General features: G+C 67.0%; 52 protein-coding genes and 1 pseudogene (1 of these 53 cut by a window edge). 26 read left to right on the forward strand and 27 right to left on the reverse strand.

Features of this window, described 5'->3' with window-relative positions; translation table 11 throughout:
* Positions 1-126: 126 nt before the first annotated feature.
* From SLQ33_RS30780 to SLQ33_RS30795, 4 genes are all read right to left on the reverse strand, one after another.
* Complete coding sequence (locus SLQ33_RS30780; RefSeq protein WP_319457723.1) at positions 127-1,296, reverse strand: LLM class flavin-dependent oxidoreductase; 1,170 nt, start codon at positions 1,294-1,296, stop codon at positions 127-129.
* Between the two features lie 156 nt (positions 1,297-1,452).
* Positions 1,453-2,946: a flavin-containing monooxygenase gene (locus tag SLQ33_RS30785; protein WP_319457724.1), complete on the reverse strand. Its 1,494-nt coding sequence runs from the start codon at positions 2,944-2,946 to the stop codon at positions 1,453-1,455.
* Between the two features lie 21 nt (positions 2,947-2,967).
* A complete protein-coding gene (locus SLQ33_RS30790) occupies positions 2,968-4,464 on the reverse strand; it encodes an AMP-binding protein (RefSeq protein ID WP_319457725.1) in 1,497 nt (498 codons plus the stop codon).
* A 65-nt stretch (positions 4,465-4,529) separates the two neighbouring features.
* Positions 4,530-4,826 carry a WhiB family transcriptional regulator gene (locus tag SLQ33_RS30795; protein WP_413467764.1) on the reverse strand — a complete coding sequence of 99 codons (297 nt, stop codon included), beginning with the start codon at positions 4,824-4,826 and terminating at the stop codon, positions 4,530-4,532.
* Between the two features lie 74 nt (positions 4,827-4,900).
* On the opposite strand from SLQ33_RS30795, the gene SLQ33_RS30800 reads away from it, so the two are divergent.
* On the forward strand, positions 4,901-5,530 hold the full coding sequence (locus SLQ33_RS30800) for a helix-turn-helix domain-containing protein (protein WP_319457727.1): 630 nt from the start codon (positions 4,901-4,903) through the stop codon (positions 5,528-5,530).
* A gap of 3 nt (positions 5,531-5,533) precedes the next feature.
* Here SLQ33_RS30800 and SLQ33_RS30805 read toward each other — a convergent pair whose 3' ends face one another.
* Positions 5,534-6,382, reverse strand: a complete 849-nt coding sequence (locus SLQ33_RS30805; protein ID WP_319457728.1) for a helix-turn-helix transcriptional regulator — start codon at positions 6,380-6,382, stop codon at positions 5,534-5,536.
* A 24-nt stretch (positions 6,383-6,406) separates the two neighbouring features.
* On the opposite strand from SLQ33_RS30805, the gene SLQ33_RS30810 reads away from it, so the two are divergent.
* Positions 6,407-7,669, forward strand: coding sequence for an amidohydrolase family protein (locus SLQ33_RS30810; protein WP_319457729.1), 1,263 nt, complete (start codon positions 6,407-6,409; stop codon positions 7,667-7,669).
* Between the two features lie 100 nt (positions 7,670-7,769).
* Here SLQ33_RS30810 and SLQ33_RS30815 read toward each other — a convergent pair whose 3' ends face one another.
* From SLQ33_RS30815 to SLQ33_RS30830, 4 genes are all read right to left on the reverse strand, one after another.
* Positions 7,770-8,360 (reverse strand): TetR family transcriptional regulator, encoded by a 591-nt coding sequence (locus SLQ33_RS30815; RefSeq protein WP_319457730.1) that lies wholly within the window; start codon positions 8,358-8,360, stop codon positions 7,770-7,772.
* 159 nt (positions 8,361-8,519) lie between these two features.
* Complete coding sequence (locus SLQ33_RS30820) at positions 8,520-9,401, reverse strand: DMT family transporter (protein WP_319457731.1); 882 nt, start codon at positions 9,399-9,401, stop codon at positions 8,520-8,522.
* A complete protein-coding gene (locus tag SLQ33_RS30825; protein WP_319457732.1) occupies positions 9,398-10,522 on the reverse strand; it encodes an acyl-CoA dehydrogenase family protein in 1,125 nt (374 codons plus the stop codon). Before SLQ33_RS30825 ends, SLQ33_RS30820 begins: the two co-directional genes overlap by 4 nt.
* The gene (locus SLQ33_RS30830; RefSeq protein WP_319457733.1) at positions 10,522-11,754 is read right to left on the reverse strand and encodes an acyl-CoA dehydrogenase family protein; all 1,233 of its coding nucleotides are present in this window, start codon (positions 11,752-11,754) and stop codon (positions 10,522-10,524) included. Before SLQ33_RS30830 ends, SLQ33_RS30825 begins: the two co-directional genes overlap by 1 nt.
* Before the next feature lie 75 nt (positions 11,755-11,829).
* On the opposite strand from SLQ33_RS30830, the gene SLQ33_RS30835 reads away from it, so the two are divergent.
* On the forward strand, positions 11,830-12,234 hold the full coding sequence (locus SLQ33_RS30835; protein ID WP_319457734.1) for a PAS domain-containing protein: 405 nt from the start codon (positions 11,830-11,832) through the stop codon (positions 12,232-12,234).
* Here SLQ33_RS30835 and SLQ33_RS30840 read toward each other — a convergent pair.
* A complete protein-coding gene (locus tag SLQ33_RS30840; RefSeq protein WP_319457735.1) occupies positions 12,231-12,893 on the reverse strand; it encodes a TetR/AcrR family transcriptional regulator in 663 nt (220 codons plus the stop codon). The two genes, SLQ33_RS30835 and SLQ33_RS30840, sit on opposite strands and share 4 nt — an antisense overlap.
* Positions 12,894-12,944: 51 nt before the next feature.
* Positions 12,945-13,622 (reverse strand): TetR/AcrR family transcriptional regulator, encoded by a 678-nt coding sequence (locus SLQ33_RS30845; protein WP_319457736.1) that lies wholly within the window; start codon positions 13,620-13,622, stop codon positions 12,945-12,947.
* A gap of 472 nt (positions 13,623-14,094) precedes the next feature.
* Between SLQ33_RS30845 and SLQ33_RS30850 the strand changes: the two genes are divergently transcribed.
* The gene (locus tag SLQ33_RS30850) at positions 14,095-15,000 is read left to right on the forward strand and encodes a hypothetical protein (protein ID WP_319457737.1); all 906 of its coding nucleotides are present in this window, start codon (positions 14,095-14,097) and stop codon (positions 14,998-15,000) included.
* Here SLQ33_RS30850 and SLQ33_RS30855 read toward each other — a convergent pair.
* Positions 14,968-16,761, reverse strand: a complete 1,794-nt coding sequence (locus SLQ33_RS30855) for an EAL domain-containing protein (protein ID WP_413467763.1) — start codon at positions 16,759-16,761, stop codon at positions 14,968-14,970. The genes SLQ33_RS30850 and SLQ33_RS30855 overlap by 33 nt on opposite strands.
* 344 nt (positions 16,762-17,105) lie before the next feature.
* Positions 17,106-17,831 carry a hypothetical protein gene (locus SLQ33_RS30860; protein ID WP_319457739.1) on the reverse strand — a complete coding sequence of 242 codons (726 nt, stop codon included), beginning with the start codon at positions 17,829-17,831 and terminating at the stop codon, positions 17,106-17,108.
* A gap of 367 nt (positions 17,832-18,198) precedes the next feature.
* Here SLQ33_RS30860 and SLQ33_RS30865 point away from each other — a divergent pair, with 367 nt between their 5' ends.
* A complete protein-coding gene (locus SLQ33_RS30865) occupies positions 18,199-18,651 on the forward strand; it encodes a MaoC family dehydratase (RefSeq protein WP_319457740.1) in 453 nt (150 codons plus the stop codon).
* 22 nt (positions 18,652-18,673) lie between these two features.
* Here SLQ33_RS30865 and SLQ33_RS30870 read toward each other — a convergent pair whose 3' ends face one another.
* Complete coding sequence (locus SLQ33_RS30870) at positions 18,674-19,891, reverse strand: acyl-CoA dehydrogenase family protein (RefSeq protein WP_319457741.1); 1,218 nt, start codon at positions 19,889-19,891, stop codon at positions 18,674-18,676.
* A gap of 98 nt (positions 19,892-19,989) precedes the next feature.
* Here SLQ33_RS30870 and fabG point away from each other — a divergent pair, with 98 nt between their 5' ends.
* Genes fabG through SLQ33_RS30890 form a run of 4 tightly spaced genes read left to right on the forward strand, consistent with a single transcriptional unit; the run spans position 19,990 to position 23,798 of the window.
* Positions 19,990-20,730: a 3-oxoacyl-ACP reductase FabG gene (fabG, locus tag SLQ33_RS30875; RefSeq protein ID WP_319457742.1), complete on the forward strand. Its 741-nt coding sequence runs from the start codon at positions 19,990-19,992 to the stop codon at positions 20,728-20,730.
* Positions 20,730-21,944 (forward strand): acetyl-CoA C-acetyltransferase, encoded by a 1,215-nt coding sequence (locus SLQ33_RS30880; protein ID WP_319457743.1) that lies wholly within the window; start codon positions 20,730-20,732, stop codon positions 21,942-21,944. The genes fabG and SLQ33_RS30880 overlap by 1 nt, the downstream gene beginning before the upstream one ends.
* On the forward strand, positions 21,941-23,134 hold the full coding sequence (locus tag SLQ33_RS30885; RefSeq protein WP_319457744.1) for an acyl-CoA dehydrogenase family protein: 1,194 nt from the start codon (positions 21,941-21,943) through the stop codon (positions 23,132-23,134). The genes SLQ33_RS30880 and SLQ33_RS30885 overlap by 4 nt, the downstream gene beginning before the upstream one ends.
* Positions 23,118-23,798: a GntR family transcriptional regulator gene (locus tag SLQ33_RS30890; RefSeq protein WP_319457745.1), complete on the forward strand. Its 681-nt coding sequence runs from the start codon at positions 23,118-23,120 to the stop codon at positions 23,796-23,798. Before SLQ33_RS30885 ends, SLQ33_RS30890 begins: the two co-directional genes overlap by 17 nt.
* Here the strand turns inward: SLQ33_RS30890 and SLQ33_RS30895 are convergent.
* The 9 genes from SLQ33_RS30895 to SLQ33_RS30935 are packed head-to-tail and all read right to left on the reverse strand — an operon-like array spanning position 23,795 to position 33,522.
* A complete protein-coding gene (locus SLQ33_RS30895) occupies positions 23,795-25,291 on the reverse strand; it encodes a class I adenylate-forming enzyme family protein (protein ID WP_319457746.1) in 1,497 nt (498 codons plus the stop codon). The two genes, SLQ33_RS30890 and SLQ33_RS30895, sit on opposite strands and share 4 nt — an antisense overlap.
* Positions 25,291-26,112 (reverse strand): mycofactocin-coupled SDR family oxidoreductase, encoded by an 822-nt coding sequence (locus tag SLQ33_RS30900; RefSeq protein ID WP_319457747.1) that lies wholly within the window; start codon positions 26,110-26,112, stop codon positions 25,291-25,293. Before SLQ33_RS30900 ends, SLQ33_RS30895 begins: the two co-directional genes overlap by 1 nt.
* On the reverse strand, positions 26,109-26,519 hold the full coding sequence (locus tag SLQ33_RS30905; protein ID WP_319457748.1) for a PaaI family thioesterase: 411 nt from the start codon (positions 26,517-26,519) through the stop codon (positions 26,109-26,111). Before SLQ33_RS30905 ends, SLQ33_RS30900 begins: the two co-directional genes overlap by 4 nt.
* A 1-nt stretch (position 26,520) precedes the next feature.
* A complete protein-coding gene (locus tag SLQ33_RS30910; RefSeq protein ID WP_319457749.1) occupies positions 26,521-28,041 on the reverse strand; it encodes a long-chain fatty acid--CoA ligase in 1,521 nt (506 codons plus the stop codon).
* Positions 28,034-29,599, reverse strand: a complete 1,566-nt coding sequence (locus tag SLQ33_RS30915; protein ID WP_319457750.1) for a class I adenylate-forming enzyme family protein — start codon at positions 29,597-29,599, stop codon at positions 28,034-28,036. Before SLQ33_RS30915 ends, SLQ33_RS30910 begins: the two co-directional genes overlap by 8 nt.
* On the reverse strand, positions 29,592-31,088 hold the full coding sequence (locus SLQ33_RS30920) for a class I adenylate-forming enzyme family protein (protein ID WP_319457751.1): 1,497 nt from the start codon (positions 31,086-31,088) through the stop codon (positions 29,592-29,594). Before SLQ33_RS30920 ends, SLQ33_RS30915 begins: the two co-directional genes overlap by 8 nt.
* The gene (locus SLQ33_RS30925; protein ID WP_319457752.1) at positions 31,088-31,867 is read right to left on the reverse strand and encodes an enoyl-CoA hydratase/isomerase family protein; all 780 of its coding nucleotides are present in this window, start codon (positions 31,865-31,867) and stop codon (positions 31,088-31,090) included. Before SLQ33_RS30925 ends, SLQ33_RS30920 begins: the two co-directional genes overlap by 1 nt.
* Positions 31,867-32,679 (reverse strand): enoyl-CoA hydratase/isomerase family protein, encoded by an 813-nt coding sequence (locus SLQ33_RS30930; RefSeq protein WP_319457753.1) that lies wholly within the window; start codon positions 32,677-32,679, stop codon positions 31,867-31,869. Before SLQ33_RS30930 ends, SLQ33_RS30925 begins: the two co-directional genes overlap by 1 nt.
* Positions 32,680-32,703: 24 nt before the next feature.
* Positions 32,704-33,522 (reverse strand): enoyl-CoA hydratase/isomerase family protein, encoded by an 819-nt coding sequence (locus SLQ33_RS30935; RefSeq protein ID WP_319457754.1) that lies wholly within the window; start codon positions 33,520-33,522, stop codon positions 32,704-32,706.
* Positions 33,523-33,651: 129 nt separating this feature from the next.
* On the opposite strand from SLQ33_RS30935, the gene SLQ33_RS30940 reads away from it, so the two are divergent.
* From SLQ33_RS30940 to SLQ33_RS30960, 5 genes are all read left to right on the forward strand, one after another.
* Positions 33,652-34,311 (forward strand): PaaI family thioesterase, encoded by a 660-nt coding sequence (locus tag SLQ33_RS30940; protein WP_319457755.1) that lies wholly within the window; start codon positions 33,652-33,654, stop codon positions 34,309-34,311.
* Complete coding sequence (locus tag SLQ33_RS30945; protein ID WP_319457756.1) at positions 34,308-35,090, forward strand: FadR/GntR family transcriptional regulator; 783 nt, start codon at positions 34,308-34,310, stop codon at positions 35,088-35,090. The genes SLQ33_RS30940 and SLQ33_RS30945 overlap by 4 nt, the downstream gene beginning before the upstream one ends.
* Before the next feature lie 19 nt (positions 35,091-35,109).
* Complete coding sequence (locus tag SLQ33_RS30950; protein WP_319457757.1) at positions 35,110-35,994, forward strand: enoyl-CoA hydratase/isomerase family protein; 885 nt, start codon at positions 35,110-35,112, stop codon at positions 35,992-35,994.
* 79 nt (positions 35,995-36,073) lie between these two features.
* Positions 36,074-37,249: a thiolase family protein gene (locus SLQ33_RS30955; protein WP_319457758.1), complete on the forward strand. Its 1,176-nt coding sequence runs from the start codon at positions 36,074-36,076 to the stop codon at positions 37,247-37,249.
* Between the two features lie 26 nt (positions 37,250-37,275).
* Entirely contained in the window at positions 37,276-38,460 is a 1,185-nt protein-coding gene (locus SLQ33_RS30960) for a CoA transferase (protein ID WP_319457759.1), read from the forward strand.
* A 4-nt stretch (positions 38,461-38,464) separates the two neighbouring features.
* On the opposite strand, the gene SLQ33_RS30965 is transcribed toward SLQ33_RS30960, so the two are convergent.
* Entirely contained in the window at positions 38,465-39,253 is a 789-nt protein-coding gene (locus tag SLQ33_RS30965) for a TetR/AcrR family transcriptional regulator (RefSeq protein ID WP_319457853.1), read from the reverse strand.
* A gap of 457 nt (positions 39,254-39,710) precedes the next feature.
* Between SLQ33_RS30965 and SLQ33_RS30970 the strand changes: the two genes are divergently transcribed.
* The 9 genes from SLQ33_RS30970 (at position 39,711) to SLQ33_RS31010 (ending at position 49,196) form a co-directional block, all read left to right on the forward strand.
* The gene (locus SLQ33_RS30970; RefSeq protein WP_319457760.1) at positions 39,711-40,472 is read left to right on the forward strand and encodes a crotonase/enoyl-CoA hydratase family protein; all 762 of its coding nucleotides are present in this window, start codon (positions 39,711-39,713) and stop codon (positions 40,470-40,472) included.
* Between the two features lie 22 nt (positions 40,473-40,494).
* Entirely contained in the window at positions 40,495-41,292 is a 798-nt protein-coding gene (locus tag SLQ33_RS30975) for an SDR family NAD(P)-dependent oxidoreductase (protein ID WP_319457761.1), read from the forward strand.
* A gap of 12 nt (positions 41,293-41,304) precedes the next feature.
* The gene (locus SLQ33_RS30980) at positions 41,305-42,312 is read left to right on the forward strand and encodes a dihydrodipicolinate synthase family protein (protein ID WP_319457762.1); all 1,008 of its coding nucleotides are present in this window, start codon (positions 41,305-41,307) and stop codon (positions 42,310-42,312) included.
* Positions 42,313-42,411: 99 nt separating this feature from the next.
* Positions 42,412-43,236 carry an enoyl-CoA hydratase gene (locus SLQ33_RS30985; protein WP_319457763.1) on the forward strand — a complete coding sequence of 275 codons (825 nt, stop codon included), beginning with the start codon at positions 42,412-42,414 and terminating at the stop codon, positions 43,234-43,236.
* Entirely contained in the window at positions 43,233-44,489 is a 1,257-nt protein-coding gene (locus SLQ33_RS30990) for an amidohydrolase family protein (protein WP_319457764.1), read from the forward strand. Before SLQ33_RS30985 ends, SLQ33_RS30990 begins: the two co-directional genes overlap by 4 nt.
* A 2-nt stretch (positions 44,490-44,491) precedes the next feature.
* Positions 44,492-46,105, forward strand: coding sequence for an acyl-CoA synthetase (locus SLQ33_RS30995; protein WP_319457765.1), 1,614 nt, complete (start codon positions 44,492-44,494; stop codon positions 46,103-46,105).
* Positions 46,102-46,944 carry an amidohydrolase family protein gene (locus tag SLQ33_RS31000; protein ID WP_319457766.1) on the forward strand — a complete coding sequence of 281 codons (843 nt, stop codon included), beginning with the start codon at positions 46,102-46,104 and terminating at the stop codon, positions 46,942-46,944. Before SLQ33_RS30995 ends, SLQ33_RS31000 begins: the two co-directional genes overlap by 4 nt.
* Positions 46,945-46,946: 2 nt before the next feature.
* Positions 46,947-47,993 (forward strand): acyl-CoA dehydrogenase family protein, encoded by a 1,047-nt coding sequence (locus SLQ33_RS31005; RefSeq protein WP_319457767.1) that lies wholly within the window; start codon positions 46,947-46,949, stop codon positions 47,991-47,993.
* A gap of 12 nt (positions 47,994-48,005) precedes the next feature.
* Positions 48,006-49,196 carry an acyl-CoA dehydrogenase family protein gene (locus SLQ33_RS31010; protein WP_319457768.1) on the forward strand — a complete coding sequence of 397 codons (1,191 nt, stop codon included), beginning with the start codon at positions 48,006-48,008 and terminating at the stop codon, positions 49,194-49,196.
* Positions 49,197-49,287: 91 nt separating this feature from the next.
* On the opposite strand, the gene SLQ33_RS31015 is transcribed toward SLQ33_RS31010, so the two are convergent.
* On the reverse strand, positions 49,288-50,517 hold the full coding sequence (locus SLQ33_RS31015) for an amidohydrolase family protein (protein ID WP_319457769.1): 1,230 nt from the start codon (positions 50,515-50,517) through the stop codon (positions 49,288-49,290).
* Between the two features lie 9 nt (positions 50,518-50,526).
* Positions 50,527-51,672 (reverse strand): thiolase family protein, encoded by a 1,146-nt coding sequence (locus SLQ33_RS31020; protein ID WP_319457770.1) that lies wholly within the window; start codon positions 51,670-51,672, stop codon positions 50,527-50,529.
* A gap of 98 nt (positions 51,673-51,770) precedes the next feature.
* Between SLQ33_RS31020 and SLQ33_RS31025 the strand changes: the two genes are divergently transcribed.
* The 3 genes from SLQ33_RS31025 (at position 51,771) to SLQ33_RS31035 (ending at position 56,416) form a co-directional block, all read left to right on the forward strand.
* Positions 51,771-53,957: a molybdopterin-dependent oxidoreductase gene (locus SLQ33_RS31025; RefSeq protein WP_319457771.1), complete on the forward strand. Its 2,187-nt coding sequence runs from the start codon at positions 51,771-51,773 to the stop codon at positions 53,955-53,957.
* 131 nt (positions 53,958-54,088) lie between these two features.
* Positions 54,089-55,549, forward strand: a complete 1,461-nt coding sequence (locus SLQ33_RS31030) for an aldehyde dehydrogenase family protein (protein WP_413467762.1) — start codon at positions 54,089-54,091, stop codon at positions 55,547-55,549.
* Between the two features lie 18 nt (positions 55,550-55,567).
* Positions 55,568-56,416, forward strand: coding sequence for a mycofactocin-coupled SDR family oxidoreductase (locus SLQ33_RS31035; RefSeq protein ID WP_319457773.1), 849 nt, complete (start codon positions 55,568-55,570; stop codon positions 56,414-56,416).
* Between the two features lie 29 nt (positions 56,417-56,445).
* Here SLQ33_RS31035 and SLQ33_RS31040 read toward each other — a convergent pair.
* Positions 56,446-56,617 (reverse strand): annotated as a pseudogene (locus SLQ33_RS31040) (SDR family oxidoreductase); its annotated part runs 536 nt beyond the window's last position; the annotation flags it as partial.

The raw sequence follows: 56,617 nt of genomic DNA on the forward strand, positions 1-56,617 counted from the left end.
TGGCACTGCTGGCAAGACCACACCACCTACGACCCCACCCAGCATCGCGCCCTCCAAGCACTGCTCGACAGACCCCAACCGGGAGCGGCTTGACACAGGGCAACTCATGCGCGTTCCTAGGTCCCCTCAGGTGGTCGCGTAGCGGTTGGCGGGGCGCGGGAGCTGCAGTGCGGCCCGCAAGGTGGTGGCGTGGTCGGCGTCGGCCAGCGCGCCTCGCCTGCGCAGTTCGGGGACGAGCCCGTCGGTGATCTGAAGCAGGTCGTGCGGCAGGGCCGCTGGGCGCAGCCGGAACCCCGCGGCCCCCGCGGCGTGCCACTGTTGTAGGAGGTCCGCCAGCTGCGCGGGTGTCCCCACGAATACCTCGGCGTCGCTGGCATATTCGGCGCCCGCCAGCTCGTCGAGGCGCGCCCGTCGCGCGGCGGCCGCCTCCTGACTGTCGTCGAGGAACACCACCAGGTCGGCGAACACCCGGACGGGGTCGGCGTCGGCGGATCGGTGTACGGAGATCGCGTCGACGATGGCCGCGGTCTCGGATGCGTCATGCGGGGTGACGAACCCGATGTCGGCACTGTCGCCGACGAGTCGGTAGCCGGCTTCACCGTGGGCGAGGGCGGCGACGAGCGGCTGACCCTGCGGCGGCCTCGGCGTGATCGACGGCCCCTTCACGGAGAACTTCGTACCGTGGAAGTCGATGTAGTGCAGCTTGTTTCGATCGACGAACTTGCCCGACGCCACGTCGCGGATCTCGGCGTCGTCCTCCCAACTGTCCCACAGCCTGCGGAGCACTTCGACGTACTCGGCGGCCTCGGTGAAGAGCTCGTCGACGAATGCCTCGGACAGATCCGGAACGTCACGGCGACCGAGGAGGCGGGCGGCGTCCCGACTGGCGGACACCTGGATTCGGACGCCTGCGCGGCCCGAACTCACGTAGTCGAGCGTCGCGATGGCCTTGGACAGGTGGAAGGGCTCGGTGTGGGTGGCGATCGCCGTCGGGATCAGCCCGATGCGTTTGGTAGTGGGTGCGACCCGCGACGCGATCAGGACGGCGTCGAGTCGCCCACGGACGCGGTCGACGCGGTCGTCGGCGCGAAGGGGATGGTCGGACTGCAGCGCCAGGCCGTCTTCGATGGTGGCGAACACCAATTGACCGCGTTCGGCTACCCCCACCAGGTCGGTCCAGTAGCGAGGCGTCAGCAGTTCGGAGGGGCGGGCGTCGGCCTCGCGCCAGGAAGCCGGGTGCCATCCGGTCCCGTCGAGTGCGACGGCGAGGTGGAGCGGATCCGAGGAACTGGGCACGGACGGTTCTCACTTTCCTTCGCGGTCTCCAGCACAACGTTGGGCTGCGGCGTGGGAATTCCGAACTGCCCGAAGGGTAGGCGACTCTTCAGCCACCTGACGGAGTCTGAGCTTGCATTTTGCGCCTGCGAAGAGATCGACGCAGCGTGATGCCAACTAGGGCTGACGAGCGGATGCGTCGATCAGCGACCAGTAGCGCCGTTCCCGCTCCGTCATCTCGTTGCTCGTGATCGCACCGAACGCGGCCGCCTCGCGCGCGAAGCGGTCGGCAGCCTCAGACAGCGCGTCGGGGCCTTCGAGCCGGAAACAACTCGGTGCCAGTGGTCCAAACAGCAAGGCGCGTCGAAGTTGCGGCCAGTTGTTCAGGTCGGGCTCGACGCCGGCCGCGCGCGCGAACGCCAGCGCGGCCAGGTTCATCCGCGTCTTCTGCGGCGTACCGCGTCGGGAGCGACAGTCCTCGATCGCCGTCTGCTGTTCGGCTGCCGTCGTCGCCCGGGCTACGCCGCCCCACGCGTATGCGATCCACCTGGCCTGCAATTCCAGCGGGACGAAGTAGCCACCCGACTGATCCCACATCCCGACGAACGCCAGCCCGGGAAGGTCGGGATGAAAGGTGTGGCGGTCGGCGTCGAAGTGTGCGGCGTCGAGTCCGAGGATCGCGCGGACGTCCCCGCTGAAGAACGGCAGCGACAGTTCGAATCCGGTGCCAAGCACGATGCCGTCGAACTGCTCGGCCCGCCCGTCGGCGAAGGTGACGGTTGATCCGTCGACCGATTCGATCCACGGCCGCACCGAGATTCGGCCCTCCGCGACGAGCGGCAGGTAGTTCTGACTGAGCGTGACGCCCGCGGCGAAGATGGACGGATCCGGCGTCGGCGCGCCGTACTGTTCTGGGTTCCCGCCCGCCTCGACGACGATCTCCTTGAGTTGGCGGTCGAGCTCCGGGCCCGGGAGCCGCTCGCTCGACAACACCCCGTAGCGGGTGAAGATCCGATGGTCCGACGGAACGCCCGCAGCGAACTTGGGCAGGACGTAGCGCTGTCGGCGTTGCGTCAGCACGACGCGGGCTGCGCCAAGTGTCGCCAGTTCGGCGGCGATCTCCAGCGCGCTGATCGCACCGCCAGCCACGAGAAGCCGCTTGCCGCTGTACGGCGCGGGCCCGCGGTAGTCGTACGTGGTGGTCACGCCCGCCGAGCCCGCGAACGCGTCGAGACCAGGGACGTTCGGTCGCGCCGGGGTGTGGAACCGGCCGGTGGCCACCACGACCCGGTCGACGTGCTCGGCGCCGCCGGAATGGGTGACGAGCCATCCGGATCCGTCCCGGTCGAGCCGCTCGACCCGCGTGCCGGTCCGCAGCCGTGACACCAGTCCGAACATCTCCGCGTAGCGATTCAGATAGGCGAGCACGTCGCGGTTCGACGGAAATACCAGGTCGCAGTCGTGCTCGAGATCGCTGAAGGCCGTCAACACTCGACTGGTGTTGGTGTGCATGGTCGGCCACACACCGCTGCGGCCGGCGAGTCCCGTCCACTGTCCGCCCAGCACGGCGGCCTGCTCGAAGATCGTCGGTTCGAAGCCCTGAGCCAACAGCCACCGCGCCGCGACCAGACCGCCGGGGCCTGCGCCGAGCACCGCGACGCGTTCCGCCATCGGCCGACTGTCGCACGGGCGCTAGCGGTCGGGGGACCTTTCGATGCCGCGCGCCACCTCGGCCTTGGCGAAGTGCCGCACCTGCGCCTTGGCGACCTTGCCGTTGCTCGTCGTCGGCAAGGCGTCGACGAACAACACGTGGCGCGGTCGCTTGAAGGCCGCGAGGTGCGCGCGGACGTGTGCGACGAGGTCGTCGGCCGACGGTCGTCGGCCAGGTCGCCGCACGACGACTGCGCAGATCGCCTCGCCCCAGTAGCCGTCGGGAACTCCCACCACGGCGACCGCATCGACGTCTGGGTGGGTCGACAGCACGTCCTCCACTTCGCGCGACGACACGTTCTCGCCGCCTGTGATGATGACGTCCTTGAGTCGGTCCACGACGACGAGCCGGCCGTCGTCGTCGATGCGCCCGACGTCGCCGGTGCGGAACCAGCCGTCGCCGGGAACGAGTCCAGGAGCGACTTGTGCTCCCCGCAGCAGGATTTCGCACGAACCGTCGGCGATCCGGACTTCGACCTCGGCATGGGGGCGGCCCGCGGTGGCGAGCACGGAGGTGTCTCCATGGGCACCGGCGCGGTGCTCCGCGGGGCCAAGAAAGGTGACGTTCCCACCGGTTTCGGTCATGCCGTAGCCCTGGTGGAAGTCGACGTCGAGGCGGTCGAGTGCGCGGCGCAATAGGTCGGCGGGGATTGCGGCTGAGCCGTAGGCGATTTCGCGCAGCGTCGGCAGTTCGGTACCCGACTCCTCCAGGTAGGCCAACAGGCCGTGCAGCATCGTCGGAGCGAGCGAGCAGGACGTCACGCCGTGGGCGTTGACGGCTGCCGCGAACTGATCCGGACGAAAGGCGGGCACGGGCAGCACCGTCGAACGTGCGGCGTGGTGCACCAACATGTTGTATCCGGCGACGTGGCACATCGGGAACGGCAGCAGATAGACCCCACCGGAGCGCACGGAACGGCCCGCGACGGTGCCGCGTACGGCGGTAGTGATCGAGCGGTGGGTGTGCAGCACGGGCTTCGGCGCGCCCGTCGAGCCGCTGGTGAACAGCAACCAGGCCGGGTCGTCGGGATCGACCGGCTCGACGGCGTCGGCGCAATCATGTTGCGCACGTGCCCATTGAGGGTCGTCGAACGAGACGACGTGCGCCGTCGACGGGACGCGCGGGAGGGCGGCGAGGTAGCGCGCGTCACCGACGAGGATCGCCGGCTCGGTGGACGCCAATTGAGCGAGCTGCTCGTCGGCACTGAGCCTTTGGTTGATCAGTACGAGTATTCGGCCACTCCGCGGGACGCCGTAGTAGAGCCGTGCGTAGTCGGCCCCGTTGTCGGCGATGACGGCCACGCGGTCGCCGCGGCGCGTCCGGGCGGTCACCCACCCGGCGATGGCGCGGACCTGGCGGTCGAACTCGGCGAAGGTCGTCGGCGTCCCATCGGGCGCGATGATGGCGAGCCGGTCCGGCACTGCGTCGGCCGCCACCGACACGAGGTCGTGGATGCGGTCGATCGGAGCGGCAGTCATCTCGGCGGAAGGATATCGACTTGTCACCCGCGATAGGTCGCCCGCGTGGGCAACGGTTTGGCGTTCTACCCTGCCGTCTTCTGGACGGGAAAGCCGTTGTGTTCGGCCAGCGAGCGCAACTGCTTGAGCGCGAACTGACGGGCGCGGCCCGCGTCGGGGATGAGGACGCCGGCCCACACGCCCGCCGCGCCGGGCGTCCTGCAGGCCTCTTGAGCGCACAGCCAGCGGCGGGGACAGGCGCGGCAGAGCGCCTTGGCGCCATCGTCGGCGGTGGTCGTCCACCGGTCGGGATCGCGCGTGCACGCGAAGGTCGATGGGTCGTGCATAGACGTGGCTCCCTCCGTAGCGCGATGAGCGACAATACGCACGTATCGTAGAAACGATACACGCGTATTGTCTACTCTGAAGTGGTGACGATCACCGATGCACGCGCCGGATGACCGCGGTGTCGGAGCCCGATGGACTCGATGACGAACCGCTCTCACCCATCGAGCGGATTCGCAACGCGGCGTTGACGAGCTTCGCGGCCCACGGCACCTCCGAGACCTCGCTGCGGGCCGTTGCTGCGGCGGCGGGAGTGTCCCTGGGGCTGGTGCAGCACCACTTCGTCACGAAGGCCGAACTGATCAAGGCCGTTGACGACCATGTCCTGGGAGTCGTGACCACGACCATGTCGAAGCCGATTCCGGAGCGCGCGGATTCGGTCGCCGAGGTCGGCAGCCGAATCACGGCGATGATCGTCGACCAGCCCGACATCGGGGGCTACCTTGGCCGTGCCCTCGTCGACGGAAGCCCACTGGGCACGACGATCTTCGACACCCTGATGAGTTTCGGCATTGCCCGGTGGCACCAACGCGCGGAACGCGGTGAGCTTCGCCCGGATGTCGATCTGACATGGGCCGCCATCAACTCCCTAGTGCTGGCGCTGGGCACCATCAGCCTGCGCCTGCACATCGACCGGCATCTGCCCGCGCCGCTGACCACGCCCGCTCAGCTCCCGCGATGGCATGCCGCCGTCAGCGCATTGCTGCATGAAGGACTGTTCAGCCAGCCTGGCGACCGGTAGTCGTCAAACCCGTTCGCCGGCAACCCTTTTGCGGTAGGTGCTCGGCGTCTCGCCGCAGAACTGGGTGAATGCCCGGCTGAACGAGCTGAGACTGTCGAACCCGACGGCCGTCGACGTCTCCTGAACCGACTGCGTCGGCGAGGCGAGCAGTGCCATCGCCCGCAGCATCCTGGCGTGCAACAGATACGTGCGCCACGACAGCCCGAGCGTGTCCTGGAACAGGCGCCGCAGTGTGCGCTCCGAGACGGAGACAGCGCGGCTGACGTCGTCGGCGGTCACCCCGTCGAGATGCTCCTTCGTGTAGGCCATCGCGGCCGACACGATCGGATTCGCCGACGTCGGGAGGCTCAGTGGGGCCTCGTGATCGAGCGCCTCGGACACCAGGTCGGCCAACGTGCGGAAGAAGCCGTCGGAGGTGTCGTCGCCCCGCGCCCGGTCGATGGGCCAGCGCAGCGCGTAGATCATCATCTCGCGGATCAGTGGAGACACCTCGATGATCCGCGCGCGGTCGCCTGCGTCCGGGATGAGCGTGGGGTCGAACATCACCGCCACCGTCTTGACGTCGGGGTTCATCACCGCCTGGTGCTCCAGGCCGACCGGTATCCACGCCGCCTGCTGCGGCGGAAGCAGGTAGTGCGCCGAGTCGGTCTCCACTTCCACCAGACCGTGCAGGGCGTACTCGATCTGGTGCACCTCGTGCGAGTGCCAGCCGGTGATGAGCCCGTCGCCCTCGTAGAGGTAACTGCCGGCGAGCGCGCGGCCACCACGGCGCAGCTCGATCACCGGGCGGGCGGCAGAATCCAGGTTGGCCGATTCGGATAAACCTCTGTCCGAAAGCGCAGAGACGGTCACGACAACCGAGGGTACTAGTTGGATATGCAGACCGACGACCTGATCCTGGTGAGCATCGACGACCACGTCGTCGAGCCGCCCGACATGTTCAAGAACCACGTGCCCGCCAAGTACAAGGACGACGCGCCGATCGTCGTCACCGACGAACGCGGCGTCGACCAGTGGATGTACAAGGGCAGGCCGCAGGGCGTTAGCGGACTCAACGCCGTCGTGTCCTGGCCCGCCGAGGAGTGGGGCCGTGACCCCGCAGGCTTCGCCGAGATGAGGCCGGGCGTCTACGACGTGCATGAGCGTGTCCGGGACATGAGCCGCAACGGCATCCTGGCGTCGATGTGCTTCCCGACGTTCACCGGGTTCTCTGCCCGCCACCTGAACCAGCACCAGCTGCCCGAGACCCTGATCATGGTGTCGGCGTACAACGACTGGCACCTCGACGAGTGGGCGGGCAGCTACCCGGACCGCTTCATCCCGATCGCAGTGCTGCCGACGTGGAACCCCGAGGCCATGTGCGCCGAGATCCGCCGAGTGGCCGCCAAGGGCTGCCGGGCGGTCACGATGCCGGAACTGCCTCATCTGGAAGGGCTTCCGAGCTACCACGACGAGGACTACTGGGGTCCGGTGTTCCGGACGCTCTCGGAGGAGCAGGTGGTGATGTGCCTGCACATCGGCACCGGCTTCGGGGCGATCAGCATGGCGCCCAATGCGCCGATCGACAACCTCATCATCCTGGCCACCCAGATCTCGGCGATGTGCGCGCAGGATCTGCTCTGGGGCCCGGCCATGCGCAACTACCCCGACCTGAAGTTCGCCTTCTCCGAGGGTGGAATCGGTTGGATCCCTTTCTATTTGGACCGCAGCGACCGGCACTACACGAACCAGAAGTGGCTGCGCCGCGACTTCGGTGACAAGCTGCCAAGCGACGTGTTCCGCGAGCACTCACTGGCCTGCTACGTCACCGACAAGACGTCGCTGAAGCTGCGCCACGAGATCGGCATCGACATCATCGCGTGGGAGTGCGACTACCCGCACTCCGACTGCTTCTGGCCGGATGCCGCCGAGCAGGTGCTCGCCGAGCTCAACGCCGCGGGTGCCGACGACTCGGACATCAACAAGATCACGTGGGAGAACTCTTGCCGGTTCTTCGGCTGGGATCCGTTCGCGCGCACGCCGAAGGAGCAGGCGACGGTTGGTGCGTTGCGCGCCAAGGCAACTGACGTCGACGTGACGATCCGCCCGCGCAAGGAGTGGGCGAAGCTCTACGCGCAGAAGCAGCTGGCCAAGGCCTGAGCTCGCGGCGGCGGGCTATGCGGGCTTTCGCCGAGACTGCTCAGAGATCGAGTTTTCGCGTCAGATCGCGATCTGTGCGCAGTTTCGGCGTAGTGCGGACCTAGTTCTCGGCGTCGGGCAGGATCAGCGCGAGCATGGTGTCCAGCCGGTTGGCCAGCTCGCGGTACGTGACCACCCGCGACTCGACCTGAAGCAGGGCCCCCCAGAACAGCATCTCGAGGGTCTCGAGCACCTCGGGCCACGCACCGGCGCCCATTGCGGCGGCGATGCGCCTGCGCACTTCGGCGGCGATGCGGGCACGCGCCTCGGCGACCGCGGCGTCATCGTTGCGCATGAGCGCGCGGGTACACGCGACGGCCAGTCGCGGCTCGTCGGCGACGACGAGGATGACCGCACGCAGTTGGTCGCTCAGGCGCGTTTGAATGCTCGCCATCGGATCGATCACCAGCGGCAGCTCGGTCACCCGGTTGAGGTAGAGCTCGGCGAACACCGCGTCGAGGGACGGGAAGTGCGCGCTCAACGCGGCGGGCGCGATCCTGGCGCGCTGGGCGAGGCTGCCCACCGAGACGTCGGCCTGCGCGGATTCGTCGAGCATGGCGGCGGCCGCACCGAAGACGCGTCGGCAGGTGAGCCTGCGCTGGGCGTGGGGATCCCGCAAGCGGGTGACGTGCCCGACCACTGGACTGGACATGTGTCCAGGCTATCCGACCCATCGGCTCATCGCAACGGCCGGACGAAATACGGCTGGAACTGCGAATTCATCGGGCCTATGCACAACGGCGGCCCGGCTTGTTGCGACAGACTGCCCAATGGACACCGCTGAATCGGACAGTTGTCTACCAATGTCGGTTTACGGCACTGCCGTCGCCGTGGGCGTCGCGTCGGACCGACGGGTGGCCAGCACCGATCCGGTCAGGATCAAGGCCAACCCGGCGAGGTGCCACCTGGTCACCGGCTCGCTCAACACCAGCACTCCGGCGATCAGCGCGACGGCCGGGTTGACGTAGGTGAACACCAGCGCCCTGGCCGCTCCGACCTCGCGAATCAATGCGAAGAACACCAGGAAGGCCAGCGCCGTGCAGACCACTGCCAACCCGGCGACCGCCAACAACACTCGTGTGGAAGGGATTTCGTCGGGCCACGTCGCCGCCGCCGGCGCGGCATACACCAGGGCGGCGACGCCGAGACAGGCCGCGGTCAGTTGCAAGGTGGGTACGTCGGCGAGGTAGCGGTCCGCCACCAGCGGTGCGATCGCGTAGCACGTCGCGACCAAAAGCACTTCGGTGACGGGCCACGCGGAACCACTGCTCAGGGCCGGCCCGGCCAGCGCCGCGACACCCGCAAGCCCGATGCCGAGTCCGGCGATCCGCTTGACGCCCAACTGGCGTTCTCCGCCGGTGAACCGGTCCAGCACCACCGCGATGATGGGGGCGGCGGCGATGAGCAGTCCGGTCAACGAGCTGGTGAGATGACGCTCGGCGTCCGACAACAACAGCCAGGCGGCGATCATCTCGAAGAACGCGAACACCAGCGCGGGCCTCCAGTGCTTGAGCACCTGTGCCCACGCGGGACGGGAAAGCGCCAGGGGCAACAGCACTGCCACACCGATGGCCGTTCGGGCGAACACCAGGACGGGCACCGACACGCCCTCGACCGCAACCTTGATCAAGAGGTACGGAATGCCCCAGATGACGCTCATGGCGGCGAATAGCACCCAACCGCGCAGGCTCACCCTCGGGTCAGCCTCGCGTACCGGGTGACGTGATAGTCGGTGGACCCGAATTCGAACTGAATCGCGGTGAGCCGCTTGAAGTAATGCCCGATCGCCAATTCCTCGGTCATGCCCATGCCGCCGTGCAGTTGGACGGCGTTCTGCCCGACGAAGCGCGCGGCCCGTCCGACGGTGGCCTTCGCCGCCGACACCGCACGGGCTCGCGTCCTCGGTTCGGCCTGCAGATTGAGCACGGCGAGATAGCTGGCGGCGATCGACTGCTCGACCTCCATGTGCATGTCGACCATGCGGTGCGACAGCGCTTGAAAGCTGCCGATCGGCTGCCCGAATTGCTTGCGCTGCTTGCAGTATTCGACGGTGTCGGCGAGCACCTTCCGCATGCAGCCGACGGCTTCCGCACACACGGCGGCGGCGCCTTCGTCGCGAGCCGTCTCGACCGAGGGCCACGCCTGCCCCTCCTCGCCGAGCAGCGCATCCGACGGCAGCCGCAACTCGCTCAGCACCAGGTCGGCCGCGCAACGATCGTCGACCGTGCGGTACCCGTGCAGGTCGAGACCGGACCCGAGGGCAGCGCGGTCGACCAGGAAGAGCGACATGCCGCCGGGTGCTGTGGCCGTCACCAGGAGGTGCGTCGCCAAGGGAGCGCCGACCGCCATGATCTTGGAACCCGTGAGCACCCAGTCGGTTCCGTCGCGGCGAGCGGTGGTGGTCACGTCCTCCCAGCGATCGCCGGAGGCCGCCTCAGCGGCCGCCAGCGTCACGATCGCGGTGCCCGCGCCGATGCGCTCGAGCAACTCGAGGGCCACCGCGCCGCCGGCGCGGCGCAGCAGGCCTGCCCCCACCACCGCGGTGTCCACGTAGGGCTCCACGACAAGTGCGTACCCCAACGCTTCGGCGATCACCATGACCTCGACGGGCCCGCCGCCGATGCCGCCGACGTCTTCTGGCAGTGCGGCGCCGAGGATCCCGAGTTCCTCGGCGAACGCCTTCCAGATCTCGGGCTGCCAGCCCGGTCCCGTCTTGACGGCGGTTCTGCTCTTGTCGAGGTCGTAGCGGGTCGCCAGAAATCTGCCGAGCCCGTCGCGCAGTTGGGCTTGTTCGTCGGAGAGGCTGAAGTCCATCAGAGTCCCAGTTCTGCTTTGGCCAGGATGTTGCGCTGAATCTCGTTGCTACCGGCGTAGATCGATCCGGCTCGGTCGTTGAAGTACCGCAACGGCGCCACCGCCTGCCACGGCTCACCGCTGACGTAGCCGTCGGGTGGTGGCTCGTACCCCGCAACGGGTCCGCCTGGATGGGTGGCGTGTGGCTGGTAGGCACGCCCACGTGGCCCGGCCGCCTCCATCGCCAGCTCCGTGAGCGTCTGGCTGAGTTCGGTGGCCAGGATCTTCAGCATCGATGACGCCGAGCCGGGGTGACCTCCGCCAGCGAGCGTGGCCAGTACCCGGTACTCGAGTAGTTCGAGCACGTCCGTGCGTATCCGCGCGTCGGCGAGCTTGCGAGAGAACGCGGGGTGGTCGATGAGCGGTCCTCCGTCGGGTCCTGGTTGGCTCGCCGCGGCGGCGGCGACCTCCTCGGCCACCACCTGCAGCGCCGGTGCTCCTGCGCCGCCGCCGCGCTCGAACTCCAACAGATACTTGGCGACGGTCCAGCCGTCGTCGAGCTCACCGATGACGTTGCTCTTCGGCACGCGCACCTCGTCGAAGAAGACCTGGTTCTGGATCTCCTCGCCCGAGGTCATCACGAGCGGTCGGATTTGGATGCCGGGCGACGTCATGTCGATCAGCACGAACGTGATGCCCTGCTGTTTCTTGGCCGTGCGTGACGTTCGGACGAGGGCGAACATCCAGTTCGCCTCGCGGGCATGGGTCGTCCAGATCTTGCTGCCCGTGCACACCAGATCGTCGCCGTCGTCGACCGCCGCCATCGACAGCGCAGCGAGGTCCGAACCGGCCTCGGGCTCGGAATAGCCCTGGCAGAAGAAGACGTCGCCGGTGAGGATGCGGGGGAGGAAGTACTCCTTCTGCGCGTCGGTGCCGTACGCGATGATCGCGTGCGCGACCATGCGAATGCCCATGGGCGACAACGCCGGACCTCCCGCAAGCGTCGACTCACGGCTGAAGACGTAGTGCTGCGTCAGGCTCCACCCGCAGCCGCCGTACTCCACCGGCCAGGCCGGCGCCGCCCAGCCCCGCTCGTGAAGAATCAGTTGCCACCGCATGCTCGCGTCGTGATCGCTGTACACGCTCGTCATCAGCCGACCCGCCTGCTGGAGCTCCGGCGTCAGCCGTTCCCGAAGGAATGCACGCACTTCCTCGCGAAACCGAATGTCCTCGTCCGACCATGCCAAGTCCATCCGTCAAACCTAGCGACCGGACTGTGACGCGCATAAGTGCGTGGTGTTTCGTGTACAGCGGCGATACTCGAAGGCGTGGAAAGGCGAAGGCACGGCAACTCCCGGCAAACCTCGAAGGAGATACTGGAGGCGATGCCGGCGTTGGTCGTGCTGGAGCGCTTTCCCGTGCCGGTGCTGGCTGTTGCCGACGACGGCGCCATCCTCTTCGCCAATAGCGCGTTTGCCACCATGGTCGGCCGCACCGTCGATGAGGTGATGCCGTTGACCTTCGCGGATCTATTTCACGACGCTGCGCCAAATGGCGAGTCGGCGGTGTCCGTCGTGCGAGTCAAAGCGAACGTCGTCGTCGACCTGTGGCATGGCGACGGGTCGCTGGTCCGCGCCAAGATGAGCAGCTCTGCGCTGGTCCGGGACGACGACCCCGTCGCGCTCGCCACGTTCCAGGACGTGACCGAGCGGCTCTGGATCGACGAACTCTAGGGATCCTCATGACGCGACGTCGAGGCGCGCGACGCCTGGCGGGAGAGGAACTCCAGGTAGTAGTTCAGCGAGTCGGCCTGCACGATCGCCAACAGCAGCACTTCCCAGGTGCCGACGACCTGCTTGCCCGTGTCCGCACTACTGTCCAACGCGTCGGACAGTAGTTCGGCGCCGAGCATGGCGCCGAAGATGGCGCGACCGATGACGTCGGAGTCGACGTCGGCGCGTACATCGCCTTCGCCCACTGCGGCCTTGACTCGGCTGGTCATCTCCGCGAGAAAGCCACCGTACGCGCCCTTGGCCGCGGCGTTGAAGCCGCCGAACGTACGCATCAAGCGCGATGACGCCTGCGCGAGCTTGTCCCGGTGGATGGTGTCGGTGACCATGAACACGCCGTGGATGATGTTCTCCAACGCCGGCGATCCCGTTCTGCCCGCGGCCTGAAACGCCGCCAACACCCTGGCCCCGCCGTCGTCCATGATGGCCGAGGCGAGCGCTTCCTTGGAGTCGAAGTGGTAGTAAAGCGCACCCTTCGTCATCTCCGCGCGCTCGATGATGTCGGCCAACCCAGCGGCGGGGTATCCGATCTCGTTGATCAGATCCACGGCTGAGTCGATGATCTTCTGCCTAGTGGCTTCCGATCGGGCTTGGCGCACCATCCTCGAATACCTCAGTCAATCCCGTCCGATGGCGATTCTGATTTTCGAGAATCATAGATTGCCGTTGACCAATGGCGCGGTATTCCTGATCGCGAGTGCGGAGCGGCGCCGGATGAACGCGCGGAGATAGTCCAGTCGCTGCGGGTCGGCGAACCCCGGGAGCAGGAGCAGCCACGCGGCTTCTAGATCGCCGAACAGTGTCTTTGGCTCGTCGAGGTCGCTGGTCTGGCGCAGGCCGAGGTACATCGAGACGATCAACCGACCGACGGCCACGGGATCGCTGGTGTGTACAACGTCACCTTCTTCGATGGCCCGGCGGGCGATGTTGGCGAATCCTGTGACCCAGTGGTCGATGATCTTCGCCTGAAAACCGTCGAAGCGACCGACCGATTCGAGCAGATTGAGGCTCGCTCGCGCCATGTCATCACTGATGTCGCCGGTGGCCACTAGGTAGGAGACGTCGATCAAGGTCTCCAACGCCGACGACGAGGGCGTCTGCAGATCTTCGACCAAAGCCTCGGCCACCGCGATGCGATGCTCCACGATCGCTCTGGCGAGTGCGTTCTTGGAGCGGAAGTGCGTGTACATCGCGCCCTTGGTCACGTCCGCGTGCGCGAGGATGTCGTCGACGTTGACCAGGGTGTAGGGCTTGAGGGCGAATTCGCGGGCCGCGGCGCGGATGATGTCTTGCCGCGTCGAACCGGACTTCTTGTCCACGACGTCCGTCACTGGCCACGACCTCCTTCCGTCCGCCTTCGTTTCTGGTCCCACTCGTACCCAATTTTGCTACAGACTTTAAGTCATCTCTAGGGATGCAGAACATTCCATTGGTATGTAAAGTACTCGGTGTGATGACTCATGGTCTGATGCATGGGATGCCCCGGCAGGGGTTCTCCTGCGCCCAGAGCAGCACGTCGGGGGCGATTCTCCGCCATCCCGAACGGGCGCGAGCTGGTATCTTCGGCCCGTTGCCATGGTCCGCACTGGCAAACCCCCTCGAATCCCTGCGCGGACCGTGGCAACTCGATTTTCGCGGTCAGTGGCAAAGCTCACAACCGCGTGTCGCGCGTGCCGAACTGGCGCTCGAAGTGCGCGGCCAAGGCTGCATCGCAGGGTCAGCGGAAATACCCACAGGACAATCGGTGAGCCACCCGATTGCTGGCCCCAGTATCGATTCGCAATTGCGAGGTAGTTAACGCATATGTGGGATATCGAAGTCGACGTTGCGTGTATCGGTGCTGGGATCGGCGCGATGGCCAGTGCCATCGCGACCGCGGACGGCGGCGGCAAGGTCCTCGTCGCAACCCCGCCCGTGGACCGCGGAGGGTCGGCAACGGGGCTTGCCGTGCAACCGCGGGTCGGCGGATTTCTTCGTAGCTGGGGACGGCCGGATCTGGACGTCGAGACCCGCGAGTACTTCACCGCGGTGGGCGAGGACCTCGCGCCGAGTGAGCGCCCCGAGGATGCTCGCCTCACCATTCGAACGGTGAGTCCGATGGCCAATTCGGGCGCCATCGAGCCCTTCGTCGGATCAAGGCTGCGCGCCTGGAACGCTCAGTGCCTGGCGTCGCCATACGGCATGCTCTACTCGACCGTCTCGGGATGGCGAACCACGCAGATGCGCGCAAGCGACGGCCAGTCGTTGGAGGTTCAGGCCATCGGAGCGATCAACCCCGCCGAGCTGACAGGTGGCAACGCGCTCTCCGATTGGATGGTCGGCCGGGTCCACGAACGCGGCATTGCCCTGCACGAGGACAGCCTCCTCGACCGGATCGTCTTCGACGACGGACGAATCGTCGGAGTCATGCTCTCCACCTCGGACGGCCCGCTGGCAGTCGGGGTGCGCTGCGGTGTGGCGATCTCCTCCAGCGACCCGTTCATCGCGGATTCCGACGCAGTGCGTGCGCCGTCCGGCTCAGCCGAACTGCAGGTCTGTCTCGTCGGGCAGTTGGCCAGCAGATTCCTGCGAATCGAGCTACTGAACACCGAGCGTGCGGAGTCGCCCGTTCGGCCCACCTGCACCGCCTCCGGCCGGCAGCTCAGGGAGGCCATGCGCGACGCGCGCTCCTTGCCGTCAGGCTCTTGGAGTTGCGGAAAACTGCGCTGACACCCGCCCCTTGGCGAGCAGCGCCCCCAACTCCGCTCCGCTGAGCGGAGGGGACAGCAGAAAGCCCTGAGCCCGGTGGCAACCGTGGCGTAGCAAGGTGATTGCCGCGGCTTCGGTTTCCACGCCTTCCGCGACCACCTGCAATCCGAACGCTTCCGCAAGCGCGATGATCGCGCGCACGATGGCGAGATCGTCTCGGTTCGAGCCGAGTTCCGTGACGAAACTGCGGTCGATCTTCAGCACGTCGACCGGCAAGTCCTTCAAGTGGGACAACACGCTGTAGCCGGTCCCGAAGTCATCGATCGCGATCTGCACGCCCGCCTTCTTGAGCCCCGCGAGCGTGACGCTGGTGGTCTCGATGTCCTGCACGACGACGCTTTCGGTGATCTCCAGGCAGATCGAACCCTGCTCCAGTTCGAATTCGCTCATGATCGCGGCGACCGAGTCCGCGAACCCAGCGGTGACCAGCTGCACGGGCGACACGTTGATGCGCAGTACCGTTCCGAGCCCGACGCCCAGCGCACGCCAGTGAGCGAACTCCTCGCACGCCGTGCGCATCACCCATCGGCCCAATTCCCCTGCGAGATTGATGGATTCGGCGACGGGGATGAACGACGCGGGTGATATCGGCCCACGCGTCGGATGATTCCAGCGCACCAGCGCCTCCGCGGCGAGCACCTCACCTGTGCGCATGTCGATCTCGGGCAGATACCGCAGGAACAGTGCACCCTGGTCGATGACGTTGCCCAGGTGCAGTTCGATGTCGGTGCGGTATTCGGCCTCCAGTGACATCTCGTCGGAGTACGACGCGAGCTGGTTGCCCCCCCGCCCCTTGGCGGTCAAGAGGGCCAGGTCGGCGCGACGCAGAAGATCCGATGTGGTGTCTCGGCCGGGCATGCCCTGGGCCACCCCGACACTCACGGTGCGCGTCAGTACCTCTCCGTCCAGCGAGACCCGTTCGCCCAGCACCGCGAGGAGCTCGCGGCCTAGTTTGTCGGCCTCTTGGGCCGCCAGGGGAGTGGCCGGTACGACGACGAACTCGTCGCCGCCAAGCCGTGCGATGAGGCTGGTCGGGTCGGACTCCTTCTGCAGTCGTTCGGCCAGTATCTGGAGGAACCAGTCTCCGGCGTTGTGACCGAGGTAGTCGTTGATCGTCTTGAGCCGGTCCAGATCGAAGTAGAGCGCCGACACGGGACCGGGGTGTCCCGGCTCCAGCCGGGTATCCAGGTGGGCGATCAGGGCCCGCCGGTTGTACAGCCCGGTCAGGTCGTCGTGCTCGGCGAGATTGCGCAGTTGTTCCTCGGCCTGGACGCGGGCCTGGACCTGAGCGAACAAGGTTCCGATGGCCTGAAGGGCGTTGAGTTCGTCCTCCCGCCAGATCCTGTCGCCGAACTTGACGAATCCGAGCACGCCGGTGGTGACGTCGCCCGACACCAACGGGCATGCCGCCATTGACGTTTGGGGGATCTTGCGCCCCTCTTCGATGCGTTTCTGGTAGTCATCGTTCTCGGGCCGGAAGACCACCGGCCGCTTCCCGTGTTCGGCTGCGGCGAACACGGGATCGGCGTTCTCGAAGTACACGACCTGAAGTGGATCGGGGTCGGGCACGTCGGTCCGGACGGGCCACTCCGCGACCAGGATGGATGCCCGGATGGAGTGATCGTTGTAGCGCAGGAAGCTCACGTCGACGTCGAAGTACTCGACCAAGAGCGCCAGCACGCCCTGGCTGAGCGCCACCGAGGTCGCCGCGGTGGCGGGCATCAGCCGGCCGGCGACTGTCGTCACCAAGCGCTCTAGGCTGAGCGGCGAGTTCTCCTCGGACACTTACGGATTTTAACTGGCGGTTCGGTTAATCGTGGGCGTGCGGCGCCTACTCGTCACGCTTGGTTCTGGGGCGATGGCCAGTCGGGGCGCCAGAGATAGTAGATCCAGCGCGGACTTTCGGCGAGCGGCTCGAAGGCCGGGTCGGGGCGAAGCGCGGCGAGGGCCCGCCCAAGAGTCCGTGAACTCGATCGCGTCGTTGCTGCCGAGGTCGTCGAGTAGCTGCGCGTCGTTGCGGTCGTCGGCGTCGAGGATCCGATGTGGCGTCGGCGGGTCGCCGTGGGTCACCGGGCCATCGCCGACCTCGACAAGGCATGCGTCTCGATCAGAATCCTCGACACCTGTTCTGGTTCGGCGTGATTGGCAAAGGTCCGCTTGTCCCACCACATCATCTTCGTCCGGTAGCGCGCGTCGGGATACGGTGCCGCCGGTATCGGTGCGACGATGCCCCCGGAGGAGCGCCAGCGGTCGAGCGCGTGGGGCGCCGAGGTCGCCATGCAGAACTGCACGTCCATCAACGCCATCGCGTGGGACCAGGTGCGAGCCAGCACGCGCGTGACAGGTTGTGCGCGTTCGCGGTCGTCGGTGACCCATGCGGACTTCATCTCGAGAACCCCGAACGGCAGTCGATCGGTGATCATCTTCCGGACTGCCGGTAGGCCGGGCTGGCCACTCCACTCGACGACGGCATGAGAGTCGTCGGCCGACGTCAGTGGCCCCTTCGCCCTCAGCCCGCCGATGACACGGCCGGATTCGTCGAGTGTCGCCCAGAACATCACGGTGTCCGAGCCGCCGCGAATCGCATTGGTGTCGAGCGCGCGCTCGACACCGTGTCGACGGTAGCTGGCTTGCGCACCCCGTAGATATTCAGCCCACAGTTCGGGGTCGGCAGTGGGGCTGGATATCACGACGGTGCATTGCGATTCCTCGTCCCACCAACTCAGATTCGCCGCGAGTTCGAATTCGAACCGGGATTCGAATTCGGGGTATAGAGGGTATAGAGGATGCATTATTGGCCCATTCGTTAATAGCTTTGCGTCCGCGCCGTCACCGCAGCGTGTGGCAGGTATTTTGCCTCAGCGCTGCCGTTTTCCACCCGATTAGTATCGGCGCGCAACCGGTGCTTGACAGACCAATAAGCCGTGCTAATCGAACTTCTTTAGACCGGCGTTGTACCCCGCAAGAGGCTGGCAAATTCCTCGGCAACCTGACGTGTTTGTCAATTACCTATGGTCTGGCTGCACATTGCGCGGAGAAATCGAACTCCGGCGAACTCGTATGAGCCGTTTGGTAAAGGTCGTTGTGTTTCGAGGCGCCAAGGGGCTACAAGTAGTACGGGTGGCGTAATGCGCCAAGATTTCGTCGAGAGGAGAAGCGGTGAAGGTATTCGAGGATCTGGGTGAGCTTGCTGCGGCAGAGGGCAGCCAACTCGGGCCGACCGAGTGGATGGAGATCAGCCAGGATCGCGTGAACACCTTCGCGGATGCCACCGACGACCACCAGTGGATCCACGTCGACCCGGAGAAGGCGGCCAGTGGACCGTTCGGCGGGACCATTGCGCACGGTTTGCTGACGCTGTCACTGCTTCCGCACTTCTCTCATGAGCTGTACACCGTGCGCAACATCACGATGGCCATCAACTACGGGTACAACAAGGTTCGCTTCATCACTCCGGTCAAGGTGGGCGCGAGGCTGCGCGCGCGGGCGGAGCTCACTTCCGTCACCCAGCTCGCGGGGGCGGTTCAGTCGACGATGACGGTGACGGTGGATATCGAGGGGTCCGACAAACCGGCTGCCGTCGCGGAGTCGATCATCCGTTACATCGCCTGACGGATCGGCGTCCGCGCGCCGGCTAGGACGACCGCTGGGCGGCCTTGACCAACCCGCCGCCGATGATGAGGCGCTGAATCTCGCTGGTGCCCTCATAGAGCCGCAGCAGTCGCACGTCGCGGTAGATACGCTCGACGGCCACGTCGCGCATGTAGCCGCTGCCGCCGTGGACCTGGACCGCGAGATCGGCTACCGTGCCGACCATTTCGGTGCAGAAGAGCTTGGCGGCCGACGGTGCGATGCGGCGGTCGCCGCCCGAAACCCACATCCGGGCGGCGTCGCGGACCAGCGCCCGGCCCGCCATCACTCCCGTTTGCATGTCGGCGATCATGGCCTGCACCAGTTGGAAGTTCCCTATCGGAGTGCCACCCTGGGTCGCGGTGGCGGCGTAGGCCACCGATTCGTCGAGGGCGCGCTGCGCGGCGCCGACGGACAGTGCGGCGATGTGGATGCGGCCCCGCGCAAGTGACGTCATGGCGGCGCGGTACCCGATGTCCTCGGCCCCTCCGACGAGCGCGTCCGCGCCGACGCGGACGTCGTCGAAGTTGACGTCCGCGGTCCACGCCCCCTCCTGACCCATCTTCGCGTCCTTCGCGCCGACCTCGACGCCCGTGGTATCGGCGGGGACCAGGAACACCGCGATGCCGGGGCCGTCGGAGTCCGCGGGCCTGGTGCGCGCGAACGCGACGAAGAGGTCCGCCGTCGGCGCGTTCGTGATGAATCGCTTCTGACCGGTGATCAGCCAGTCGGCTTCATCGATTCCCCGGTCGCTGCGCTCCTGCCCTCCGGTATCGCGAACGGCCTTGGTGCGCAAGCCCGCCGGATTGGACCCGGCGCCGGGTTCGGTCAGGGCGAACGAGGCGACGACGTCCCCGGAGGCGATGCCCTCGAGCCACCGCGCCTTCTGCTCGTCGGTGCCGAAGCCGACCAGCACTTGTCCTGCGATGCCGTTGTTGGTGCCGAACATCGACCGCAGCGCCAGCGTCGTGTAGCCGAACTCCATGGCCAACTCGACGTCTTGAACCAGGTTCAGCCCGAGCCCACCCCACTCCTGGGGGATCGCGTAGCCGAACAGGCCCATCTTCTTGGCCTGGTCCCGGATGTCGTCGGGGACCAGGTTGTCGTTCATGATCTCGAGTTCCCGGGGCATCACCACCGACCGGACGAACTCTCGGGTGGCGTCGAGGATGTCGCCGAAGTCCTGGTCACTGACCTCTGCGTCGGCGATTGGGTCTGCCATGCGTCGTACTCCTCGGGGGCGATGACCAAGCGGGTTGGTACAACAAATATCATATTTTATGTTGTTAACCGTTGGCCTCAGGAACGGCAGGAACGCTCATGGCATTGCTTGACGGACGAACCGCGGTGGTCACCGGCGGGGCACAGGGGATCGGCTTCGCCATCGCCGAGCGCTTCGTCGCGGAGGGAGCGCGCGTCGTGCTCGGCGATCTCGATCCCGACGCCACCGACGCCGCCGTGCAGAAGCTCGGCGGCGTCGCAGTCGTACGGGCGGTGCGGTGCGACGTGACGAAGGCCGACGACGTCGAGGCTCTGGTCAATGCCGCCGTCTCGGAGTTCGGTGCGCTCGACGTCATGGTCAACAACGCGGGCATTACCCGTGACGCCACCATGCGCAAGATGACCGAGGACCAGTTCGACCAGGTCATCGCCGTCCATCTGAAGGGCACCTGGAACGGCACGCGGCTCGCAGCGGGCATCATGCGCGAGTCGGGAGGGGGCTCCATCATCAACATCTCGTCGATCTCCGGCAAGGTCGGCCTGATGGGCCAGACCAACTACTCGGCGGCCAAGGCGGGCATCGTCGGGATGACCAAGGCTGCCGCCAAGGAGGTCGCGCACCTGGGCGTGCGCATCAACGCCATCCAGCCCGGTCTCATCCGCTCGGCGATGACCGAGGCCATGCCGCAGAAGATCTGGGACGCCAAGCTGGCCGAGGTGCCGATGCAGCGCGCCGGTGAGCCGAGCGAGATCGCCTCCGTCGCAGTGTTTCTCGGATGCGAGTTGTCGTCCTACATGACGGGCACGGTGCTCGAGGTGACCGGCGGGCGGTACATGTGATGCGAGACACCGTGATCTGCGAACCGGTGCGTACCCCGATCGGGCGGTACGGCGGAATGTTCGCCTCGCTCACGGCGGTCGACCTCGGGGTGGCGGCGTTGCGGGGACTCCTAGAGCGCACCGGGGTCACGCCTGACGACGTCGAGGACGTCATCCTCGGGCACTGCTATCCCAGCATGGAGGCGCCCGCGATCGGCCGCGTCGTCGCGCTGGACGCGGGTCTTCCGGTGACGGTGCCCGGCATGCAGTTGGACCGTCGGTGCGGGTCGGGGTTGCAGGCCGTGATCCAGGCCTGCATGCAGGTGACCACCGGGCAGCACGACCTCGTCGTCGCAGGCGGCACCGAGTCGATGAGCAACGTGGTGTTCCACTCCACCGACATGCGTTGGGGCGGAGCCCGTAGCGGGGTCAAGGTGCACGACGCGCTGAGCCGGGGCCGCACCATGGCGGGCGGACGGGACTACCCGGTGCCCGGCGGCATGCTGGAGACCGCCGAGAACCTCCGCCGCCAGTACGACATTCCCCGCGCCGAACAGGACGAGCTCGCGGTGACGTCGCACCGCCGCGCCGTCGCCGCACAGAAGGATGGCCTGCTGGCCGACCAGATCATTCCGGTCACGGTGACCAGCCGCGCGGGTGACGAGGTGATCGACACCGACGAGCACCCGCGCGCCGACACCACGGTCGAGGCGTTGAGCAAGCTCAAACCCGTCCTGCTCAAGCAGGATCCGGAAGCCACCGTCACGGCGGGCAACTCCAGCGGGCAGAACGACGCGGCATCGATGTGCATCGTGACCACGACCGACAGGGCGGCCGAGCTGGGGCTGACCCCGCTGGTCCGGTTGGTGTCCTGGGGCGTCGCGGGGGTCCCGCCCAACGTCATGGGTATCGGTCCGGTGCCCGCGACGGAACTGGCGCTGACCAAGGCCGGTCTGACGCTCTCGGACATCGACCTCATCGAGCTCAACGAGGCGTTCGCCGCACAGGCGCTCGCCGTCATGCGGGAGTGGAAGTTCACTCCCGTCGATCTCGACCGCACGAACGTCGCGGGTTCCGGCATTTCGCTGGGCCATCCGGTGGGTGCCACCGGCGGCCGCATGCTCGCCACCCTCGCCCGTGAAATGCATAGGCGTGGAGCGCGATACGGCCTGGAGACCATGTGCATCGGTGGCGGCCAGGGGCTGGCCGCCGTATTCGAAAAGGTGGAGGCATGACCAAACTCGCGCAGACGATCGGGCTGACCGAGGTACAGACCGAGATCATCTCCGCCGTTCGGCAGTTCGTGGACAAGGAGATCATCCCCAACGCTCAGGAACTCGAGCACTCCGACACCTACCCACAGCACATCGTCGACGCGATGCGGGAGATGGGCTTGTTCGGACTGATGATCCCCGAGGAGTACGGCGGGCTGGGCGAGTCGCTGCTCACCTACGCGCTGTGCGTGGAAGAGCTTGCGCGCGGATGGATGAGCGTGTCCGGGGTGATCAACACCCACTTCATCGTCGCCTACATGCTGCGCCAGCACGGCACCGACGAGCAGAAGCAGCGGTTCCTGCCTCGGATGGCCACCGGCGAGGTGCGCGGCGCCTTCTCGATGTCCGAGCCGGAGTTGGGCTCCGACGTCGCGGCCATTCGCACCAAGGGTGTGCGCAATCCCGACGGCGGCTACACGATCACCGGCCAGAAGATGTGGGTGACCAACGGCGGGAGCTCCACGTTGGTCGCCGCGTTGGTGAAAACCGATGAGGGACAGGCCAAACCGCACCGCAACCTCACGGCCTTCCTCGTCGAGAAACCCGCGGGCTTCGGCGAAGTGGCACCGGGACTGCTCATCCCCGGCAAGCTCGACAAGCTCGGATACAAGGGCGTCGACACTACCGAGCTCGTCTTCGACGGTTACCACGCCGCCGCCGACGACGTGCTCGGCAATGCGCCAGGGGAGGGCTTCTTCCAGATGATGGACGGCATCGAGGTTGGCCGGGTCAACGTCTCGGCGCGGGCCTGCGGAGTGGGCATCCGCGCGTTCGAGCTGGCGGTCAGATACGCCCAGCAGCGCAGTACGTTTGGCAAGCCGATCGCCGAACACCAGGCGATCGCATTCCAGCTCGCCGAGATGGCGACCAAGGTCGAGGCGGCGCACCTCATGATGGTCAACGCCGCGCGGCTCAAGGACTCGGGGGAACGCAACGACGTCGCCGCAGGAATGGCGAAATACCTTGCCAGCGAGTTCTGTTCGGAGGTCACGCAGCAGAGCTTCCGAATCCACGGCGGATACGGCTACTCCAAGGAGTACGAGATCGAACGGCTCATGCGCGACGCGCCGTTCCTGCTGATCGGCGAGGGCACCAGCGAGATTCAGAAGACCATCATCAGCAAGAGTCTGCTCAATGAGTACCGCATCTGAGCCGGAGTTCGCGGCCAGGCCGCAGCTGTCGGACGACGTCGCTCGTTACGTCCGTCGACGGATCTTCAACGGCGAGTACCCGGCAGGTGAGTACCTGAGGTTGGACCAACTGGCCGTCGAGCTCGGCATCAGCGTGACCCCGGTCCGCGAGGCGCTGCTCAACCTTCGCGCCGAAGGCCTGTTGGTGCAGCACCCCCGGCGCGGGTTCATGGTGCTGGAGGTCACCGCGCGGGACCTCGCCGACGTTGCGCGCGTGCAGGTGTTCATTGGCGGTGAGCTGGCGGCGCGGGCCGCCGAGCGCATCACCGCCGAGCAGCTCGCGACGATGGGTGCCATCCAGGACGAGCTGGAACGGGCCTACGAACTGGGCGACCTGGATCGCATGGTGCGGCTCAACCACGAGTTCCACCGCACCATCAACGTGGCCGCGGACTCGCCGAAGTTGACGCAGTTCATGTCGGGAATCACCCGGTACGTACCCGAATCGGTGTTCCCGACGCTGGCGGGGTGGCCCGAGCAGTCGACCAAGGACCACCGTGCCGTCATGTCCGCGTTCGAACGGCGTGACCCGGAGCTTGCCCGCGCCGCGATCGCTGAACACTTCACCGTCGGTGTCGGGCCGCTCACCGAGCACCTGATCGAACGGGGCGTCATCCGCCCCTAGTCCGCTGGTCGGAATAGCGCAGCCACCTCGGTCGGCCTGACCTTCATCGCCGCGTTGCGGGGCAGTTCGTCGACGCACGCGATCGCCACGGGCACGTGGTAGCTCGGCAGCGCGTCGCGAACCAGGTCCTTCAACTCGGCTTCGGTCGGGATGCGAGCGCCCCGCTTGACTTCGATTGCGGCGAAGGGCACTTCGCCGAGCCGACGGTCGGGCACGCCCACGACGGCGGCGTCGCGCACCGCAGGGTGACAGATCAGCACCCGACGTACCGTCTCCGGCAGGATCTTGAAACCGCCACGGTTGATCGCGCCGTCACCGCGCCCGTGAATGGTGATGAAGCCGTCGGCGTCGATCGACGCCAGGTCGGTGGTGCGGATCCACTCCTGGCCCATGACGTCGACCCTGGCCTCGAGAAACCCCTTGGTACCCAACGGAACTTCGGCCCCCGACTCCGGGTCCACGACGCGGACCGCAACACCCGGCAGTGGCCTACCCGCGCTGTCGGGTTTCGACTTGCCGTACCGCTCGTACAGGTCGGGCGTCCACGCGCACACCGAGCCCGCGAATTCGGTTGCGCCGTATGCCCACAACACCGGGATCCCGTACCGCCGCTCGAACTCGTCGCGCACGGCCTGCTCGAGGGGGCCGGCCCCGCCGACGAGGCACTCCAGCGATTCGAGGTCTTCTGGCGGCACGTCGGCATCCAGCAGCATGCGCACGATGGTGGGTTGCGCACCGCCACGTCGGATGCGGTAGTCCTTGACCGCCCGGACCCAGTCGTTGACGGTGAACTTCTCCAGCAGCACCAGGCGCCTGCCGAGGCATGGACCGGCCAGCAGCTGGCACGCGCCGCCGATGTTGCCGATCGGGAGGAAGACGACGTCCGGCGGATCATCGCGAGCCGGCAGCTGCCCGTGGGTGATGCTGCGCACGGTGTGCTCCAACACCTCTGTCCCGATCGGTATTCGCTTCGGCGGACCCGTCGTGCCGCTGGTGAGGACGTGGATGCCCGCCTCGCGAAGCGTCGAGCCGGGGCCAACGGGTGGTCGACGCGCGGCGAGCAGCTCGACCCGAGGTTCGTCCAGCGCAAGCGCGATCGCCGCGGTGCCGGTGCGCCGCGCCGCGTCGATGACGGGTGCGGTCCAGTCCTCACGATCGGCGACCACCGCGGCGAGCTGCAGCGTCTCGACGTCGTCGGCGATCGATCGCGCCGACTGGTAGCTGTAGATCATCACGACCGGCCGACCCGTCGCGACGAACCCGAGGATGGCCGCCGCGTGCGGCACCCGGTTGCGTACCACCACGCCGATGGGTTCGCCTGCGTCGACGCCTGCCTCCCCGAGCGCGGTGTCGAGGCGTACCCGGAAGGCGCCGACGTCGTCGCCCGAGTACCAGGTGCGCTCGAACTCGATGAACGCACCTGCGCCGTATCCGGCTAGGCCGCGGGCCAGGTTTTCCGCGAAGGACTCTGAACGACCGGTCAGCGCAACCATCAGTACTGCGTCGTCCCTCCGTCAACGGGGATCGCGGCGGCGGTGACGAACTTCGACTCGTCGCTGGCCAGCCACAGCACGGCGTCGGCGATGTCATTGGCTTCGGCGATGCCCATGGTGAGGAAGCCGAGCAGCATGCTCGACAGCTGCGGGTACGACTCCATGGTCCGGCCGATCTCGGCGACCATGTCGCCCGAGCCCATGTCGGTGGCGACGGGGCCGGGGTGCACGCTGTTGACGCGGATCGAATGCCTACCCAACTCGGCAGCGAAAGCGCGGGCCATGCCGGTCACGGCGTGCTTGCTGGTGGTGTAGTGCACCATGAACGGCTGCATCTTGAGCCCCGCGGCGGAACTGATCAGGATGATGGACCCGCCGCGGCCGCCGTCGATGATGTGCTGCGCTCCGGCCATCACCGCGTTCCAGGTGCCCGTCACGTTGACGTCGATGACGTCGCCCCAGGACTCGGGGGTGATCTCGGCCCAGGTCTGCGGGACCGCGATCCCCGCGTTCGCGACGATCACGTCGAGCCTGCCGAACTCGGCGACCCCATCGGCGACGGCCTTTGAGAGTCCGGCATGGTCGCGGGTGTCGACGACGGAGGCGAGGATGCGACGGCCGGTGGCCTCGACCAGCCGAACGGTCTCGTCGAGGTCCGCGCGGGACGCGGGGTCGTACTTGACGCTTGGCGCGACCCGACCCGCAAGGTCGACGGCGATGACGTCGGCACCCTCCTGGGCCATCCGCACCGCGTGCGCCCGGCCCTGTCCCCGCGCCGCGCCCGTGATGAAGACGACCCTGTTCTCGAGCTTGCCCGTCACTGTGTTTCCTCTCGTTGATTGCGCCGTATCGTGGCGAAGTTCACGGTGGCGATGGCGGCCAGCTGCTCGTCGGGAAGGCTGACGATGTCGACCTGCATGATCAGGGATCGCCTGCCGGAGTACACGACTCGCGCGACCGCGCGTGCGGAACCCACCTTGACGGGGCGCAAGTAACGCACACTGAGGTCGGATGTCACGACACTGACGTCGGGTGGAATGACCTCCATGGCGAGCTTGCCCGCCGCGACGTCGACGAGGGTCGCTAGCAGCCCGCCCTGCAGTCCACCGTTGGTGTTCTTGACGTGCGGGGCCACGGGTAGCTCGACGACGAGGTCGCCGTCGGCGTTGCGGTAGTCGTGGAATCCGATGGTCTGGAAGAGCTCGAAGATGGATTGCGGTGCCGTCATCTCACTGCCCTACTTCCGTTGTCGCGGTGAGCATCTCGCGGAGTCGACGGATGTCGACCTTGCCCGTCGCACCCCGGGGGACCTGCTCGTTGGAGCTGACCAGTACCCACACCGTCGGCACCTTGAAGGAGCTCAAGGTCTTTCGTGCCGCGGCCCGCAGATGATCCGGCGTATGGCCAATGTCGCACACCACCACGGCGCCCACCCGATCGCCCTGCTCGCTGCGCACGTTGGTGACGAACGCGGCGTCCACCCCGTCGAGGGTGCGCAACGCCGCCTCGACCTCGCTTGGGTACAGGGTGGCGCCGCTGACCTTGAACATGTCGTCGGACCTGCCGTGGTAGAACATGAACCCGTCGGCGTCGAGGTGCCCGAGGTCGCCGGTGGGGTAGTAGCCGTCGACGGTGAACACCTCCTCTCTGCTGAGCCGGCAGATTCCGCGCAGCGTGTGGGGTCCCCGGACCTGGATCTCGCCAAGTTCGCCGATCGCGACGGGCTGGCCGTCGTCGACGTCGACGATGCGAACCTCCATGCCCGCGAACGGCTTACCGCAGCTGCCCCATGCGGACTTCGGCATGTCGGTGTCGGCGGCATGTCCGCAGTACGGCCCGAACGTCTCGGTCATCCCGAACAGCTTGGCGCGCGCGCCTGGCGCTGCCCTCTGGTCGGCGGGCAACAGCGCCTCGAGGCTGCCCGGCTTCAGCGCGGATAGGTCCGCATCGGCGGAATCAGCTTGGCGGGCCAGGGTTTCGGCCTGGTCGGGCCAGCCGCGGAACAACGTGACCCGCTCGCGTTCCAGCAGCGCCAACGTGGCTTCGGGCTGCGGCGTCGGCTCGGTCACCAATGTGGCGCCCGCGAGCAGTGCGGAAAGGATGCCGCCGCCGAAGCCGCCGACCCAGAAGAACGGCATGGGTAGGTAGAGCCTCGTGTCGGAGTCGATGCAGCGTGGCGCCAGGCTGGAACGGACCGCGCCGAGTGCGCTTCCGTGAGAGTGGATGACGCCCTTGGGCATTCCGCTGCTGCCCGACGTGAATATGATCGCCAGGGGATCGCTCGGGTCCACTGACGAGGCGAGTGCGCAGGCAACGTCGCAGGCGGCGCTGTCGGCGGTCAGCCCGGCGATCGCGTCCACGCTCCAGATCTGCCGTAGCGCGGGTAGGGTGGGTAGCTCGTCGAGGTAGCGGTGACCGCGGAACTCCTCGACGCTGACCAGGAACTGCACGGCGGCCACGCGCAGCTGGGCAACGAGTTCGCGCGGCTGCAGTAGCGTGCTCAAGGGAACCAGCACCGCGCCGACGCGCGTGAGCGCCAGCGCAAGCCGCACCCAACCGACGCCGTTCGGCATGATCAGCCCGACCCGGCTGCCCTTTCCGACACCGGCCGCCACGAATGCGGCCGCCAACTCCCGGGTGGTGGAATCCAGTGCCGCGTACGTGATTCGATCATCCGGATCGATGACCGCCAGTTTGGCCGCATCGGTGGCCGCGCGGTCGGTCAGCAGTCCGTCGATCGTGTCACGCATCGAAGAGTCCCGGCAGTCGGCGGCCGTCGACCTTGCCACTGGACAGCTGCGGGAGTTCCGCGGCCGGTATCGCAACGATGCGGCGGGGGATCTTGAACGACGACAACTCGCGCGCGAGTCCCTCGCGCAGCGTGCGCTCGTCGAACGGCTGATCGTCGGCCAGCGCGATCACCGCGGCAACCACCTCCCCTCGTTGGGCGTCGGGCAGGCCGATGACGTGGGCCACGGCGCCGGTCAGCCGGCCGATCGCGTTGGCGACCTCGACCGGTGACACGTTGGCGCCCGCCGTCTTGATCATCGCTGTCCGTCTGCCGAGGAAGTACAGGAATCCGTCGACGTCGGCGCACACCATGTCACCCGTGTGGAACCAGCCGTCGCGGTCGAAGCACTCCTCGCGACTGCGCCGGTAGTACCGCTGCATGACGAACGGTCCACGGATGCAGAGCTCGCCGGGCTCGCCGGCGCCCACCGGCTCACCGGAGTCGGGACCGACGATCTTCGTATCGAAACCCGCTGCGGGCCTGCCGAACGAGCCCCGGCGCTGCTCGGGTTGATCCGTCTCGTCGCCGCTGAGCAGCAGGGTGCTGCCCGCCTCGGTCATGCCGAGCATGTTGTGCCGCAGTTCGGGATCGGCTGGTCGCGCCTCCGGCGCCATGATCGGGTACAGGTTGCCGCGCCGCATCGACGACAGGTCGCGATCGCCGAAGCTGGGATGCTTGGCGAGGTGCGCGATGGTGGCTGCGAAGCCATTGGTCATCGTCGGCCGTTCCGCTTCCAGAAGGTCGAGGGTGCGGCCCGCGTCGACGGCGTTGGAGCACACCAGCGTCGCGCCGGCGACCAGCGTGGCGAGCAGGCCGAACCCGAGCCCCCCGATCCAGAAGAACGGCGAGTTGCAGAACAGCGTGTCGGCTCGGGTCAGCCCGCGGATCTCGTTGAGGTTGCGTTGATGGGTGAGCAATGCGGCGTGCGTGTGCACCGCACCCTTGGGCGCGCTGGTGGAGCCGGACGTGTAGACGATGGTCAGCGAGTCGCCGCCGACCACGTCGTCCTCGGCGGCATGCAGCAGCTCCATGTCGATGGATTCGCCTGCCCGGCAAAGCCGTTCGACGTCGAACACGACGTGACGCAGCTGCGGAACGCCTGGGCGCATCAGTCGTTCGCCCGCCGTGATGTCGCCGTCGAGCACCTCGGCGAGGCGTGCCACGTAGTCGTGGGAGCGATACCCCTTGGCGGACAGCAGAATCGCGACGTCTGCGTCGACCAACTGCTCGCGGAGTTCGCGCGCGGTGGCGAAGGTGGTGAAGGGAATGACCACCGCGCCGATCCGGGCCGCGGCCAACATCGCCACCACGAAGGCCGAACCGTTGGGTTCCAGGATTCCGACGTGGGTACCCCGTCCGGCTCCGAGCGCGAGCAGCCCCCGGGCAAGGGCGGCCGAGCGCCGTTCGGCGTCGACGTAGCCGAGCCGGTCGTCGTCGCAGACCAGCAGCGGATGCTCACCGCGTGCCCGAGCCTGCTCGCGGATGACGCCGCCCACCGTCGTCGGGCCTTCAGGCATGGTCGCCCTGCGCGGCGGACGCCGCCTCGGTGAAGTGGCGCCGCACCGCGGTGAGATCGGCCTTGCCCGACGGCGTGCGCGGGATGTGCGCGACGATGGCGAGCTCGGTAGGGATCTCGTACCGGGCCAATCGGGTGTCGAGGTAGCCGGCCAACTCGTCGGAGTCGAGGGAGGCGCCGTCGCGCAATTCGACCATGGCGACCGGGGTTTCGCCCAAGCGGTCGTCGGGGAGTCCGACCACCGCAGCGCCCAGCACGGCGGGGTGCTGCTCCAGGGTGGTGCGCACGTCGTCCGGCATCACCTTGAAGCCGCCGCGGATGATGGCCTGGTCGGCGCGGCCGAGTATCCACAGGAACCCGTCGGCGTCGATGCGTGCCAGATCGGTGGTGCGGATCCAGTCCACGCTGGGCCCCAACTGACCGGGCTTGACCTCGAGCAGGCCGGGTTGGTCGGGTCCGACCGGGTTGCCGGCGTCGTCGACGACCCGCAGGTGCGCGCCGAGCGTGGCCCGGCCGACGCTGCCCCGCTTGGTGGTCCAGAACTCGCGGTGGTCGGCCAGCGACCAGCCGGCCACACCGCCGCCGAATTCCGTTGCTGCATAAGAGGTCAACACGGGGATGCCAAACTTCTGGGTGAAGGCGTCGGCATCGTCGGCGGACAGGGGAGCGGTGCCGGACGTGACCGCGGCGATGCTGCTCAGGTCGTCGCGGGTGAGCTCGGAGTGCAGCACCATCCGCAGTGCGGCGGGCACAAGCGACACGGCGCGCGGCCGGTGAGCGCGGACCGCTGCGGCCCAGCGGTCGAGTTCGAAGCGCGCCAACAGCACGAACGAGCGGGCCTCGGCGACGCATTGCAGCACGCGGAAGACCCCGCCGATGTGGACGAGCGGCGCGTTGACGATGGCGACCCCGCGACGGGGCGCCGAGGGTGCTTTCACCGCGGATGGATCGACGCCCATCACGCTGCGCGCGAGCATGTCGTAGGTGAGGTCGATGCGCTTGGGCGGGCCCGTGGTTCCGCTGGTCAGCATGCGCACGGCCACTCCCGGGCGGCCCGGGTCCGTCGTGGCGGCGGTGGCCGGGCGGACGGCGGGTGGTTCGTCGAGTTCGGTGATCGTCACGACGGTGGTTCGCGGCGAGGGGGTGACGAGTGCGGCGACGTCGTCGGGCGTGCCGACAAGCACGCGCAGGTCGAGCGTTTCGATGTCGGCGCGCGTGCGCTCGTCGCCTCGCGATGGGTTGATGACGACGAGCGTGGCGCCGGCCATCAGCAGGCCGAGCAGAGTGGCCACGTGGGGTGGGCGATTGCGCAGCAGGACGCCGACCGACGGCGGTGGCCCGCCGTCTTGCGGGGTGACGAGAGTTTCGATGCGGCACGCGAATTCGGCCAGTTCGCCCCACGTCGACCATCGGTCCTCGTACTCGATCGCGGGTGCATCGGGAGCGAGGGCGAGCACGTCGGCGATCCGCTCGCCGAGCGGATGCGCCATCAGCGCACCCGCGGTGGGCGGCGCGGACGGTCTGGATCGAGTTCGGCCTTGCCCAGTGCGTTGCCGAGCCGGGTGTAGATCAATCCTTGGTCGAGCGCGGCGCGGTAGGGCTTGTCCAGTGACTCCCAGATCGCCTTCACCGTGCCCTGGGTGGCCGAGGTCGGATGCGCGGCGATCAAGCTTGCGATGTCGTGGGCGCGCGCCCACAGCGCGTCGGCGTCGACGACCTCGGTGACCAGTCCGATCCGTAGCGCGGTCTGCGCACTGAGCCGTTCGTCGTTGCCGGTCAAGGCTATTCGCAGCGTCTCACCGAGGCCGATCTTGCGCATCAGCCCGACCGGTTCGAGCGCGCAGACCAGCCCCGCGCTCACATGCGAGTCGAAGAACGTTGCGTCGGTGGAGCAGATCACCACGTCGGACTCGTTGACGAAGTAGAACGCCCCCGCGGTGCACATGCCCTGCACGGCGCACACGACTGGCTTCCACATCTTCTGCCACTTGGGGCTGAGGAATTCGCCGGGATCTTCGTGGTTCCACACGCTCGACGGTTGGCCGTATGGCGTCTTGACGTCGAGCCCGGCGGAGAAGGCCCGTTCGCCCGCCGCCCGCAGTACCACCGCGTTGACCCGGTCGTCGAGTTTGATGTTGCGCCAGACGTCGGCCATCTCGTGGCACATGGTGCGGTCGAAGGCATTCAGCCGGTCCGGACGGTTCAACGTGACGGTGGCGACGCGCGCCGACTCGTCGACGTCGAGCAGGACGGTTTCGTAGTCGCCCATTACCGACACTGCCAGTTCGGTGCCCGCTTCTCCATGAACGCCTTCGGCCCCTCGAGGGCATCCTCGGTGCGCACCACGCGCTCGCGGAACGTCTCGGCGAGGATCTCGGCGTCGTGCAGCGGCAGGTCGAGCGTCTTGTGGATGGCCAGGCGAGTGCCCCGAACAGCCAGCGGCGCATTGGAGTTCACGATGTCGGCGATCTCGTGGGCCCGCTCCAGCAGTCGGTCGTGCTCGACGACTTCGCTGATCATGCCGAGGTCGTAGGCGCGCTGCGCGCTCATGCGTTCGTGCTTGCCGACGAGTGACATGCGCAGCGCGATGTTGCGCGGCAGCACGCGGGCGAGCCGCACCATCTCGCGCCCCGCGACGAGCCCGATGGACACGTGTGGATCGAAGAACGTCGCCTTGTCCGAGGCGATCACGATGTCGCCGGTGGTGACCCAGTCCAGTCCTGCGCCGCAACACAATCCGTTGATCGCGGCGAGCACCGGCTTGGCCATGGTCCGAAACGGTGGGGTGCCCTCCTGCGGAGCCTCCCACTGGTCGTAGGTGGACAGATAGGGCCGTTCGTAGATGACCTTGCCGTCCGCGGGGATCTCCGAGACGTCGGCGCCCGTGCAGAACGCGCGGCCCGTGCCGGTGACGACGAGCAGCCAGACCGCGTCGTCGCTTTCTGCTTCGTGGTAGGCGGCGCGCAGCTCGGTGATCATGTGTGGGCTGAGCGCGTTCAGCGCGTTCGGCCGGTTCAGCGTGATCGTCGCCGTGTGCCCGTCGACCTCGTAGCCGATGTCGTCGTACGGCTTATCCGCCATGTGGGAGTCCCTTCGTGGTCACGGTCATCGGCCTTGGAAGTCTGGTGGCCGGCGGTCGCGGAAGGCCGCCAGACCCTCCTTGAAATCAGCTGTTCGGCAGGACAGTTCGAGGTTGAACAACTCCTGCTTCATGGCTTGGTCCAACGCGGCGTGCTGACCGGAGTTGATGGCCTGCTTGGCCAACCCGAGCGCGACCGTCGGCCCCGCGGCAAGTCGCGTCAGCAGCTCCTCGGTGGCCGCGTCTAGCTGCTCGGGTGCGACTGCGTCGTGAACCAGTCCCCAGTCGGCGGCGTCGGCGCCGGATACCCGCTCGCCGAGCAGCAGCATCCGGCGGGCTCTGGCCACTCCGACGAGTCGCGGCAGCAGCCACGTCGAGCCCGAGTCGGGGGAGAAGCCGCGGGTCAGGAACGGCTCCCAGAAGACCGCGTCGGTGGTGGCGACGGCGAAGTCAGCCGCCAACGCCAGATTGCAGCCCAACCCCACGGCCCACCCCCGGACACTGCACACCACCGGCAGCGCGATGGTGTGAAGCAGTTCGACGATGCGGTTGGCCGTGAGCGGAACCCGACGGACGAGGTCGCCGGTACGAGGGCGCTGGCCACCCGCGTTGGTGTTCACCCAGTCCGCGCCCGAGCAGAAGTCGTCGCCTGCGCCGCGGAGGTGAATCGCGCGCAACTCGTCGTCGGTGGAGGCCTCGGTCAGCAGGTCGACGAACTGGTCGACCATGTGATGGCTCAGGGCGTTTCGGCGTGCGGGACGGTCGAGCACGATGTGCAGGATCGCGCCGTCGCGGATACCCGTCACCGACCCTGCATCGTCGCTCGGGTCGACTTCCTGAGTCACGGTTGAGGTGCCCTTCCCCGGTGGTACGGATAACCCTACAGTAGGAGATTCGATTGCTATCCTGTATAACTTAGCAAGGAAAGGCCGCCGACGGAAGATTCGGTGTGCGGAGGCAGAACGGGGTGACGGATGTCCGACGGTCCTCGCTTCGGTGAGCAACCGCTGCCGCAGACCGTCGCCGCGGCCGCATCGATGCGCAGGCTCACCAGCCTGTTGCTGTCCCTCGAGCACGACCACCCGACCGTCGAGGCGATGCTGACGCGATTCGCCGAGTGGGAAGCGGAGTTGTCACCGGACGTGCCAGGAGACCCGACGCCACGCATGGGCTCGGATCCCGACGGCGCACACCGCGTCTACCTGCAGCACGCAGTCGACATCGGTTCGTTCAATCCGTGCTTTCCCACCTACGAATTCGACCGACTGGAACCGGATTCGGCCGCCGGCCGGGTCACCTTCCCCGTCGCGTACGAAGGGCCGCCGGGATTGGTGCACGGCGGGTTCCTCGGGGTGTTCTTCGACTGCATCGTGCAGCACCACAACTGCGCCACCTCACCGTCGGGCATGACGCGGACGATGACCGTGACCTATCGCAGGCCGGTGCCGTTGCTCGTCGAACTCCATTTCGACATCGTGCGCATCGAGGTCGACAGGATCGTCACCTCGACGGCGCGGCTGCTGCTCGATGACGAGGTGTTGTGCATCGGCGAGGTCGACGCCGTCGTGATCCCTCCAGAACGGTTGACGGGGTTCGACTTCGGGTCGCGACGTAGCACGGCGGCGTCGTCGTGAGTACCGCGCGCATCCGTCAACCGCGGGTGGCGGAACTGGTCGCGTCGCGGCTGCGGGACGACATCCTGTCCGGGCGGCTGAAGGAGGGCGACGTGCTGCCCTCGCAGGAGGCGCTCTTCTCCGAATTCGGGGTCAGCCCGCCCGCGGTGCGCGAGGCGATCCACATCCTGGAGTCCGACGGCCTGATCTCGGTGCGACGTGGCAACGTCGGCGGCGCGGTCGTGCACCTTCCGTCGTCGGAGCGCACCGCGCACATGATCAGCATGGTGCTGCAGACCCGTGGCGCGTCGCCCGGCGACGTCAGCGAGGCGCTTATGCACATGGAACCGGTGTGCGCGGGGTTGTGCGCCGCGCGGGCGGACCGACTGACCACCGTTCTGCCGCACCTCGAAGCCGAACTCGACACGCAGACTGCGCAATTCGACGATGTGACGCAGTACGTGCCCAACGCGCGGCGCTTTCACGAGACGCTGGTCGCGCGGTGTGGCAACGAGTCGATGATCCTGCTGATCGGCTCCCTCGAAGTGATCTGGTCGGCGCACGAATCCGCCGTGTGGAGTGGCGAGGGTGGAGCCGTTAGCGAGGACGAGGCGACGCTGGCCAAGATTCGACGTGCGGCACTTCGTGATCACCACCGCATCGTCGACGCGATCCGTGACGGCAACCAGGCCCGCGCGGTGAAGCTGGCCGGTGACCACCTCGCGGCCGCGCGCCGAAACACATTGGGCCTAGGCAAGGCCGCCAAGACCATTGAGGCGAAATTCATTTCGCACGTGTGACTGAAAGGACCTTCGACTCGTGACGACACCCTCCAGTGGAGACGACCGCGTGCTCTTCGAGGTCGATTCGGAGCTCCGGATCGCCACCATCACGTTCAACAATCCCAAGCAGCGCAACTCATACGACGCCACCATGCGCGACGCCGTCGACCGCTGCCTCGATGTCGTGGCCGAGGACGACGACATCACGGTGGTTTTGCTACGGGGCGCAGAGGGCGTGTTCTCGACGGGCGCCGACATGAACAACGCGTACGGCTGGTACGGCGAGGGTGGCGGTGAGAAGCCGGCCAAGAGTCGGCCCAGCCAGCGTCGTCGACTTACGGTGGACCGCAAGTCCTTTGGCTTCTACCACAACCTGATGGGCTTCCCGAAGATCACGGTGGGGGAGATCGGCGGGTACGCGCTCGGCGGCGGATTCGAGATGGCGCTCATGACCGACATCTCCGTCATCGCGCGCGACACCAGGATCGGCATGCCCGCCACGCGGTTCCTCGGCCCGGCGCTGGGCAGCCTGCACATGTTCTTCCATAGGCTCGGCCCTGTGCTGGCGCGGCGCATGCTGCTCACCGGCGACATCATCGAGGCTGGCGTGGTCGAGCACCTCGGTGTGTTCACCGAGACGTGTGCACCCGAGGCCGTGACCGCCAGAGCCTGGTACTGGGCGCAGAAGGCGGCGAAGATGCCTGCCGACGGCGTCGTGATCGCCAAGGAGGCGTTCCGGCTGGTCGAGCAGAGCCAGGCGTATCAGGGCGAGGAGGTGGCCAGCTACCTGTTCCACGCCTACGGCACCAACCTGCAGTTCGCCGAGGGCGAGTTCAACTTCGTCAAGACCCGTGCTCAACACGGCACCAAGGAGGCGTTCCGGCTACGCGACGAGCACTTCCACGTGCCGGAACCCACGTGATCACCCTCACCTACTGAACCCGATACAGTATCTGCTATTTTTGTAAAGTCGCTCAACTCAAAACCCGAGGTCGTGAGATATGCCAACACCTGTCATCGTCGGAGCTGTCAGGACTGCGATCGGGCGGTCCTTCAAGGGCACGCTGGTCAACACACCCCCCGAGACGCTGATCACTACGGTCCTTCCCGAGGTGATCCGCCGGTCCGGTATCAACCCGGATGACATCGACGACATCATCTTCGCCGAATCGCACTACGGCGGCGGCGACCTCGCGCGCTACGCCGCAGACGCGGCGGGCCTGCAGCACGTGCCCGGGCAGTCGGTCAACCGGCACTGCGCGGGCAGCCTCACCGCGATCGGCAACGCGTCCGCTCAGATCGGCTCTGGCATGGAACGCGCCCTGATCGCCGGTGGCGTGCAGTCGCTGTCGATGACGCCGCTGACGAATTGGCGCATTCCCGGCCCCGAGCTCAAGTTCGAGGAGCGATGGATGCCGCCGACCCACGTCGAGACGCCCGACGCGCCCACCAAGGACATGTCGATCACCGTCGGATGGAACACCGCGCAGGCGATGGGCATCACCCGCGAGGAGATGGACGCGTGGGCCGCGCGGTCGCATCAGCGTGCCGTCGCAGCCCAGGACGCGGGCAAGTTCCTCGACGAGATCGTCCCGCTGAAGGTGGAACTCCCCGACGGCTCCGTGATCGACTTCAGCGTCGACGAGCATCCCCGCCGCGACACCACGGCCGAGAAGCTGGCCGGACTCAAGGTGATCCACCCCGAGATCGAGGGCTTCTCCATCACCGCAGGCAACGCCAGCGGTACCAACGACGCGTGCGCCGCCGTGGCGGTGACCGACCGCGACTACGCGGTAGCTCAGGGGCTCAACGTCATGGCCACGGTGAGGGCATGGGGTGCCGCCGGTGTTGCGCCGCGCGACACCGGTCTTGGCGCCGTCAAGGCCATCGGCAAGGTCCTCGACAGGGCCGGCCTGAAGCCCTCCGACATCGCGCTGTGGGAGATCAACGAGGCGTTCGCGTCCGTTCCGATCGCGGCCGTCAAGGAGTACGGCCTCGACGAGGAGTTGGTGAACTTCTCCGGCAGCGGCTGCAGCCTGGGGCATCCCATCGCCGCATCCGGTGCGCGCATGGTCACGACGCTCGTCTACGAACTGCAACGACGTGGTGGCGGCATCGGCATGGCAGCCATGTGCGCCGGTGGTGGCCAGGGCGGCGCCGTCATCATCGAGGTCTAGCGCCCTTCGACGCGAGGGGTAGACGCATGGTTGGCGTGCTCGATGGGTTGCGGGTGCTCGACTACGGACGGTTCATCGCCGCGCCGTGGTGCAGCGCACTGCTGGCAGACATGGGCGCCGACGTGTTGCGGGTGGAGAAGCGCGAAGGCGGCGAGGACCGCTGGGTACAGTCCGTCGCCGCCGGAGGTGAAGGCGGCACCTTTCTGCAGTGCAATCGCAACAAGCGCTCGCTGACGCTGGACTCGACGACGCCGGAGGGTGCGGAGATCACGCGTCGACTGGTCGCACGATCGGACGTGGTGATCGCCAACATGCCGTTGGCGGGGTTGCGCGCCAGCAAGATTGACTACCCCAGCCTTCGCGAGATCAAGCCCGACATCATCCTGGCCAGCGCCACCGCCTACGGCGAGGGTGGACCATACAGCGAGCGCATCGGTTTCGACGGTGCAGGCCAAGTGATGTCGGGCGCGACGTACCGTCAAGGCCTGCCCGACATGCCGATCCGAACCGTGGTGCCGCAGGCCGACTTCGGCACCGCACTGACGATGACCATCGGCGTGATGATGGCGCTCTACCACCGCAGCCAGACCGGCGAGGGGCAGCACGTGGAGGCGGCGCTGCTCCCGACCGCGCTGATGCTCTCCAATGCCTTCCTCATCGAGCGCCACCTGTTGGGCGTCGACAAGCCGCGCATGGGCAACCGTGGGACGTCGGTGGCGCCATGCGATCTCTACCGGGTGACGGACGGCTGGGTGCTGCTTCAAGTGGCCGGTCAGCCGATGTTCAAGCGCTGGTGCCGGATGATCGGTCGCGACGACCTGATCGATGACCCGCGCTTCGTCGACGACGACTCGCGCTGGGAACACGGCGACTTCCTCAACGACCTGATGCAGGACTGGTGTTCGGGCAAGACCAAGGCCGAGGTGTTGGCCACCCTCGAGGCGGCGAAACTACCCGCGGCGCCGATGCATTCGACGCAGGACGTGCTCGAGGACCCACACATTGCGGCCATGGGATACCTCAAGCCGGTGCCGTTTCCCGGTACGTCCCGTGACGTCCCGATCATCGAGACGCCGTTCCGCATGTCTGCCACCCCTGGCACCATTCGCCACCGGGCGCCGCTGCTCGGTGAGCACACCGACGAAGTGCTCGCCGAGATCGGTTACGGCGCAGCCGAAGTCAACGACCTCCGCGGTGGCGGGATCGTCTGATTCCTCAGCGGGCCGCGGTCGGCTTGCGGCGCGGAGCGGCGGCCTTGCGGCGTTGCGGGGCAGCGGACTTGGCGGCCGTGGACTCCTCGATCAGCCGGGCGGCATGGTCGAGGATGCAGTCGAGGCCGTACTCGAAGTTGTTGTCGTCGGACGCGCCGATGCGATGACCCTCGCTGGTCACCCGGGCCAGCAGCGGCGCCGTCTCGGGATCGATGACCATGGCCTCCTCGAAGTCGCCAGGGCCACCATCGGCGGACCGGTTCTTGTCGTAGAGCCGCTGCAGTACCACCGACCCACGTACGTGCACCGACACCGCCGAGTACGTGTCGAAGGCGTCCTCCGGCGACAACCCGGCCTCGGCCAGGCTCTCGATGGCCTTCTCGACGGCGACGACGCCGAGCTTGGCAGCGCGCGGACTGAGGGCCGAGCGGATGAGGATCAGATCGCACAGAATCGGGTTGCCGAGGAACGTCTTTCGCATGGTGCGCGCGTGATTGCGCAACGTCTCGCGCCAATCCTTGGCCTCGACGTAGGGCGTGGCGAACACGTACTGCCGCAGGGCGCGGTCGGTCATCGCGTTCAGTAGGTCGTCCTTCTTGCGGAAGTACCAATAGATGCTCGTCACGCCGACGCCGAGATGCTTGCCCAACAGCGGCATGGAAAGGTTGTCGATGCCGAGTTCCTCGGCGAGCTCGAACGCACCCTTGATGATGTCGTCGGGGTTGATGGAGCCGCGTTCGCGTCGCTGACGCTTGTCTGCGGTCGCTTGCTTGGCCACGCGTGGCACCTCCATCGAACTCGACATCGCTCGCACGACCCCATCGGGGCGGCTGTGCGTCAATCTACCGGCAACTGCCAGGTGAACAGGGGCTACAAAGGCGTGTCGCTGCTCACCGTTCCCGACGAGCTTACCGGTAGGCATCCAGTTGCGTATTCGTCATTCGCTTCGTCGCAACGTTCGTGCAGCTAGACAAGCTTTTGGGCCCATCGCGGAGTTCGCGGCGGCTCGTCGAGACCTGAGCGCTCGAAGCGGGCCTCGGCCCACCAGTCCGGAAGCCCTGCGTCCGGCCAGACGCTGCGACGAAAGATACTGCGCCGCACGATGATCGGTCCTCGCTAGCCGATCGGTCACGCGTGGGGCGGACACCGGGGCGGGCCGGCTCGCTGTGCCGGTCTGCGAGTACCGAAAGACCTATAGTAAGTTTCACCGCGTAACCATTCTGGGTGGACGACCAAGTGAATGAGGCAACGTGGCCGACGAAGTTCTGACAGAGCGCCAGGGGCGCACCCTCGTCATCACCATCAATCGCCCGGAGGCGCGCAACGCGTTCAACCTCGCCGTTGCGCAGGGCCTCGCCGATGCGATGGATGAGCTCGACGACACTCCGGAGTTGTCGGTGTCGATCGTCACCGGTGCGGGCGGCACCTTCTGTGCGGGTATGGACCTGAAGGCCTTCATGGCCGGTGAGGTGCCCGCGATTCCGGGCCGCGGGATCGGGTTCACCGAGCGTCCGCCGCGCAAGCCGGTGATCGCCGCCGTGGAGGGCTACGCCCTGGCGGGCGGCACCGAGATCGTGCTGGCCACCGACCTCGTCGTGGCCGCCAAGAACGCGAAGTTCGGCATCCCCGAGGTCAAGCGCGGACTCGTCGCCGCAGGCGGCGGTCTGCTTCGACTGCCGCACCGCATTCCGTATCAAAAGGCCCTCGAACTCGCGCTGACCGGTGACAACTTCACCGCCGAGGAGGCCTCGGCGTGGGGCTTCGTCAACGTGCTGACCGAGCCCGGCGAGGCGCTCGCCGGGGCACTCGCGCTCGCCGAGCGCATCACGGCGAATGGCCCGTTGGCGGTGGCGGTGACGAAGGAAATCATCGCCAAGTCGGCAGGCTGGAGCGAGGAAGAGATGTGGAAGAAGCAGCAGGAGTTGATCCTGCCGGTCTTCTCGTCGAAGGACGCGATGGAGGGCGCCACCGCCTTCGCCGAGAAGCGCGCGCCGAACTGGACGGGCACGTAAAGCACTGCGGCTAGGTCGCATCGTGGATCTGGGCTTCGCGAACGCCACCGCCGTCGTCGTCGGTGGCGGCCGCGGAATGGGGTTGGCCACCGCTCGCTGCCTTGCCGAGGACGGCGCCCGCGTGGCGCTCGTCGGGCGGTCGGCGGAAGTGCTCGATGCGGCCGCCGAGGAACTCGGCCAAATCGGCAGTCCCGACGCCATCGGCGTGGTGGCCGACATCGGTGACGCCGCGCACGTCGACGAGGTGTTCGCGGGGTTGGGTGAGCGGTGGGACGGCCAGCTCAACGTGCTCATCAACACCGTGGGACCAAGCGCCGCAGGCACGTTCGAACAACTCACCGACGAACAGTGGCGCGCCGCCGTCGACGACGGCGTGATGGGCATGGTGCACTGCGTGCGCTCGGCGTTGCCGCTGCTGCGCAACGCGGAGTGGGCCCGCATCGTCAACTTCTCGGCGCACTCGACGCAACGCCAGAGTGTGATGCTGCCCGCCTACACCGCCGCCAAGTCGATGGTGAACAGCGTGTCGAAGAATCTGTCGCTCCTGCTGGCCAAGGACGAGATCCTGGTCAACGTCGTCTCGCCCGGCAGCATCGCCTCCGAGGCCCTGCTTGGCTGGGCCGACTCGGTGGGTGTCGACGGCACCGACCCCTACAAGCTGATGGACGCCATCGACGAGCACTTCGGGCACCCGGCCCACCTGCCCCGCGCCGGGCTGCCGACCGAGATCGGCCCCGTCGCGGCGTTTCTGGCGTCGCGGCGCAATTCGTACATGACGGGTGCCAACGTGAACGTGGACGGCGGCTCGGATTTCACCTGAGGGGAGCAAGTCATGGCAACAGCCAAGGACGCACGTGAGTGGGCGCGCGGCGCGATACGGGGGATCGGTGACTCGCTCTACACCCCGTTCGCGGGAACCGACGGCGACGACATCGACTGGGACGCCTATAGCACGCTGGTGCGATACTGCGTGGGCGAGCTCGGGCACGAAATGCTCTGGTGTACCAGCGGTCTCGCGGAATTCTGGGCACTCACGCTCGACGAGCGCAAACGCCTGCTCGAGGTCGCGATCACCGAGGCGCGCGCCATCAATCCGGACGTCGTCATTCAGGCGTGCACGTCGACCACTGCCGCAAAGGACTGCCTGGAGCTCACCCGGCACGCGCAGGAGGCCGGTGCCGACATCGTGTACATCCAGACGCCGGTGATGGAAACCCACGGTGGCGAGGGCGTGCTGAACTTCTTCCGCTACATCGCCGATCGCACCGACATCGCGCTGGGAATGTTCAACTCGCCGTCCTCGGGATACGTGCTGACCGCGCAGGAGAGCGCGCGCATCGCCGCCGAACTCCCCGCCGTTTGCGCCACCAAGGAGGGCGCCTTCCGCCCGGCGAACAGTCGTCGGCTACACGAACTCGCTCCCGAACTCCTGATCTGGGAGTGTGACACCACCGTCTACCGGGCCGGCTGGCTGCGCGACGGCATCGTCTGTGCGGCTCAGCTCGGCACCGCCGGCTATCTGTTCGAGACGCCCGCCCGGCGGCTGTTCACCGAGTACTGGAACCTGGTGTGGGACGGAAAGCTCATCGAGGCAATGGATTACGCACGCGTGACGGGCATGGACCAGTTCGAGCTCGACCGCGGGTCCTGGTACATCTGCTACCCGGGTCGACCGGAGTACTTCACCCACTGGGGCGGCGCGTTCAAGTACGCCGCGTCGGTCCTCGGCCTGCCCATCGGTTCGTACCCGCATTCGCGGCCTCCGCAGGCCCTGTTGCCCGACGAGGCCAAGACCCAGATCCGGGGGGCCTACCAGCGCTTGGGCCTGCTCGACGACTGATCCGGAGCGCGCCAGCCGCCTTGCGGAAGGCTGTACCGATAGGTGTACAGTATGTGCATACATCCAGCCTGAAGCCACTTTCGAGGGAGTCGACGAGCAGTGACCGTGTCCGATCGCGCCGAGCCCGTGTTGTTCGAGCTCCTGGACAGCGGGGTCGCGGTCGTGACGCTGAACCGGCCCGAGCGGATGAACGCCTGGGGCGGGGGGATCGCCGGCGCTTTTTATCGGTGCATGGACCGCGCCGAGGCGGATCCGGCTGTGCGGGTCATCGTGCTGACCGGCAGCGGCCGCGCGTTCTGTGCGGGTGCCGACATGGGCGACGGCGGCGCCATCGGCGGGGCCACCGTCGGCGACGACACCGATGTGACGAAGTTGGTCGGCGAACGTCATCCGCATTTCGTAACAGGTATGCGCAAGCCGATCATCGCGGCCATCAATGGGGCGTGCGCAGGCATCGGGCTTACTCAGGCGCTGATGTGCGACATCCGGTTCGCCGCCGCCGGGGCCAAGTTCACCACCGCATTCGCGCGGCGCGGGCTCATCGCCGAATACGGCATCTCGTGGATCTTGCCGCGCGTCGTTGGGTGGGGTGCCGCGCTCGACCTGTTGTTGAGTGGCCGCACGTTCTTTGCCGAGGAGGCGAAGGAACTCGGCATGGTCAAGGAAGTGCTACCGCCCGACGAGTTGATGCCGCGCGTGCTGGCCTACGCCGAGGACATGGCTCTGAACTGCGCGCCGAGTGCGATGGCGGTGATCAAGCGGCAGATGTATGACGACGCTTTGCGAAACGTCCACGACACCAGTGCCGATGCCGAGAAACTGATGCACGAGTCGATGCATCGGCCAGACTTCATCGAAGGCATCACTGCCTTCTTCGAGAAGAGACAGCCCAGCTTCCCGCCGCTGAAGGAGGACCTGCCGTGACCAGCGCAAAGCCCCTGGACTACCAGGCGATCGACGTCGACAACCACTACTACGAAACGACCGACTCCTGCACCAGACACCTGCCGAAGGAGTTCAAGCGTCGCGGTGTGCAGATGGTCGCCGACGGCAAGCGCACGCTGGCCGTCATGGGGGAGGTGGTCAACCACTTCATCCCCAACCCCACGTTCGACCCGATCATCGAACCGGGCTGCCTCGATCTTCTGTTCCGCGGCGAGATCCCCGAGGGTGTCGACCCGGCCTCGCTCATGAAGGTCGACCGCATGGCCAACCATCCCGAGTACCAGAACCGCGACGCGCGGAAGAAGGTGCTCGACAAGCAGAACCTCGAAACGGTGTTCATGCTGCCGACGTTCGCCTGCGGTGTCGAGGAAGCACTCAAGCACGACATCGAGGCGACGATGGCGACGGTGCACGCCTTCAACCTCTGGCTCGACGAGGACTGGGGATTCGACCGCCCCGACCACCGGTTCTTGTCGGCGCCGATCATCTCCCTGGCTGATCCGGACAAGGCCGTCGAGGAAGTCGAGTTCGTCCTCGGCCGCGGCGCCAAGAACGTGTGTGTGCGGCCCGCGCCGGTGCCTGGTGTGGTCAAGCCGCGGTCACTGGGCGATCCGCTGCACGATCCGGTGTGGGCCCGACTGGCCGAGGCGGGTGTTCCGGTGATCTTCCACCTGTCCGACAGCGGCTATCTGGCGATCGCAGCGCTGTGGGGCGGCAAGGGCACGTTCGAGGGGTTCGGTAAGAAGGACCCACTCGACCAGATCCTGCTCGACGACAGGGCGATTCACGACTCGATGGCCTCGATGATCGTGCACCAGGTGTTCACCCGTCACCCGAAGCTCAAGGTCGCCAGCATCGAGAACGGCTCCTACTTCGTGTACCGGTTGATCAAGCGGCTGAAGAAGGCCGCGAACACCGCGCCCTACCACTTCAAGGAAGACCCGGTCGAGCAGCTGCGCAACAACGTCTGGATCGCCCCGTACTACGAAGACGACGTCAAGCTGCTCGCCGCAACCATCGGCGTGGACAAGATCATGTTCGGGTCCGACTGGCCTCACGGCGAGGGGCTCGCCGACCCGATGACCTTCACCGCCGACATCCCACAATTCCCCGAGTTCAGCGCCGAAGACACCCGTAAGGTCATGCGGGACAACGCCCTCGACCTGCTCGGCGGCTCAATTGAACCCCGGGTCGCTCCGCTCCTGCCCGCCGGCGCCAACGTCACCGCCTAGCCATGGGCGAATGGACCATCGGCGACGTCGTCGACGCCATCGCCGACGTCATCGGTGACCGCACCATGACGGTATGCGGGGAACGCCGAACCAGCTACGCCGAGCTGGCGGAGCGCACCCGCCGCTTCGCGAACTTCCTGGCCGACAAGGGGTTCGGCGCCCACCGGGAACGCGACGGGTTGGACAACTGGGAGTGCGGGCAGGATCGCGTCGCACTGATCATGTACAACGACCGCTACCCGGAAATGGTCGTCGGATGCCTCAAGGCCCGTACCGTTCCGGTCAACGTCAACCACCACTACACGCCGCGTGAGGTCGCCGAGCTACTCGACTACGTGAAGCCAAGGGCCGTCGTCTACCACCGTGCGCTGGGCGCCAAGTTCGCCGATGTGCTGGCACCGGAGTTGCTCATCTCGGTCGACGACGGCAGCGACGCGCCCGACCTGCCTGGCGCGATTTCGTTGGAAGACGCATTGGCGCAAGGTGATCCGGAGCGCAGAATCGTCGGATCACCCGACGACGTCATCATGTACTGCACGGGTGGCACCACCGGCCGACCCAAGGGCGTGCTGTGGCGGCAAGCCGATTCCTATGTGTCGTCGATGGTCGGCGCCGACCACGCCTCCGCCGTCGAGATCCACGAGAAGGTACGACGCAACGAGGGCGCACCCTGGTTCGCCGTGTCGCCGCTGATGCACGCGGCGGGCCTGTGGACAGTGTTTTCGGGGGCGCTGGCCGGGCTGCCGGTGGTGCTGTACGACGACCGGACCAAGTTCAACCCCCCGGCCGTATGGCAGACAGCGGAACGCGAGAAGGTCGGCCTCATGACGATGGTCGGCGACGCCTACGCGGCACCACTGATCGACGAGCTCAACCAGAACAGCTACGAGCTCTCGTCCCTGTACGCCATTGGAACCGGCGGCGCGGCAACCAATCCCAAGCACGTGGCCGCCTTGCTGGACAAGCTTCCGCAGCTCACCATCATCAACGGCTACGGGTCGTCTGAGACCGGGAATATGGGCTTCGGCCACAACCAGCGCGGTTCTCATCGCGACACGTTCGATCTGCGCGAAGGTGGCACCGTGGTGTCCGACGACCTCGCCAGGTTTGTCGAACCCGGCGATCCCGAGGTCGGATGGGTGGTGCGCACCGGCCGGATTCCGCTGGGCTACTTCGACGACGCCGAAGCGACCCGCAAGACCTTCCCCGTGGTCGGCGGTCAGCGGGTGGTCGTCTCCGGCGACCGCGCCTCGTTGGAGGCCGACGGCACCCTGCGGTTGTTCGGACGAGACTCGTTGGTGGTCAACACCGGCGGTGAGAAGGTGTTCGTCGAGGAGGTTGAAGGCGTGCTACGCGCGCACCCGGGGGTGGCCGATGCGCTGGTGGTCGGACGCGACAGCGAACGGTGGGGCCAGGAGATCGTGGCCCTCGTCGAGACCCAGCCCGGGGAGACGGTCGAACCCGAGGCGCTCCACGCCGCCTGCACGGAGCACCTCGCGCGGTTCAAGGCGCCCAAGGAGATCGTGTTCGTCGACAAGGTCCGCAGGCTCGGCAACGGCAAGGCCGACTACCGATGGGCGAAACGCACTGCAGTGCAACAGGAGTCGCTGGCATGACGCACAACGTTATCGATTGCCTGGTCAACGTGCACTTCGGCGAGACCGCCAAACAGCCGGAGTTCATGCTGAAGGTGCGCGACGACTACTTCAAGGGGCCGAAGTCGCTGTACGAACAGGTCGAGCTGCCCGCGCTACTCGACGAGATGGACGAACACGGCGTGGTCAAGGCCATCCTGATGGACAACCTCTTAAAGCCGTCGGTGACGGCGCGCAAGTTCGTCGAGGAACGGCCCGACAAGTTCAGCCTCGCGATGGGCGGCATCAACCTGCTGCGGCCGGTCGCCGCGCTGCGCGAGCTGGCGGCGGTCGTCGCCGACCTGCCGGTGGCGTATGCAGTTGTCGGACCCAGCTTCTGGGGGGACGGCATGTACCCGCCCAGTGACGCGGTCTACTACCCGCTGTACGCGAAGTGCGCCGAACTCGAACTGCCACTGTGCATCAACACCGGGCTGCCGGGTCCGCCGATCCCCGGCGAGGTGCAGAACCCGATCCATCTGGACCGGGTGTGCGTGCGCTTTCCCGAGCTGAAGCTGTGCATGATCCACGGGGCCGATCCGTGGTGGGACGTCGCGATCCGGCTACTGATCAAGTACGAGAACCTGCGCATCATGACCTCGGCCTGGTCGCCGAAGCGGTTACCCGATGCCCTGTTGCACTACATGCGCACGCGGGGCAAGGAGAAGGTCATCTTCGCATCGGACTGGCCCGTGCTGCGTCAAAGTCGCGTGGTGCCAGAGGCGCTCGCGCTCGACCTGCCCCCCGACGTGCTCGACAACTATCTCCACAACAACGCCGAGGCGTTCTTCTTCGGTGCGCGATCGGACGAGAGGCTCTGAGGATGGATCGCTACGAACTTCGCAGGGTGGACTACAGCCTGACGGGCGACCACACCGACCTGCAATCCGCGTACCAGCAGTTCTTCAAGACGAACTGCTCCATCGACGTCGTTCGCGCGGCCGAGGCCACGGGGTTCGACAAGGGCCTGTGGGAGCGGTTGTGCGCCACCGGTGCCACCACGATGGCGCTGCCCGAGGAGGTCGGCGGAGACGGCGCGACGATGGTCGACCTTGCGCTCGTCGCCGAGGAGTTCGGCCGGGTATTGGCTCCGGTGCCGTGGATCGAGCACGTCTGCGCCGCGCGGCTGCTGGCACGGCTGGGCGCGCTGGACGGCGACACCGCCGGGGTCGTGACGGGCGAGCAGATCGCCGGACTCGACCTGCGCGAGTCGAGTGCCGCGGGACCGCGGCTGATCTCGAACGGCTCGATCGCCGACCACGTCATCGTCCGCGACGGGGCCGACGTCGTCCGACTGACGTTCGACACGCGCCCTGCCGCAGTCGACAACATCGGCAAGCTGCCGATGGCGTGGATCGATCCGGGCACTGCGCAGGGGCGCACCGTGATCGGCAGCGGGGCGCAAGCGCTCGCGGACTACCAACTGGCGCTTGACGAATGGCGGCTGCTGATGGCTTCGGCGCTGGCCGGCCTCGTCGAGGAGACGATGACCATCGCGGCCGAGTTCGCCAAGACCCGGTACACCCTCGGTGTGCCCATCTCGACGCTGCAGGGCATCTCGCATCCGCTGGCCAACATGGCCATCACCGTGCAGGGCGGCCGAGCGTTGGCCAGGCGGGCGGCCTGGTACCTGGACAACGAACCCGGGGAGCGGCCCGAGTTGGGGCCGTCGGCGTTCGTCTTCATGACCGAGGAGGCGGCCAAGGCCGCCACCATGGCAGTGCACGTCCAAGGCGGCCTCGGCGTCTCGGATGAGGCCGCCGCAAGCGCCTACCTCGTCCGGGCGAGGGGCTGGCCGCTGGCCGGCGGTGACCCTGGAGCGACGACGCAACGCATTGGACGCATCGTGTCCGCGCGGGAAAGCCAGTAGGAGGCAATCACAATGGACTTTTCACGCGTGCAGCTGGCAGACGATGACCAGGCGTTCCTCGACGAGGCGAAGGCCTTCCTCGCCGAGCAGGTCACCGAGGACGTCATCCGACGGGACCGCGAGACCGGTGACAACTTCGACGAGGGCGTCCACCTTGCGCTCGGCGCCGCAGGCTATCTCCACGGCGAGTGGCACACCGAGGAGGAGGGTGGCTTCAGCCGGGTCCGACGTCGGCTGTGGGAGTTGGAGAAGCGCCGCTCCCACGTGCCGTGGGTGACGATGGGCACCACGACCATGGTCGCCAAGACCGTGGCCGCGTTCGGCTCGCCCGAACTCCGCGACGAGGTGCTCCCGCTAGTGTTCAGCGGGCACGCGCGACTCTGTCTCGGGTACACCGAACCCGAGGGCGGCTCCGACATTGCGACGTGCAAGACGCGGGCCGTTCGGGACGGCGATGACTGGGTCATCAACGGCTCCAAGATGTTCACCACCGGCGCGCACAATTGCCAGTACGTGTTCCTGATCACCAACACCGATCCGGACGCGCCAAAGCACAAGAGCATCACCATGTTCCTGGTTCCGCTCGATACCGAAGGCATCGAGATCCAGGGCATCCGCACCGTCGACGGCGACCGCACCAACATCGTCTACTACAGCGACGTGCGAGTGTCCGACAAGTACCGGCTCGGCGAGGTGAACGGCGGCTGGACGGTGCTGCGCGGGCCCCTCGACGCCGAGCATGGCGCCACTGCGTCAGCCGACGACGGGCTGCAGGACGTGGCCATCATGATGCATCAGGGCGAGTTCATGGTGAAGGCGTGTGACGTTGCCGGCAAGGTGGTCGGGACGCCGGACGTGAACGGGCGCAAGGCCATCGACGACGATTCGGTCGCCTATCGGCTGGGCCGCAGCGTCGCTCGCATGGAGGTGGCGATCAGCACGCCGAACATCTTCGGCCGGGTGGCCCTCGCGCAGTCGATGCGTGACGTGTCGCCCGATCTCATGGACATCCTGGGCACCGCGTCGGCGCTACCCGTGGGAACCGAGGGTGCGGCCGACGACGGTGCGGCCGAGTACGTCTATCGGTTCGCGCCACTCGTCGGCATCTACGGCGGCACACTCGAGGTGTTTCGGAACATGATCGCCCAGCACGTGCTTGGGCTGGGCAAGCCAAACTACTCGCCGCCCAAGAAGGCGTCGTGACATATCTGACCACCCGCGAGCGCGCGTGTCTGCGGGCGACACGCCGGGCGGAATGCGGACTTTGCGCGCGCTCGCGGCCCTTTGACGCTAGCTAGATCTCGGCCATCGCCGGCGGGTGGACCGCCTCGGGATCGGGATTGGCGATCGGTAGCCCCATGAAGCGGCGGGCGTTGTCACCCATGAAGTCATAGGTGCGCCGGACGTCCATGCCCTCGGCGTACTTCCAGAACCCCTTCGGTTCGGCCAGCCCCTCCGGGTGCGGGTAGTCCGATCCGAACATCACCTTGTCCCAGCCGACGGTGTTCACGACGTCGGACACGCAGCCCTCCCAGAATGGGCTGACCCAGATGTTGCGGCGGAAGACGTCGTGCGGATGCTCGGGGAAGTTCTGCGGCATCTTCTTCTGCAGGTCTTCGAAGTCGTTGAACAGGGGGAAGATCCAGCCGCTGCCGTTCTCGACGCTGGCGATGCGCAGCTTCGGGAACCGCGTCAGCGTGCCGTGGCAGATCAGCGCCGTGATCATGTCGGCGATCTCGCGGTGGCCCAGCACCATCCAGCGAAACGCGCTCTGCGCCATGAAGTTCTGCGTGTATGGGGGCTCCCACCGGCTGACGTAGTCGTCGAGCGGCGGGTAGCTGGCGTGCAGCACGATGGGCAGCCCGGCCGCCTCGACGTCGCGCCAGAACGGGTCGAATTCCGGGAGCGCGGGGGAGCGCCAGCCGTGCAGGCCGTTCACCGGGCCCGGCTTGATCAGCGCGACCTTGGCGCCACGCTCCAGGATCCAGGCCAGTTCACGCTGCGCCGCATCGACCTCGGACAGGTTGATGATCGGGGTGGTGAACACGCGGTTGTCGTAGTTGAAGCTCCAGTGTTCGGCGAGCCACTCGTTCAGCGCGTGGATGATGGCCAGCGTCAGCGCGGGATCGTCGGCGCTGGAGTGCTCCACGAGACTGCCGAGTGTCGGATAGTTCAGCGCCTCGACGACGCCCTGACGATCGAGTTCGGCGACCCGGTCTTCGGGATTGCGCGTGGCTGCCGGCGCCTCGATCGCCTTGCCCTGCATCTCGCGCAGCGTCTGCCCCTCGGTGTTCTCGCCCGCGAAGAACTTCTCGTGGGCACCGGGGGCCGCGACGCGCTCGAACGTCGGGTTCGGGATGAAGTCGGTGACCCTGTTGTTGATGACGATCCGGGTCTGGCGGCCGAACTGCGCGTACTGCACCGCACGCTTGTACTGCTCGGGCAGGAACTTGATCAGGGCGTCCGCCGTCTCGTACATGTGCTGATCGGCGTCGAAGACGGGCGCATCGCGGAACTGTGTCATGTGATCCCCTCAGGTCGTCAGCACGGTGGCGCCCGCGGTTCCCGGTGCGCCGTAGAGCTGGGCGAAACCCACTTTCGGTTCGCCGGGCACCTGACGGTCGCCGGCCTCACCGCGCAGCTGCTTGACGAGTTCGTGGATCTGGCGCAGCCCCGACGCGCCGATGGGCTCGCCGTTGGCGATCAGGCCGCCGTCGGTGTTGATGGGCATCGACCCGGTGATCTCGGTGGCCCCGTCAGCGAGCAGCTTCTCCTGGTCGCCGTCGGCGCAGAATCCGCACTCGGCCATGTGGATGACCTCGGCGCCTGCATCGGTGTCCTGCAGCTGGATCACGTCGACGTCCTCGGGTGCCACGCCCGCCTTCTCGAATGCGGCACGGGCGGCGAAGACCGTCGGCGCGGCGATCTCGTCGACCGGGGCGAAGGTGGTGTTCACCTCCCACGCGCCGTAGGTGCGGGTGCGGATCTCGACGGCGCGCAGGAAGACGGGCTTGTCGGTGTAGCGGTGCGCGATGTCGGCGCGGCACATGACGATGGCGGCCGCGCCCTCGTCGGGAGCGCAGAACATGTACTGCGTCAGCGGGTAGTTCAGCATCGTCGAGTTGAGGATCTCGTCCTCGGGGATCGGCTTGCGCCGGAACGCATTCGGGTTCAGCGCGCCGTTGCGGAAGTTCTTGGCCGCCACCTTGGCCAGGGTCTGTTGCGAGATGCCGTGCTGGTGCAGGTACCGGTTGGCCTTCATGCCGAAGAACTGCGTGGTGAGGTACTGGCCGTTCTCGGCGTACCAGCTCGGCATGCCGACCAGTGCGGGGTCCTCGGTGAAGGCGCCGCGCGGATGCTTGTCCAGTCCGACCGCGATGCCGATGTCGTAGTCGCCCAGTCGGATTCCGTCGGCGCAGGCCTTGGCGGCGCTGGCCGCGGTGGCGCAGGCGTTGAACACGTTGGTGAACGGGATCCCGGACAGCCCGACCATTCCGACGATCGCGTCGGGGTTGGCCACCGTCCAGCTGCCGCCTGCGGCGGCACCGATGTCGCCCCACGCCACACCGGCGTCGTCGACCGCGGCGAAGATCGCATCCACCGCCATCTCCATGGCGGACTTGCCGTCGAACCGGCCGAACGGGTGGAGGCCCACGCCGATGATCGCGACGTCATTCATCTGCGACAGTGCTCCCTCTGGTCGATTCCGCGGGCATGACGCGGCCCGTCGGGTGAAACAGGCCATCCCACTGTAACCGTTACAGTAACGTAGTACCGGTGATCGAACACAAGCCCACCTTCTGTCGCATTTGCGAACCGTTGTGCGGCATGGTCGCCACCGTCGAGGACGGTCGGCTGGTGGCGTTACGACCCGACAAGGACCATCCGTTGTCGTCGGGTTTCGCCTGCCAGAAGGGCATCGCGTTCACCGAGGTGGTCAACGACCCTGACCGCGTGCTGACCCCGTTGCGCAAGGGCCCCGACGGCTTCGAACCGGTGTCGTGGGACGAGGCGATGACCGACATCGCCGCCCGCTGCAACGACATCCACCGCAGGCACGGTTCCGGCGCCTTTGGCTGGTACATGGGCAACCCCGCGGCCTTCAGCTATTCGCACCTGTTCGGGGTGATGGCGTTCATCAAGGGCATCGGCCGTCACAGCCACTACTTCACGGCGTCGTCGCAGGACACCAGCTGCAGGCTGCTGGCCAGCCAGTTCCTGTACGGCACCCCGATGTCGGTTCCGATCCCCGACCTGATGCGCACCGACCTGCTGGTGATGATGGGCGCCAATCCGGTTGTCTCCCACGGCAGCTTCCTCACCGCGCCGCGCATCAAGGAGCGCATGCACGACGTCGTCAAGCGCGGCGGCAGAGTCGTCGTGATCGACCCGCGCCGGTCCGAGACCGCCGCGCAATTCGAGTGGCTCGGCATCGTCCCGGACAGCGACGCCTACTTCCTGATGTCACTGCTCGAGGTGATGTTCGCCGAGCACCTGGTCGACTGGACGACGGTGTCGACCCAGGCGGACGGGCTCGACTGGCTCCGCGCTCAATGCGCGCCATTCAATCCCGAGGCCACGGAGTCGCACACCGGCATCGCGCCGTCGGCGGTTCGCGAGTTGGCGCGGGCGCTCGTGAGCACACCAAGGGCGGCGGTGTACGGGCGGCTCGGCACCTGCGTGGGACGCCAAGGCACGCTCACCACGTACCTGATCGACGCGGTGAACCTGGTGGCGGGCAACTTGGATCGACCTGGCGGCAGCGTGTTCAGCACGCTTGGCATCGCCGGGCAACGCCTGGGCTTCATGGCGATGGGCGCATCCCTTCGCCGGACCTACCGCCGCAAGCGCACCCGCGTCGGGGGATTCAGGTCGGTGATCGCGGCGGAGCCCGCGGCAATGATGGCCAAGGAGATGTCGACTCCGGGCAAGCACCAGATCAAGGCGCTCTTCGTCAGCGCGGGCAATCCGGTGTTGTCGGTCCCGAACGGACAGGAGTTGGAAGCGGCCTTCGAGAAGCTGGAACTCGCCGTCGGACTGGACTTCTACGTCACCGAGACCACCGCACACTGTGACTACATCCTGCCGGTCACGACGATGTACGAGCGTGACGACTTTGCGCTCACCTTTCAGCAGTTCCAGGCCACCCCATTCCGCCAGACGACGGAAGCCGTGGTCGACGCGCCGGGGGAGGCGCGCTCCGAGTGGGACATCGTCGACGACCTGACGAGCCGGATGGGCTCGCGCACACCGGTCTTCGCGGCGCTTGCGGCGGCGCGCAAGGTGCTGGGCATGTTCGGGCGTCGGCTCAACCCGCGCGCATTGGCCGACGGCATGATCCGGCTGTCGGACGGCGGTGATCGGTACGGGTTGCGCCGTGGCGGACTGACGTTCAGCCGGCTCAGCGGCGAGCATCCGCACGGCGTCGTCGTCGCACCCCACATCCGGACCGGCGTGCTCGGCGAGGTGGTGGTGTACCGCCACGCCCGGGTGCGGTTGAGGCACGACGACATCGCCGCGGAGATCTCCGCGATGCGCAAGCGCGGCCAGCCGGCGGGCTTCCCGATGAAGATGATCGGGATGCGGGAGCCGCGGTCGGAGAACTCGTGGATGCACAACTCGCCGCTGCTGATGCGTGGGGAGCGCGTCCACCGTGCGCTGATGCACGAAGACGACGCTGGGCAGCGCCACATCGCCGACGGTGACACCGTGGAGGTCAGCTCGCCGCACGGCCGGATCGCGCTCCCGGTGGCGCTGACCCGCGACATCGTGCCGGGCACCATCGCGATCCCGCACGGCTGGGGGCACAAGGGCACCGGGGGATGGCAGCTGGCCAACCGCGCAGGCGGGGCCAACGTGAACCAGCTGATGTCAACCGATCCGCGCGACGTCGAGGCGCTGGCCGGGATGTCGTGGCTCACGGGTGTCCCCGTCGAGGTGGAGCCGGTCGCAGCCGGATCGTAATACTGTAAGGTTTACAGTTGATAACTGTAGTCCGGCCGGCTGGGAGATGACACGTGAGCGACGTCGCGCAGGAGCAGGTCGCGCCCAGTGTCGAAATCGGCAGGCGCGCGGCAGTGCACGCCGAGCGAAGGATGCTCGTCGACGGTGAGCTCGTCGCCGCGGACTCCGGTGCCGAGTTCGACAATGTGAGTCCGGCAACGGGTTTGGTGATCGGCGCGACTGCGGCTGCCGGTGCCATCGACATGGACCGCGCCATCGGAGCGGCCCGGCGCGCCTTCGACGAGACCGACTGGTCCACAAACGGTGCGCTGCGGCAGCGCTGCCTCGGCCAACTCCAGGAGGCCATCGCCTCCGAGCGCGACGCGTTGCGCGAGGAGTTGATCGCGGAGGTCGGCTGCCCCGACATGACGATCGCCACCGCACAGTTGGACTGGCCGCTCGCTGAGTCGCTGCGCTATCCCGCCGGCCTCATCGACACGTTCGAATGGGAACGTCCACTCGAGGGCGGGGGCCTGTTCGGCGAGCGCAACGTCCGGACGGTGGTGAAGGAGCCGGTGGGCGTCGTCGGTGCCATCACCCCCTCCAACTTCCCGATCGAGGTCATTCTCAACAAGCTGGGGCCTGCGCTGGCGACCGGCAACACCGTCGTACTCAAGCCGGATCCGCACACCCCTTGGAACGCAACCCGACTCGGCAGGCTCATCGCCGAGCGCACCGACATCCCCGCGGGTGTGGTGAACGTCGTCCCCACCCCGGCCAACGACGTCGCGGAGCTGCTCGCCACCGACCCGCGTGTCGACATGGTGTCCTTCACCGGTTCCACCGCGGTCGGCAAGTTGCTGCTGCGCCAGGGTGCCGAGACCATGAAGCGCACCTTCCTCGAACTCGGTGGGAAGTCGGCGCTCATCGTCACCGAGGACGTCGACCCGGCCAAGATCATCCCCAGCGCCGTCGGGGTTTGCGTGCATGCCGGGCAGGCGTGTGCGCTCACCACCCGCATGCTGATCCACCGCTCGTTGTTCGACGACGCCGTGGCGGGCGTGACCGCGGCGTTCGGCATGGTGCCCGTCGGTGATCCGGCGCTGCCGCAGACGCTCGTTGGTCCGGTGATTAGTGCGAAGCAGAAGGAGCGCGTGCTTGCCGCGTGCGACCAGGCCCGCCGTGCTGGCGCCGAGATCACCGTGGGCGGAGGCTCGTTCGATGCCACAGGTCCGTTGGCCGGTGGGTTCTTCGTACAGCCGACCGTCGTCGTCGGCGTGGACAATAGCGCCGCGATCGCCCAGGACGAGATCTTCGGACCCGTGCTGGTGATCATTCCGTTCGACGACGACGACGAAGCCGTGCGGATGGCCAACGACAGCGCATTCGGACTTGCCGGCGCGGTGCTGTCCGGGTCACTCGAACGTGGCCGCAGCATCGCCCGACGCATCCGCACGGGATCGATCGGCGTCAACGGCGGCATGTTCTACGGCGCCGACGCTCCGTTCGGCGGCTACAAGAGCAGTGGCATCGGCCGCCAGTGCGGTATCGAAGGCTTTCAGCAATACCTGGAAACGAAGACCATCGCCCACCGGGTGCCCCGGCAGGGCTAGAACGAAGGACGCAGGCGAATGGGCAAGCTGGACAACAAGATCGCCGTCGTGTCGGGCGCGGCTCGCGGCCAAGGTCGTTCGCACGCCGTCAACCTGGCGGCTGAGGGCGCGAGCATCATCGCGCTCGACATCTGTGCCGATCTGGAGGGCAACACGTACCCGCTGTCGCGGCCAGAGGATCTCGACGAGACGGCGCGCATGGTGGAGAAGGAAGCGGTGCGGTGCCACACGGCGATCGTCGACGTGCGCGAGCGCAGTGCGGTCTGGAAGGCCATCGCCGATGGCGTCGCCGAGCTCGGCGGGCTGGACGTCGTGGTCGCCAACGCCGGGATCTGCGCGATGGGCAAGGGGCAGACCATGCAGTCGTGGTCGGACACCATCGACACCGATCTGGTCGGCGTGTTCAACGTCATCCAGGCCAGCCTCCCGCACATCAGCGACGGCGGGTCGATCATCGCGACGGGATCGCTTGCGGCGCAACTGGGTAGTGCGACCAACCAGGGTCCGGGCGGCTCGGCGTACAGCCTGGCCAAGCAGATCGTGGCGCGCTACGTCAACGACCTGTCGATCCAGCTGGCCAAGCGGATGATCCGGGTCAACGCGGTGCATCCCACCAACGTCAACACCGACATGTTGCAGAACGAGGGCATGTACACGGTGTTCCGGCCAGACCTGAAGGAGCCGACGCGGGAGGACGCCGAGGCGACGTTCTCGATGATGCAGGCGATGCCGGTGCCGTACATCGAGCCGCAGGACGTTTCCGACGCGGTGGTGTTCCTGGCCAGCAACGCCTCGCGCTACATCACCGGCACGCAGTTGCGCATCGACGCGGGCGGTTACGTGAAGGCCAAGCCCTGGAAGGGCTGACCGCCGAGGCGTTCTCCCCGCGGAGGGTGCTACGCGGGATCGATGTAGAGATCCAGCGTTGGTGAAGATCCGCCGCCGTACCGCGAAAGATCGGTGACTCCCGCCTGCGCAAGGACGTCCGCATCGACCAGCGTCTGGCCCGTCATGGTGCCGCGGGGTTGCGACAGCATGAGCATTGCCGCGTCAGCCATGACGCGCGGG

Source organism: Mycobacterium sp. RTGN6 (assembly GCF_033804605.1).
Lineage (GTDB): Bacteria > Actinomycetota > Actinomycetes > Mycobacteriales > Mycobacteriaceae > Mycobacterium.

What these genes read in the sequence shown, in the direction of transcription:
- SLQ33_RS30955 (WP_319457758.1), top strand. Translation starts at nt 36,074, where the DNA reads ATGCCAACACCTGTCATCGTCGGAGCTGTCAGGACTGCGATCGGGCGG.
- SLQ33_RS30965 (WP_319457853.1), bottom strand. Translation starts at nt 39,253, where the DNA reads ATGGAGGTGCCACGCGTGGCCAAGCAAGCGACCGCAGACAAGCGTCAG.
- SLQ33_RS30910 (WP_319457749.1), bottom strand. Translation starts at nt 28,041, where the DNA reads ATGCGTGACACGATCGACGGACTGCTGACCGACCGCGCGGCCACCGAT.
- SLQ33_RS31015 (WP_319457769.1), bottom strand. Translation starts at nt 50,517, where the DNA reads ATGACACAGTTCCGCGATGCGCCCGTCTTCGACGCCGATCAGCACATG.
- SLQ33_RS30825 (WP_319457732.1), bottom strand. Translation starts at nt 10,522, where the DNA reads ATGGACTTCAGCCTCTCCGACGAACAAGCCCAACTGCGCGACGGGCTC.
- SLQ33_RS30905 (WP_319457748.1), bottom strand. Translation starts at nt 26,519, where the DNA reads ATGACGGCACCGCAATCCATCTTCGAGCTCTTCCAGACCATCGGATTC.
- SLQ33_RS30810 (WP_319457729.1), top strand. Translation starts at nt 6,407, where the DNA reads ATGCAGACCGACGACCTGATCCTGGTGAGCATCGACGACCACGTCGTC.
- SLQ33_RS30915 (WP_319457750.1), bottom strand. Translation starts at nt 29,599, where the DNA reads ATGCCTGAAGGCCCGACGACGGTGGGCGGCGTCATCCGCGAGCAGGCT.
- SLQ33_RS30815 (WP_319457730.1), bottom strand. Translation starts at nt 8,360, where the DNA reads ATGTCCAGTCCAGTGGTCGGGCACGTCACCCGCTTGCGGGATCCCCAC.
- SLQ33_RS30880 (WP_319457743.1), top strand. Translation starts at nt 20,730, where the DNA reads ATGCGAGACACCGTGATCTGCGAACCGGTGCGTACCCCGATCGGGCGG.
- SLQ33_RS30885 (WP_319457744.1), top strand. Translation starts at nt 21,941, where the DNA reads ATGACCAAACTCGCGCAGACGATCGGGCTGACCGAGGTACAGACCGAG.
- SLQ33_RS30800 (WP_319457727.1), top strand. Translation starts at nt 4,901, where the DNA reads ATGACCGCGGTGTCGGAGCCCGATGGACTCGATGACGAACCGCTCTCA.
- SLQ33_RS30890 (WP_319457745.1), top strand. Translation starts at nt 23,118, where the DNA reads ATGAGTACCGCATCTGAGCCGGAGTTCGCGGCCAGGCCGCAGCTGTCG.
- SLQ33_RS30995 (WP_319457765.1), top strand. Translation starts at nt 44,492, where the DNA reads ATGGGCGAATGGACCATCGGCGACGTCGTCGACGCCATCGCCGACGTC.
- fabG (WP_319457742.1), top strand. Translation starts at nt 19,990, where the DNA reads ATGGCATTGCTTGACGGACGAACCGCGGTGGTCACCGGCGGGGCACAG.
- SLQ33_RS30860 (WP_319457739.1), bottom strand. Translation starts at nt 17,831, where the DNA reads ATGCATCCTCTATACCCTCTATACCCCGAATTCGAATCCCGGTTCGAA.
- SLQ33_RS30895 (WP_319457746.1), bottom strand. Translation starts at nt 25,291, where the DNA reads ATGGTTGCGCTGACCGGTCGTTCAGAGTCCTTCGCGGAAAACCTGGCC.
- SLQ33_RS31010 (WP_319457768.1), top strand. Translation starts at nt 48,006, where the DNA reads ATGGACTTTTCACGCGTGCAGCTGGCAGACGATGACCAGGCGTTCCTC.
- SLQ33_RS31005 (WP_319457767.1), top strand. Translation starts at nt 46,947, where the DNA reads ATGGATCGCTACGAACTTCGCAGGGTGGACTACAGCCTGACGGGCGAC.
- SLQ33_RS30925 (WP_319457752.1), bottom strand. Translation starts at nt 31,867, where the DNA reads ATGGGCGACTACGAAACCGTCCTGCTCGACGTCGACGAGTCGGCGCGC.
- SLQ33_RS30960 (WP_319457759.1), top strand. Translation starts at nt 37,276, where the DNA reads ATGGTTGGCGTGCTCGATGGGTTGCGGGTGCTCGACTACGGACGGTTC.
- SLQ33_RS30980 (WP_319457762.1), top strand. Translation starts at nt 41,305, where the DNA reads ATGGCAACAGCCAAGGACGCACGTGAGTGGGCGCGCGGCGCGATACGG.
- SLQ33_RS31035 (WP_319457773.1), top strand. Translation starts at nt 55,568, where the DNA reads ATGGGCAAGCTGGACAACAAGATCGCCGTCGTGTCGGGCGCGGCTCGC.
- SLQ33_RS31030 (WP_413467762.1), top strand. Translation starts at nt 54,089, where the DNA reads ATGCTCGTCGACGGTGAGCTCGTCGCCGCGGACTCCGGTGCCGAGTTC.
- SLQ33_RS30940 (WP_319457755.1), top strand. Translation starts at nt 33,652, where the DNA reads ATGTCCGACGGTCCTCGCTTCGGTGAGCAACCGCTGCCGCAGACCGTC.
- SLQ33_RS30855 (WP_413467763.1), bottom strand. Translation starts at nt 16,761, where the DNA reads ATGCCCGCCACCGCGGCGACCTCGGTGGCGCTCAGCCAGGGCGTGCTG.
- SLQ33_RS30790 (WP_319457725.1), bottom strand. Translation starts at nt 4,464, where the DNA reads ATGACTGCCGCTCCGATCGACCGCATCCACGACCTCGTGTCGGTGGCG.
- SLQ33_RS30930 (WP_319457753.1), bottom strand. Translation starts at nt 32,679, where the DNA reads ATGGCGGATAAGCCGTACGACGACATCGGCTACGAGGTCGACGGGCAC.
- SLQ33_RS31000 (WP_319457766.1), top strand. Translation starts at nt 46,102, where the DNA reads ATGACGCACAACGTTATCGATTGCCTGGTCAACGTGCACTTCGGCGAG.
- SLQ33_RS30850 (WP_319457737.1), top strand. Translation starts at nt 14,095, where the DNA reads ATGTGGGATATCGAAGTCGACGTTGCGTGTATCGGTGCTGGGATCGGC.
- SLQ33_RS30785 (WP_319457724.1), bottom strand. Translation starts at nt 2,946, where the DNA reads ATGGCGGAACGCGTCGCGGTGCTCGGCGCAGGCCCCGGCGGTCTGGTC.
- SLQ33_RS30840 (WP_319457735.1), bottom strand. Translation starts at nt 12,893, where the DNA reads ATGGTGCGCCAAGCCCGATCGGAAGCCACTAGGCAGAAGATCATCGAC.
- SLQ33_RS30830 (WP_319457733.1), bottom strand. Translation starts at nt 11,754, where the DNA reads ATGGACTTGGCATGGTCGGACGAGGACATTCGGTTTCGCGAGGAAGTG.
- SLQ33_RS30920 (WP_319457751.1), bottom strand. Translation starts at nt 31,088, where the DNA reads ATGGCGCATCCGCTCGGCGAGCGGATCGCCGACGTGCTCGCCCTCGCT.
- SLQ33_RS30870 (WP_319457741.1), bottom strand. Translation starts at nt 19,891, where the DNA reads ATGGCAGACCCAATCGCCGACGCAGAGGTCAGTGACCAGGACTTCGGC.
- SLQ33_RS31020 (WP_319457770.1), bottom strand. Translation starts at nt 51,672, where the DNA reads ATGAATGACGTCGCGATCATCGGCGTGGGCCTCCACCCGTTCGGCCGG.